This window comes from Croceibacterium mercuriale (assembly GCF_000802385.1).
In the GTDB taxonomy this organism is placed as follows: Bacteria; Pseudomonadota; Alphaproteobacteria; order Sphingomonadales; family Sphingomonadaceae; genus Croceibacterium; species Croceibacterium mercuriale.
The window spans coordinates 901,912-959,339 of record NZ_JTDN01000002.1; the positions used below are offsets into that span (position 1 = coordinate 901,912).

At 68.6% G+C, this 57,428-nt stretch carries 50 protein-coding genes (2 of these 50 only partly in view); 26 read left to right on the plus strand and 24 right to left on the minus strand.

Annotation, left to right across the window (positions count from 1 at the left end; translation table 11 throughout):
• On the minus strand, positions 1-630 hold the start of the coding sequence (locus PK98_RS13695) for a [protein-PII] uridylyltransferase family protein (protein WP_039097378.1). Its footprint begins 2,019 nt before the window's first position; only the first 630 of its 2,649 coding nucleotides appear in the window; it begins with the start codon at positions 628-630; its stop codon lies off the left edge, out of view.
• 96 nt (positions 631-726) lie between these two features.
• Here PK98_RS13695 and PK98_RS13700 point away from each other — a divergent pair, with 96 nt between their 5' ends.
• From PK98_RS13700 to PK98_RS13715, 4 genes are all read left to right on the plus strand, one after another.
• Positions 727-2,394, plus strand: coding sequence for a M28 family metallopeptidase (locus tag PK98_RS13700; protein ID WP_039097379.1), 1,668 nt, complete (start codon positions 727-729; stop codon positions 2,392-2,394).
• A 1-nt stretch (position 2,395) separates the two neighbouring features.
• Positions 2,396-3,379, plus strand: a complete 984-nt coding sequence (locus PK98_RS13705) for an agmatine deiminase family protein (protein WP_039097380.1) — start codon at positions 2,396-2,398, stop codon at positions 3,377-3,379.
• Between the two features lie 128 nt (positions 3,380-3,507).
• Positions 3,508-3,723, plus strand: coding sequence for a hypothetical protein (locus PK98_RS17280; RefSeq protein ID WP_039097381.1), 216 nt, complete (start codon positions 3,508-3,510; stop codon positions 3,721-3,723).
• Positions 3,720-4,607: a bestrophin family protein gene (locus tag PK98_RS13715; RefSeq protein ID WP_039097382.1), complete on the plus strand. Its 888-nt coding sequence runs from the start codon at positions 3,720-3,722 to the stop codon at positions 4,605-4,607. Before PK98_RS17280 ends, PK98_RS13715 begins: the two co-directional genes overlap by 4 nt.
• Positions 4,608-4,626: 19 nt before the next feature.
• On the opposite strand, the gene PK98_RS13720 is transcribed toward PK98_RS13715, so the two are convergent.
• Genes PK98_RS13720 through thrS form a run of 3 tightly spaced genes read right to left on the minus strand, consistent with a single transcriptional unit; the run spans position 4,627 to position 7,592 of the window.
• Entirely contained in the window at positions 4,627-5,145 is a 519-nt protein-coding gene (locus PK98_RS13720; RefSeq protein ID WP_052208707.1) for a GNAT family N-acetyltransferase, read from the minus strand.
• A gap of 45 nt (positions 5,146-5,190) precedes the next feature.
• Entirely contained in the window at positions 5,191-5,574 is a 384-nt protein-coding gene (gene copM, locus PK98_RS13725; protein ID WP_052208709.1) for a CopM family metallochaperone, read from the minus strand.
• Positions 5,574-7,592 carry a threonine--tRNA ligase gene (thrS, locus tag PK98_RS13730; RefSeq protein ID WP_039097384.1) on the minus strand — a complete coding sequence of 673 codons (2,019 nt, stop codon included), beginning with the start codon at positions 7,590-7,592 and terminating at the stop codon, positions 5,574-5,576. Before thrS ends, copM begins: the two co-directional genes overlap by 1 nt.
• 272 nt (positions 7,593-7,864) lie before the next feature.
• Between thrS and PK98_RS13735 the strand changes: the two genes are divergently transcribed.
• The 5 genes from PK98_RS13735 to PK98_RS13755 all read left to right on the plus strand — a co-directional run bounded on the left by PK98_RS13735 (position 7,865) and on the right by PK98_RS13755 (position 13,823).
• Positions 7,865-8,161: a hypothetical protein gene (locus PK98_RS13735; protein WP_152608671.1), complete on the plus strand. Its 297-nt coding sequence runs from the start codon at positions 7,865-7,867 to the stop codon at positions 8,159-8,161.
• A 183-nt stretch (positions 8,162-8,344) separates the two neighbouring features.
• Complete coding sequence (locus PK98_RS13740; RefSeq protein WP_052208710.1) at positions 8,345-9,775, plus strand: O-antigen ligase family protein; 1,431 nt, start codon at positions 8,345-8,347, stop codon at positions 9,773-9,775.
• Entirely contained in the window at positions 9,765-10,460 is a 696-nt protein-coding gene (locus PK98_RS13745; RefSeq protein WP_052208711.1) for a polysaccharide biosynthesis/export family protein, read from the plus strand. Before PK98_RS13740 ends, PK98_RS13745 begins: the two co-directional genes overlap by 11 nt.
• A 13-nt stretch (positions 10,461-10,473) precedes the next feature.
• A complete protein-coding gene (locus PK98_RS13750; RefSeq protein WP_052208713.1) occupies positions 10,474-12,669 on the plus strand; it encodes a GumC family protein in 2,196 nt (731 codons plus the stop codon).
• Positions 12,666-13,823 (plus strand): hypothetical protein, encoded by a 1,158-nt coding sequence (locus PK98_RS13755; RefSeq protein ID WP_039097386.1) that lies wholly within the window; start codon positions 12,666-12,668, stop codon positions 13,821-13,823. The genes PK98_RS13750 and PK98_RS13755 overlap by 4 nt, the downstream gene beginning before the upstream one ends.
• Before the next feature lie 16 nt (positions 13,824-13,839).
• On the opposite strand, the gene PK98_RS13760 is transcribed toward PK98_RS13755, so the two are convergent.
• The 5 genes from PK98_RS13760 to PK98_RS13780 form a co-directional block, all read right to left on the minus strand.
• Positions 13,840-14,406 (minus strand): LbetaH domain-containing protein, encoded by a 567-nt coding sequence (locus tag PK98_RS13760; protein WP_039097387.1) that lies wholly within the window; start codon positions 14,404-14,406, stop codon positions 13,840-13,842.
• On the minus strand, positions 14,403-15,575 hold the full coding sequence (locus PK98_RS13765) for a glycosyltransferase (protein WP_152608672.1): 1,173 nt from the start codon (positions 15,573-15,575) through the stop codon (positions 14,403-14,405). Before PK98_RS13765 ends, PK98_RS13760 begins: the two co-directional genes overlap by 4 nt.
• Before the next feature lie 92 nt (positions 15,576-15,667).
• Entirely contained in the window at positions 15,668-16,258 is a 591-nt protein-coding gene (locus PK98_RS13770) for an LptA/OstA family protein (protein WP_081996250.1), read from the minus strand.
• A 28-nt stretch (positions 16,259-16,286) separates the two neighbouring features.
• Entirely contained in the window at positions 16,287-16,910 is a 624-nt protein-coding gene (locus tag PK98_RS13775; protein ID WP_235425518.1) for an LPS export ABC transporter periplasmic protein LptC, read from the minus strand.
• Positions 16,911-16,968: 58 nt separating this feature from the next.
• The gene (locus tag PK98_RS13780; RefSeq protein ID WP_039097390.1) at positions 16,969-17,589 is read right to left on the minus strand and encodes a ribonuclease D; all 621 of its coding nucleotides are present in this window, start codon (positions 17,587-17,589) and stop codon (positions 16,969-16,971) included.
• A gap of 47 nt (positions 17,590-17,636) precedes the next feature.
• Between PK98_RS13780 and PK98_RS13785 the strand changes: the two genes are divergently transcribed.
• On the plus strand, positions 17,637-18,314 hold the full coding sequence (locus tag PK98_RS13785) for a uracil-DNA glycosylase (RefSeq protein ID WP_039097392.1): 678 nt from the start codon (positions 17,637-17,639) through the stop codon (positions 18,312-18,314).
• 71 nt (positions 18,315-18,385) lie between these two features.
• A complete protein-coding gene (locus PK98_RS16105; protein WP_052208715.1) occupies positions 18,386-18,886 on the plus strand; it encodes a MarR family winged helix-turn-helix transcriptional regulator in 501 nt (166 codons plus the stop codon).
• A 21-nt stretch (positions 18,887-18,907) separates the two neighbouring features.
• Here the strand turns inward: PK98_RS16105 and PK98_RS13795 are convergent, their stop codons facing one another.
• The 3 genes from PK98_RS13795 to PK98_RS13805 form a co-directional block, all read right to left on the minus strand.
• On the minus strand, positions 18,908-20,344 hold the full coding sequence (locus PK98_RS13795; RefSeq protein ID WP_039097393.1) for a glutamate synthase subunit beta: 1,437 nt from the start codon (positions 20,342-20,344) through the stop codon (positions 18,908-18,910).
• Positions 20,345-20,362: 18 nt separating this feature from the next.
• A complete protein-coding gene (gltB, locus tag PK98_RS13800) occupies positions 20,363-25,000 on the minus strand; it encodes a glutamate synthase large subunit (RefSeq protein WP_039097394.1) in 4,638 nt (1,545 codons plus the stop codon).
• Positions 25,001-25,202: 202 nt separating this feature from the next.
• On the minus strand, positions 25,203-26,636 hold the full coding sequence (locus PK98_RS13805; RefSeq protein ID WP_081996292.1) for a polyhydroxyalkanoate depolymerase: 1,434 nt from the start codon (positions 26,634-26,636) through the stop codon (positions 25,203-25,205).
• A gap of 155 nt (positions 26,637-26,791) precedes the next feature.
• Here PK98_RS13805 and PK98_RS13810 point away from each other — a divergent pair, with 155 nt between their 5' ends.
• The 4 genes from PK98_RS13810 (at position 26,792) to PK98_RS13825 (ending at position 32,045) form a co-directional block, all read left to right on the plus strand.
• Positions 26,792-28,582, plus strand: a complete 1,791-nt coding sequence (locus tag PK98_RS13810; RefSeq protein WP_039097395.1) for an ABC transporter transmembrane domain-containing protein — start codon at positions 26,792-26,794, stop codon at positions 28,580-28,582.
• A 142-nt stretch (positions 28,583-28,724) separates the two neighbouring features.
• The gene (locus PK98_RS13815; RefSeq protein ID WP_039097396.1) at positions 28,725-30,848 is read left to right on the plus strand and encodes a M13 family metallopeptidase; all 2,124 of its coding nucleotides are present in this window, start codon (positions 28,725-28,727) and stop codon (positions 30,846-30,848) included.
• A gap of 71 nt (positions 30,849-30,919) precedes the next feature.
• Positions 30,920-31,729, plus strand: a complete 810-nt coding sequence (locus PK98_RS13820; RefSeq protein WP_039097398.1) for an undecaprenyl-diphosphate phosphatase — start codon at positions 30,920-30,922, stop codon at positions 31,727-31,729.
• A 73-nt stretch (positions 31,730-31,802) separates the two neighbouring features.
• Positions 31,803-32,045 (plus strand): hypothetical protein, encoded by a 243-nt coding sequence (locus tag PK98_RS13825; protein ID WP_052208717.1) that lies wholly within the window; start codon positions 31,803-31,805, stop codon positions 32,043-32,045.
• Between the two features lie 64 nt (positions 32,046-32,109).
• On the opposite strand, the gene PK98_RS13830 is transcribed toward PK98_RS13825, so the two are convergent.
• Positions 32,110-32,289: a hypothetical protein gene (locus PK98_RS13830; RefSeq protein ID WP_039097400.1), complete on the minus strand. Its 180-nt coding sequence runs from the start codon at positions 32,287-32,289 to the stop codon at positions 32,110-32,112.
• Entirely contained in the window at positions 32,290-32,607 is a 318-nt protein-coding gene (locus PK98_RS13835) for a hypothetical protein (RefSeq protein ID WP_039097401.1), read from the minus strand.
• 137 nt (positions 32,608-32,744) lie between these two features.
• On the opposite strand from PK98_RS13835, the gene recQ reads away from it, so the two are divergent.
• Together recQ and PK98_RS13845 are read left to right on the plus strand one after the other, a co-directional pair.
• On the plus strand, positions 32,745-34,532 hold the full coding sequence (recQ, locus tag PK98_RS13840; protein WP_039097403.1) for a DNA helicase RecQ: 1,788 nt from the start codon (positions 32,745-32,747) through the stop codon (positions 34,530-34,532).
• A 71-nt stretch (positions 34,533-34,603) separates the two neighbouring features.
• Positions 34,604-35,698, plus strand: coding sequence for an ATP-binding protein (locus PK98_RS13845; RefSeq protein WP_039097404.1), 1,095 nt, complete (start codon positions 34,604-34,606; stop codon positions 35,696-35,698).
• A 21-nt stretch (positions 35,699-35,719) separates the two neighbouring features.
• On the opposite strand, the gene ribA is transcribed toward PK98_RS13845, so the two are convergent.
• Complete coding sequence (ribA, locus tag PK98_RS13850; RefSeq protein WP_039097405.1) at positions 35,720-36,745, minus strand: GTP cyclohydrolase II; 1,026 nt, start codon at positions 36,743-36,745, stop codon at positions 35,720-35,722.
• Between the two features lie 32 nt (positions 36,746-36,777).
• Positions 36,778-37,575: an exodeoxyribonuclease III gene (locus PK98_RS13855; protein WP_039097406.1), complete on the minus strand. Its 798-nt coding sequence runs from the start codon at positions 37,573-37,575 to the stop codon at positions 36,778-36,780.
• Between the two features lie 110 nt (positions 37,576-37,685).
• Between PK98_RS13855 and PK98_RS13860 the strand changes: the two genes are divergently transcribed.
• Entirely contained in the window at positions 37,686-40,382 is a 2,697-nt protein-coding gene (locus PK98_RS13860) for a M1 family metallopeptidase (RefSeq protein WP_235425520.1), read from the plus strand.
• A gap of 32 nt (positions 40,383-40,414) precedes the next feature.
• Here the strand turns inward: PK98_RS13860 and PK98_RS13865 are convergent, their stop codons facing one another.
• The gene (locus tag PK98_RS13865) at positions 40,415-41,992 is read right to left on the minus strand and encodes a helicase HerA-like domain-containing protein (RefSeq protein WP_039097741.1); all 1,578 of its coding nucleotides are present in this window, start codon (positions 41,990-41,992) and stop codon (positions 40,415-40,417) included.
• A 76-nt stretch (positions 41,993-42,068) separates the two neighbouring features.
• Here PK98_RS13865 and pabB point away from each other — a divergent pair, with 76 nt between their 5' ends.
• Positions 42,069-43,892 (plus strand): aminodeoxychorismate synthase component I, encoded by a 1,824-nt coding sequence (gene pabB / locus PK98_RS13870; protein WP_039097407.1) that lies wholly within the window; start codon positions 42,069-42,071, stop codon positions 43,890-43,892.
• The gene (locus tag PK98_RS13875) at positions 43,880-45,052 is read left to right on the plus strand and encodes a pyridoxal phosphate-dependent aminotransferase (protein ID WP_039097408.1); all 1,173 of its coding nucleotides are present in this window, start codon (positions 43,880-43,882) and stop codon (positions 45,050-45,052) included. Before pabB ends, PK98_RS13875 begins: the two co-directional genes overlap by 13 nt.
• A 36-nt stretch (positions 45,053-45,088) precedes the next feature.
• On the opposite strand, the gene uvsE is transcribed toward PK98_RS13875, so the two are convergent.
• Positions 45,089-46,201, minus strand: a complete 1,113-nt coding sequence (gene uvsE / locus PK98_RS13880) for a UV DNA damage repair endonuclease UvsE (RefSeq protein ID WP_039097409.1) — start codon at positions 46,199-46,201, stop codon at positions 45,089-45,091.
• Between the two features lie 61 nt (positions 46,202-46,262).
• On the opposite strand from uvsE, the gene PK98_RS13885 reads away from it, so the two are divergent.
• The 4 genes from PK98_RS13885 to PK98_RS13900 all read left to right on the plus strand — a co-directional run bounded on the left by PK98_RS13885 (position 46,263) and on the right by PK98_RS13900 (position 48,397).
• Positions 46,263-46,931 carry an RluA family pseudouridine synthase gene (locus PK98_RS13885; RefSeq protein ID WP_039097410.1) on the plus strand — a complete coding sequence of 223 codons (669 nt, stop codon included), beginning with the start codon at positions 46,263-46,265 and terminating at the stop codon, positions 46,929-46,931.
• On the plus strand, positions 46,924-47,328 hold the full coding sequence (arfB, locus tag PK98_RS13890) for an alternative ribosome rescue aminoacyl-tRNA hydrolase ArfB (RefSeq protein ID WP_039097411.1): 405 nt from the start codon (positions 46,924-46,926) through the stop codon (positions 47,326-47,328). Before PK98_RS13885 ends, arfB begins: the two co-directional genes overlap by 8 nt.
• 132 nt (positions 47,329-47,460) lie before the next feature.
• Positions 47,461-47,628 carry a 50S ribosomal protein L33 gene (gene rpmG / locus PK98_RS13895; RefSeq protein ID WP_039097412.1) on the plus strand — a complete coding sequence of 56 codons (168 nt, stop codon included), beginning with the start codon at positions 47,461-47,463 and terminating at the stop codon, positions 47,626-47,628.
• A gap of 106 nt (positions 47,629-47,734) precedes the next feature.
• Complete coding sequence (locus PK98_RS13900) at positions 47,735-48,397, plus strand: LolA family protein (protein ID WP_039097742.1); 663 nt, start codon at positions 47,735-47,737, stop codon at positions 48,395-48,397.
• Positions 48,398-48,608: 211 nt separating this feature from the next.
• Here PK98_RS13900 and PK98_RS13905 read toward each other — a convergent pair whose 3' ends face one another.
• The 4 genes from PK98_RS13905 to PK98_RS13920 all read right to left on the minus strand — a co-directional run bounded on the left by PK98_RS13905 (position 48,609) and on the right by PK98_RS13920 (position 53,301).
• Positions 48,609-50,009, minus strand: a complete 1,401-nt coding sequence (locus PK98_RS13905; protein ID WP_039097743.1) for a sensor histidine kinase — start codon at positions 50,007-50,009, stop codon at positions 48,609-48,611.
• Between the two features lie 4 nt (positions 50,010-50,013).
• Complete coding sequence (locus tag PK98_RS13910; protein ID WP_039097413.1) at positions 50,014-50,772, minus strand: response regulator; 759 nt, start codon at positions 50,770-50,772, stop codon at positions 50,014-50,016.
• Positions 50,773-50,775: 3 nt separating this feature from the next.
• Positions 50,776-51,309 carry an EF-hand domain-containing protein gene (locus PK98_RS13915; RefSeq protein ID WP_052208721.1) on the minus strand — a complete coding sequence of 178 codons (534 nt, stop codon included), beginning with the start codon at positions 51,307-51,309 and terminating at the stop codon, positions 50,776-50,778.
• A 186-nt stretch (positions 51,310-51,495) separates the two neighbouring features.
• Positions 51,496-53,301 carry an aminopeptidase P family protein gene (locus PK98_RS13920; RefSeq protein WP_039097414.1) on the minus strand — a complete coding sequence of 602 codons (1,806 nt, stop codon included), beginning with the start codon at positions 53,299-53,301 and terminating at the stop codon, positions 51,496-51,498.
• Between the two features lie 52 nt (positions 53,302-53,353).
• Between PK98_RS13920 and PK98_RS13925 the strand changes: the two genes are divergently transcribed.
• Positions 53,354-55,450 carry a S9 family peptidase gene (locus tag PK98_RS13925; RefSeq protein ID WP_052208723.1) on the plus strand — a complete coding sequence of 699 codons (2,097 nt, stop codon included), beginning with the start codon at positions 53,354-53,356 and terminating at the stop codon, positions 55,448-55,450.
• Positions 55,447-55,848 carry an acyl-CoA thioesterase gene (locus PK98_RS13930; RefSeq protein ID WP_039097416.1) on the plus strand — a complete coding sequence of 134 codons (402 nt, stop codon included), beginning with the start codon at positions 55,447-55,449 and terminating at the stop codon, positions 55,846-55,848. The genes PK98_RS13925 and PK98_RS13930 overlap by 4 nt, the downstream gene beginning before the upstream one ends.
• Positions 55,849-55,854: 6 nt before the next feature.
• Here the strand turns inward: PK98_RS13930 and ald are convergent, their stop codons facing one another.
• Together ald and PK98_RS13940 are read right to left on the minus strand one after the other, a co-directional pair.
• Positions 55,855-56,970 (minus strand): alanine dehydrogenase, encoded by a 1,116-nt coding sequence (gene ald / locus PK98_RS13935; protein ID WP_039097417.1) that lies wholly within the window; start codon positions 56,968-56,970, stop codon positions 55,855-55,857.
• Between the two features lie 155 nt (positions 56,971-57,125).
• On the minus strand, positions 57,126-57,428 hold the final stretch of the coding sequence (locus tag PK98_RS13940) for a carbonic anhydrase (RefSeq protein WP_039097745.1). 381 nt of this gene lie beyond the right edge of the window; the window shows 303 of its 684 coding nt (coding positions 382-684); the start codon falls outside the window, past its right edge; it ends in the stop codon at positions 57,126-57,128.

Here is a 57,428-nt window from a genome sequence, read left to right on the forward strand (position 1 = left end):
TTCCCACGCCAGCGCGCTGCTCTCGTAATGGCTCAGCGCCGCATCGAACGAGATCGCCGGCGGGCTGACTTCGCTGGCCGGGCGCAGCCGCAGGTCGACGCGAAAGACATAGCCGTCCGCCGTCTGCTGGCTGAGCAGTTCGGTCACGCTGCGGGCGTAACGCTGCGCCGCCTCGGCCGGTTCGTCCCGCGCGCGGCGGGGCAGGGTGGCGGGGTCGTAGAGCAGGATGGGGTCGATGTCGGAGGAATAGTTGAGCTCGCCCGCGCCCTGCTTGCCCAGCGCCAGCGCCACGAAGCCCGCCGGCACGGCATCGGGCACGCGATGGGTGATGGCATGGCCGATGGCCCGGTCCAGCGCCCGGTCGGCGAAGGCGCTGAGCTCGCCCATCACCCGCGCCGGAGGGAAGGCGCCCGCCAGGTCGCCCACCGCCAGCACCGCGGCGAGTGCCAGCCGCTGCTGCCGCAGTTCGACCGCCAAGTCGCCAGCAGTGATGGCCTTGGCCGCCGCCAGCGCCTGCTCACCCTGTCCAGCGGCCAGCAGCGCGGCGAGATCGGGCTGGCGGGCCAGCGCGCGGGCGAGGAAAGGGGAGTGCTGCCGGGCGCGCTCCAGTGCATCGGTCCAGGCGTCCATGCCGGCAGCCTATGACCGCGTGTGGCCCCGGCGCAAGGCCTTGAACCGCGGCGATGCCCCTGCCACTGGTGCCGCAAGGTATTCAGGGGGTTTACGATGCTGCGAACGGGTCTGGCGATCACGAGCCTGGCACTGGTGCTGAGTGGATGCGCGGCTGCCGGCAGCGTGGGCGCCGCACGCAGCGCAAGCGGCGATCCCGCGATCAGCGCCACTACCCTGCAGGATGTGGTCCGCACGCTCGCCTCCGACGAGTTCGAGGGCCGCGAGCCGGGCACGCCGGGCGAGGCGAAGACGCTGGCCTATATCGTGGAGCGGTATCAGGCCGCGGGTCTGCAGCCGGGCAACAAGGGCAGCTGGTTCCAGGAAGTGCCGCTGGCGGAGATCACCGCGACCAATCACCGGCCGCTGGCGATCGGCGACATGCGCTTCACCCATGCCACCGACTGGGTGGGTGTGACCTATCGCGAGCAGGAGCGGGTCGACCTGACCGACAGCGAGCTGGTCTTCGTGGGACACGGCATCGTCGCGCCGGAGCGGAACTGGAACGATTATGCCGGGGTCGACATGCGCGGCAAGACGGCGGTGATCCTGGTCAACGACCCGGATTACCAGCATGCCGGGCTGGACGGTCCGTTCGGCGGGCGGGCAATGACCTATTACGGCCGCTGGACCTACAAGTTCGAGGAAGCTGCGCGGCAGGGCGCGGCCGGCGCGCTGATCGTGCATGACACCTTCCCCGCCGCCTATGGCTGGAACGTGGTGGAAAGCAGCTGGACCGGGCCGCAGGCCCATGCCGCGCGGGCCGATCGAGGGGCCAGCCAGACGCTGATGAACGGCTGGGTGCAGAAGAGCGTGGCCGAACGGATCATCGCCGCCGCCGGCGGTGACCTCGCCACGCTGACCGCGGCGGCGCAGCGCCCCGGCTTCAAGGCGATGCCGCTGGGCCTGACGGTCAGCACGGGGTTCGACAACACGATCCGCCGCTTCGCCTCCAACAATGTCGTCGGCCTGCTGCCAGGGGCCGGGCGACCGGAGGAATACGTCCTGTATTCCGCGCATTGGGATCATCTCGGCCGCTGCACGCCGGCCGCGGATGGCGACGACATCTGCAACGGCGCAATCGACAATGCCACCGGCATCGCGGCGCTGGTCGCGCTGGCGGAGGCGAACCGGGCGGCCGGGCCGGCGGCGCGCAGCCAGGTCTTCCTGGCGGTGACGGCGGAAGAATCCGGCCTGCTCGGTTCCGAACATTACGGCGCCAATCCACTGTTCCCGCTGGCGCAGACGGTGGGCGGCGTGAACATGGACGCGATCTCCATGGCCGGCCCGGCGCGCGACGTGACGGTGATCGGCGGCGGCAAGAGCGAGCTTGACGGTATCCTGCAACAGGCGCTGGCCGCCAGCGGCCGGGTGATCACGCCCGATGCCTCGCCGGAAGCAGGCTACTACTACCGTTCCGACCATTTCAGCCTGGCAAAGCGCGGGGTACCGATGTTCTACATCGACAGCGGGCTGGACCTGCTGGAGGGCGGGGTGGCCGCCGGCAAGGCTCACGAGGAAGCATATCGCGACGTTGCCTACCACCAGCCGAAGGACGAGTACGACCCGAACTGGCGATGGGACGGCATCACCGCCGATGTGGGTCTGTATTACCGGCTCGGCCGGATCCTGGCGGATGGCAGCACCTGGCCCAACTGGTACCCGGACGACGAATTCCGCCGGATCCGTGACGCCAGCTGCGCCGCCGATGCGAAGGGCTGCTGAGATGACGCACTGGCACATGCCGCCGGAATGGGCGCCGCAGGACTGGCTGTGGATCGGCTTCCCGCATGACCCCGCGGAATGGCCGGACCTGGCCGCCGCGCAGGTGCAGCTCGCCGCCTTCGCCAGCGCCGTGGCGGAAAGCGGGCAGGAGGTGCGCCTGCTGGTGCGCGATGCCGCCAATGCCATGCGCGCCAAGGCGTTGACGCACGGCGCGGTGCAGCTGGAGCGGCGCGACTATGGCGATGTCTGGCTGCGCGACACCGGCCCGCTGGTGCTGCGCGATGGCGCCGGCAAGCGGCTGGGGCAGCGCTTCTGCTTCAATGGCTGGGGCGGCAAGTTCGTGATGGATGGGGACGAGACCATCGGCGCCGAACTGGCGCAGGATGCCGGCCTGGCGGTGCGCAGCGCCGACTGGGTGCTGGAAGGCGGCGCGATCGACGGCGATGGCACCGGCCTGGTCGTCACGACCGAGCAATGCCTGCTTAACCCCAACCGCAACCCGCATCTCTCGCGCCAGGAGATTGAGGCGCGACTGAAGGCGGACCTGGGGTTCACCCGCGTGCTGTGGCTGGGCGAGGGATTGCAAGGCGATCATACGGACGGCCATGTCGACAACCTTGCCCGCTTCGTGGGGCCGGGCCGCATCGCCATCCCGCAGGCCAGCGCCGGCGACGATCCCAACAGTGAAATCTTCACGGATGCGAAACGGCGCGCCGAAGCGGCGGGGCTGGAGGTGCTGGCGGTCCCGTCCCCCGGCTGGATGGGGGAGGGCGACGAGGCGGAGCCGGCCAGCTACATGAACTTCGCCATCTGCAACAAGGTGGTGGTGGTGCCGACCTACGGCTCTCCGCTGGATGAGGAGGCGGTGACGGCGATCGGCGCGATGTTCCCGGATCGTGTCGCGGTGGGCTTGTCGGCCGATGCCGTGCTGGGCGGCGGCGGCAGCTTCCACTGTGCCAGCCAGCAGATGCCGAGCGCGGGTTGAGCAACGATCCGCGGCGCCGGGCGCACATCTTGTGCACTGCGGCAAAGATTTGATACGCTCGCGCAGGGAAACCGCAAGAGCCCCGGTGCATATGGTTGGACAGGTCGCAACAACCAAAGGACATCACCGTGGCAGGACATGAGGCGGAACGTGCGCAACGACGCGAGGCATGGCTGGGCAGCGTGCTGCTGTTCGGCTTTGGCTGCAGCGTGCTGGGCTTCGTGGCGGCCAAGGACCGCCTGCCCTGGCTGTCGGCCGATCGGGTGCGCAATACGCTGACCCATGCCGTGGCCGAGGTGAGCCACGACCTGGCGCGGCCGTTCGGGGACGCCCTGGCCCGGTGATCGTCACCTCCTCCCCGCGGCTCGGTCACATCATCGCCAGCGTCTGGAAGCCGCTGACGCTGCTGTTCATCTGGGACGTGATCGTCACCATCACCTATTACCTGCTGCCCTTCACCGCGCCGGGTCTGCCGGTGACGCTGTTCGGCACCGCGCTGGCGCTGTTCCTGGGTTTCCGCAGCAATTCCGCCTACGCCCGCTGGTGGGAAGGGCGGCAGTTATGGGGGCTGATGATCAATGCCAGCCGCAATATCTCCCGCGCCGCGGTCAACTTCCTGCCCGACCCGGACGCCGCCGGGCTGAAGCAGCGTCTGGTCCGCCGGCAGATCGCCTATGTCAACGCGCTGCGCTGCCAGCTGCGGCGCCAGCCGCAGGCGGAGGTGGTGCACCAGTATCTGCGGCAGGGCGAAGCCGACGAGGCGTTGCGGCGCGTGAACGTCGCCAACGGCATACTGGATGGAAATGGCCGGCTGATCGCAGAAGCGCGCGACAAGGGCTGGCTGGACACGATCCAGCAGGCGCAGATGGAGGCGGTGCTGGTCGACATCGCCAATGCGCAAGGCGGGATGGAGCGGCTGAAGAACACGCCGCTGCCGCATCAATATCGCTGGCTGCCGACCGTGTTCACTCACCTGTTCTGCGTGCTGCTGCCGATCGGCCTGGTGGAAACGCTGCAATATGCGACCCCGCTGGGCTCCACCATCGCGGGCCTGATGTTCCTGGCGGTGCTGACCATCGGCGACGAACTGGTCGATCCCTTCGCCGACAAGATCCACGATCTGCCACTGACGCAGATGTGCCGGACGATCGAAATCGATCTGCTGCAATCCATCGGCGAGGATGCGCCGCCGCCCATGCAGCCGGATGCCAGCGGCGTGCTGTGGTGAGATGCCGCCTCGCCGTGCGTCAGCTTGCGGGGATCTCGCGCGTCATCCAGCGCGCGAGCTTTCCGTAAGCGTGCAATTTCGCCTGCAATTCTCCGGCAACGGCTTCTTCGACGAAACCCAGTCTGCGCCAGTATTCCGCCGCGCCTTCGACTGCGATCAGTTCCGCGCGGCGCAATCCATCCTCTGCGGCGAGCGCGAACGCGCGCATGACGAGACTTCGGCCGATGCCCGCGCCGCGCCCGGAGGACGCCATGGCGAGATCATGGATGAAGAGGACCTCGCTTGGCTGGTCATTGGCCAGAACCGTCCCGACCGCGGCCGGCGACCCGTGCGGCCAGCCATGGGCAAGCAGATAGCCGAGCAGTTCCCCGCCACGCCTGGCAGCCAGGCAGAGTGACACCGACAGGTCGATTCGGCTGAGGAAGGCGCGATCATCCTCCAGCAGGAACGGAGGATAGGCCGCTGACTGGATCCGCAGCGCGGCAGGCAGGTCTGCCGGGCCGAGCCGATCGATCCGGATCATCGTGTCATCAGGCATCCTGGGCGATCCCGGCGGCACGACCGGGCGCAGTCGCGATCCGGATCAATGGTGCCCTGCGTGTCCGTCCGCTGCAGGCGACGTGGCCGGCCGGGCGGCCAGCCACGCGTCCATCTGGTCGATCTCGGCCTGCTGCGCGGCGATGATCGATTCGGCCAGCGCGCGGGCCTCCGGATCAGTGCCGTGCTCCAGTTCCACCCGGGCCATCTCCACCGCGCCGCGGTGATGCGCCAGCATGCCGCGCATGAACGCCTCGTCCGGGTCGGCCGGGATGCTCGCCATGCCTTCGTGCATGCGGGCATTGGCGTCCGTGTAGGCCTGCTGCGCGGCGTTCAGCGGCGCGCCCGCCTCGGTCGCGGACGCGGCGGGTGCCTCCGCCTGCTGGCACGCGGACAGCAGGGCGAGCGGGGCAAGCATGGCAATGCGCATCAGTTCTGCTCCTGCATGTCTGGCGCCAGCGCGGCGGTGCGCAGCATGGCGATCGCCTCGTCCAGCGGCATGAAGCGCTGCTGCTGCTCGCCCAGGGTGCGCACCGCCACGGTCCGCTCCTCCGCCTCGCGCTTGCCGACCACCAGCAGGTGCGGCACCTTCTTCACGGAGTGCTCGCGCACCTTGTAGTTGATCTTCTCGTTACGCAGGTCGCTTTCCACCCGGATGCCGGCAGCGCGCAGCGCCGCGGACACCTCGGCGGCGTAGCCATCCGCATCCGAGACGATGGTGGCGACCACCGCCTGCACCGGGGCCAGCCACAGCGGCAGGCGGCCGGCATAATGCTCGATCAGGATGCCGATGAACCGCTCGTACGATCCGAAGATCGCCCGGTGCAGCATGACCGGCCGATGCCGCTCGCCATCCTCGCCGATATAGGTTGCGTCCAGCCGCTCCGGCATCACGCGGTCGGACTGGATGGTGCCGACCTGCCAGGTGCGGCCGATCGCATCGGTCAGGTGCCATTCCAGCTTGGGAGCATAGAACGCGCCTTCACCGGGCAGCTCCTCCCAGCCCTTCGCCGGATCGGCCAGGCCGGCCTCGACCACGGCCTGACGCAGTTCGGCTTCCGCCATGTCCCACACGTCGTCGGAGCCGAACCGCTTTTCCGGTCGCAAGGCCAGTTTGACAGCGTAGCTGAAGCCGAAGTCACGATAGATTGAATCGGCCAGTTCGCAAAAGGCACGCACCTCCTCCACGATCTGCGATTCGGTGCAGAAGATATGTGCATCGTCCTGCGTGAACTGACGTACCCGCATCAGGCCGTGCAGCGCGCCATGCGGTTCGTTGCGGTGGCAGCAGCCATTCTCGTACAGGCGGATCGGCAGCTCGCGGTAGCTGGTGATGCCCTGCTTGAAGACCAGCACATGCGCCGGGCAGTTCATCGGCTTCAGCGCCATCCATTGCGCATCGCCGCTGACGACGGGGCCTTCACCTCCGATGTCGGGCACCTCGTCCGGTACCACGAACATGTTCTCGCTATACTTGCCCCAATGGCCGGACTTCTCCCACTGGCGGGCATCCATCACCTGCGGGGTCTTGATCTCCTGATAGCCGGCGGCGTCGATCTTGCGGCGCATGTAAGCTTCCAGCGCGCGCCAGATGACAAAGCCGTGCGGGTGCCAGAACACGGAACCGTGCGCTTCTTCCTGCAGGTGGAACAGGTCCATCTCCCGCCCCAGCTTGCGATGGTCGCGCTTGGCGGCCTCCTCCAGCCGGGTCAGGTGCTCGGCCATCTGCTTCTTGTTGAGCCAGCCGGTGCCGTAGATGCGGCTGAGCATCGCGTTGTTCTGGTCGCCTCGCCAGTAGGCGCCGGACACGCGCGTCAGCTTGAACGCGACCGGGTCGAGCCGCCCGGTGGAGGGCAGGTGCGGCCCGCGGCACAGGTCCAGCCAGCCATCGGGTGCATCGGCCGGCCCGCTGCGATAGATCGTCAGCTGCTCGCCATCGGGCAGTTCGGCCGCCCACTGCGCCTTGAACGTCTCGCCCTTCTCGCGAAACCAGGCGACCAGCGCTTCGCGCGTCCACTCCTCGCGGATCAGCGGCTTGTCGGCCCGGATGATGTCGCGCATCTTCTCCTCGATGACCGGCAGATCGTCATCGGTGAAGGGCCCACGCGAACCCGGGGCGAAGTCGTAATAGAAGCCGTCGTCGGTGGCCGGGCCGAAGGTGATCTGGGTATCGGGCCACAGGGCCTGCACCGCTTCCGCCAGCACATGGGCGTAATCATGGCGCGTCACCTCCAGCGCGGCCGATTCGTCACGCGCAGTGATCAGGGCCAGCTGCGAATCGCCTTCGATGGGGCGGGACAGATCCCGCAGTTCACCATCCACGCTGGCCAGCATGGCGGCCTTGGCCAGGCCGGGTCCGATCGCCGCCGCCACTTCCAGGGCGGTGGTACCGCGCGGCATCTCGCGAATCGAACCGTCGGGCAGGCTGATCTTTACCATTTCGCTCATCGCGGGTGCTTTTCTTCGCTAAAACAATGGAAACTGTGCAGATGCCGGGGCCACATGGCACACGGGCGCCGCAGGGGAAACCCCGCGCCGGACAGCTTCCACTTTGCGCGCAGTATGGTAAAGGGCGCGGGAACAGTGCCGTAACGCAACAGTATTGTCGTATATCGCACCAGCAATGCTGCACTGCGAGATGCGACTTGCGGTAACGGAACGTTAGGGTTATTTGTTTGCAGATCGGCGGGTCAGTCATGGCCCTCAGATGGAGAATGGACATGAAGACATTGAAGACTATCGTGGCCTCGCTGTCGCTGGCCACCCTCCTTGTGGGCCACACAGCAGTCGCCGCCACGCGCTCTGTTTCCTCGCTGCCTTCCAGCGGCGTTTCCGCGCCCGCTTCGGTTGACCGCGTTGGTGGTTCGCTGGGTGAGGCCGAAGGCCTGGGCGGGCGTGGTGGCGCTGGCCTGATCATCGCGATCTTTGGTTCGATCGCCGCGTTCCTGGTTTTCCTGGAAGCCGTTGGCGCGATCGACATCATCGGTGGTGATGACGACGACGACAGCCCGGGCTGAGCCCTACACGGCTTGACCTTATGGTTATGAGAAGGCCCGCAGTCCTCTGCGGGCCTTTTCTTTTGTCCGGCGCAGACATCATCGTCGGCTTTGTTGCCCATGCAGGGCGATCTGCTATCCAGCATGAGCATAAGGCATGGCGCCCTGCCTGCGCAGGCCGGCCATACTTGAAACGGGGGGCGAATGCGACTGGACGGAATCTCGCGCCATGACTGGCTGGCGATGGCGTTCGTCGCCGGGGCCGTGATCCTCGGCGGCGGCGGTTCACCCGCACCGCAGACCGAATTGCTGCTGCAGGTGCTGACCTGCGTGGTCCTGCTGCTATGGCTGTGGCTGCCCACGCCCGACGGGCAGCTGCCGCTGCCGCGCGATCGGATGGCATGGGCGTTTGGGGGTCTGGCGCTGGCCTTGCCGCTCCTGCAGCTGGTGCCCATGCCGCCTTCGGTGTGGCAGGCGCTGCCGGGGCAGGAAGGCCGGATCGCGGCCCTCTCGCTGATCGGCGCCGCGGACCACTGGCAGCCACTCAGCCAGTCCCCGCCGCGCACCCTTGCCGGACTGCTGTCCCTCGTGCCGCCATTGTTCGCTGGCTTTGCCGTGGCGTCTCTCGCCCCGGCGGGCCGGCAGCGGGTGCTGCTTGCCGTGGTGGTGATCGTGCTGTGTTCTTCGGTGCTTGGCGCGGCACAGGTCAGCCTGGGCAGTGACGCGCTGCGCATCTATGCCGAAAGTCACCGCGACTATCTGGTGGGGTTCCAGGCGAACCGGAATGCCCAGTCGGACATCCTGCTGATCGGCGCGGTGGCGGCCGGCGCGGTGATCGTGCCGATGCTTGCGGCTGCAGGCGGTGGGCGTCGGCGTGACCGTTCGGCCCGGCGCATCGGCCCTCAGGCCTGGTGGCTGATCCTCGCCGGCGTGGTCGGCTTGCTGCTGTTGGCAGTGGTGCTGACCGGCTCGCGGATGGGAATCGCGCTGGTCGCCGTCGCCGTGCTGGCACTGTGGCTGATCCTGCGGCCGGTGTCGGGCCGGCTGCGTGGTCGCCGGATGGTGGGTGCATTGGCCGGTGGCGCGGCTGTTCTGCTGATTGCCGGCTACCTGTTGTTGCAGAGCAACACCATGCTGCAACGCAGTGCCCAGCGGTTCGACGCCACCAGCGATCCGCGCGGGGAAATCTGGCAGGATTCGCTGTTCGCCATCAGTGCCGCGTGGCCTGCCGGGGTCGGGCTCGGCGGGTTCCAGCCGGCCATGCTCGCGGCGGAGCGGCTGGAGGTGCTGGACGGCACCCGCCCCAATCGCGCGCACAATGATTACCTGGAGTTCCTGCTGGAAGGTGGCCTGCCTGCGGTGCTGATCGGGGGCGCAGCAATCGTGCTTCTGGTGCTGCTGGCGGGGCGTGCCTTGCGGCGCCGACCAGAGGATCGGGCGCAGATCCTGTGCGGTTGCGCCGTGCTGCTGATCATCGCGCTACATTCGTTCGTTGATTATCCTCTACGATCCATGGCATTGGCATGCATGTTCGGGGTGGGGACGGGATTGCTGGCGACGCCGCCGCGATCCGGTGTTGCTTCCCCTTCGGGCAGGGCCATCATGGCCAGAGCGGGGGCTGAACTTGCTGCATAAGGTTTCCAAAGTCCTGATCGGGGTAGGCTGCACAGCGGCGCTGGCTGGTTGCCAGCCTCAGCTGAAGAGCGAACTGCCCCTGGGTGCGCCGGCTTACGCGGCGCTTGGCGGCGCCAATCCGGCGCCGTCTCCGCTGTACCGCGTGCGTCCGGGCGATCGTGTGTCCGTGACCATCTTCCAGGAACCGGATCTGTCGCAGCCGGAAATGGTCGTCGACGATGCCGGCCTTGTCTCCCTGCCGCTGATTGGCTCGGTGCAGATGGGTGGTCGCTCCACCGACGAGATCTCTCGCGAGATCGAGCGAGCCTATGGCGCCCGCTACCTGCGGAACCCGCAAGCCAGCGTGAGCCTGCGCGAAGTGCAGCCGCAGACCATCACCGTCGATGGCGAGGTGAGCCAGCCCGGCGTGTACGCGATCCGGCCAGGCTACACGCTGGTCAGCGCGATCGCACTGGCGCGGGGGACGACCGCGACTGCCAAGTTCGACGAGGTGGTGGTGTTCCGCACGATCAACGGCCAGCGGGCCGCCGCGCGGTTCGACATCACCGCCGTGCGCGCCGGCCGGATGGAAGATCCGCAAGTGCTGCCTGGCGACCAGGTAGTAGTCGGCTTCAGTCGAGTGCGCGGCCTGTACCGCGATATCCTGCAAGTCACGCCGCTCGTCGGCGTGTTCACCCAGTTCTGACGTGAGAGAAGCCTTGGACGCGACCCATCCCACGCAGCACCGCCCCCTGCCGGCCTATCGCAGCAATGCGGAGCATGAGCAGTTCACCGATCGGGAGAGCAGCGTAAGCCAGCTGTCCCGCTACGTCATCGGGCTGATCCGCCGGAACATCTGGCTCATCGCGATCATCCTGGCGGTCGCCATCATCGCCGCGGTGGTGCTGACCATGCTGCAGACACCGCGTTACACGGCGATGTCCACGCTGGAGATCGCGGAAGATACGCAGCAGGTGCTGGGTGAGGACCTGGGGGCTGAAACCACGTCCTATGGCAACTGGGATATTGAGATGAACCTCAATACCCAGCTCGAGATCCTGCGCAGCCGCGCGCTTGCCGAACGGGTTGCCGAACGGCTGGACCTGGCCTCGAACGAGCGGTTCCTGAACGCGATGGAAGCTGCCGCCGTCGTGGAGCTGCCGGAACAGGCGCGCGCGGCGCAGGCGGCCGACCTGCTGCGCGCCAACTTCAATGTGGACCTGCCGTCCGGCACCCGCATCGCGGAACTGAGCTTCACCAGCACGGATGCCGGCATGTCGGCCCAGGTGGTCGATGCCTTTGCCAGCGAGTTCATCCAGGCGAACCTGCAGCGCAAGTTCGACTCCTCCGCCTATGCCCGCACCTTCGTGGCCGAGCAGCTGGAGGAATCCCGCGTGCGGCTGGAGAATTCGGAGCGTGAACTGAACGCCTATGCCCGCGAGGCCGGCCTGATCCGGACCCGCGACCCGTCGGCCGAAGAAGGCGCCGGCGCCGGCAGCATGACGGCCAGCAGCCTGATGCAGCTCAACGAGGCTGCCAACGCCGCGCAGGCCGCCAGGATTTCGGCGCAGGCGCGCTGGGATGCCGAGCGGGCGCAGCCGCTGTTCTCCTCGCAGGCGGTGCTGGAAAGCGCCACGGTGCAGGTACTGATGCAGCGCCACGCCACGCTGCAGGCCGAACTGGATTCTGCCCGCGAACGGTATCTGCCGGACCATCCGGCGGTGACCCGACTGCGGACCGAACTGCAGGCCACCGAGACGAGCATGAACCGCGCCGCCAACGAGGTGCGCAATTCGATCCGGGCCAACTTCCAGGCGGCCTCCTCGGCCGAGACGAGCCTGCGCGAGCAGGTGAGCACGCTGGAAGGCGACACGCTGGCCGAACAGGACCGGTCCGTGCGGTACAACACGCTGGCCCGCGAAGCCGATACCAACCGGCAGATCTATGACGGGCTGCTGCAGCGCTATCGTGCGCTGAACGCGGCCGCCGGCATCACTGCCAGCAACATCGCGGTGGTCGACCGGGCCGAGGTGCCGAGCTCTCCCTCGTCCCCCAACCTGCCGGGCAACGTGCTGATCGCCATGGTGCTGGGCCTGGCCCTGGCCGGTGCGGTGGTGTTCCTGCGCGACCAGATGGATGATCGCCTGCGCATCCCCGAAGACGTGGAAAGCAAGATCGGCCTGCCGCTGCTGGGGGTCATCCCCACGGCGGAGGACGGCAATCCGGTGGCCGCGCTGGACGATCCCAAGTCGCCCGTGGCGGAAAGCTACAATTCGCTGCGCACCACGCTGATGCACTCCACGCGGGAGGGGCTGCCCCGCCTGCTGCTGATCACCAGCGCGCAGGCGTCCGAAGGCAAGACTACCACCAGCTACGCCATTGCCCGCAGCTTTGCGCGTGTGGGCAAGAACGTGCTGCTGATCGATGCCGATCTGCGGCGGCCCAACGTGCACAAGGTTGCCGACGTGTCGAACAAGGCGGGCATGTCCACGCTGCTCGTCGGCGAGGCGAGTCTGGCCGATGTTGCGGTGCAGTCCACCTATCCGGGTCTGTCCATCCTGCCGGCCGGCCCGATTCCGCCGTCGCCTGCCGAACTGCTCTCCTCCCCACGCATGGCCGCGCTGCTGGAGCAGGTGGAAAGCGAGTACGATCTGGTGGTCATCGACAGTGCACCGATCCTAGGTCTGGCGGACTCCACCGAACTGGCCGCGCTGGTCGACGGGGTCGCGCTGGTCGTGGAGGCCAACCGTGGCCGTGGCGGGCAGCTGAAGGGCGCACTGCGCCGTCTGCGCGCGACGAACCCGGTCCTGGTCGGCGCGGTGCTGACCAAGTATGATGCCTCGAAGGGTGGCAGCTACTCCTATTCCGGCTACAACTACTACCGCTACGAAAGCGACGAGAACGCCGCGGCGTGACCCGCACCGGTCGCCCGCTGCGTGGCCGCCTCGTGGCATCGGCGGCGGTCCTGGTCCTGGCGTTTGCGTGCCTCGGCAGCGGGCTGGACCGGATCGCGGTCGGCTCCTTCGGCGTTGCCGCTGCCGTACCGGGCCCGTTGCGAGCACAAAGCCATCGTCCGATGGCGCAACTGGCCATGATCGCGCAGCAGCCCAAGGCCGCCTTACGGCTGGCGGCTGCCGCGGTTGCGGCAGATCCGGTGGACCCGGCCAGCAGCGCCCTGCTGGGTGGCGCCCGGATGCTGGCCAACGACTTCCCCGGTGCCGAGCAGGCGTTCCGTGTCGCGGCCGGCTTCGGCTGGCGCGAGCCGCTGACACAGCGATACTGGTATGCCGCCGCGCTCCAGGCGCGTGACTTCCCGCGGGCGGCGGAGCGGCTGGACGCGCTGCTGCGAGTGAGCCGTAACCTGCCCGATGCCGCTACCCTGCTGGCCCCGCTGGAGAGCGATTCTGCCGGACGGGCTGCGCTGCTGGCCCGCCTGCGCGAACAACCCTTGTGGCTGCCGACTTATCTGCGGGCCAGTCCCGACCTGGACGATGCGGCAGTGGTGCAGCGCAGCCAGGTGCTGGTGGAGCTGGCCGCCGGCGGCACCCGGCTGGGCTGCCCGGCGGTGGCAGATTGGGCGCGGGATGCGCTCATCCGCGGGGACCGGGCCAGCGCGCAACGGGTGTGGCAGGCGCATTGTCCCGGTGCCCGCAATGATGGCCTGCTGGCGGATGGCGAGTTCGACCAACTGGGCAACGCCACGGCGACGCCGTTCGGATGGCAGGTCGAGCGATCGGGCGATGTTTCCGTCCGGCCGGAGGCGGCCAATGGCGGATATCGCCTGAACCTGCGCAATCGCGCCTCCTTCAGCCGGCGGGTCCTGCTGCAGCCGGTGGCGTTGGCACCGGGTCGGTACCGGCTGCGGGGTGTCGGGCAAACCGGCGTGTTCGCGGCTTCGCTTGGCTGCGGCACCGCGCCGGCCATGCCGCGACTGGTATCTGGCGACCTGGCCAGCGACGGCCAGATCCTGACCGTGACCGACGCCTGCGACACGTTGCAGCTGGGTATCTGGCTGCGCCCGACGCCTGACGCGGTGACCCTCGACCAGGTCACCCTGCGCCCGCTCTGATCCGGGTCTGCCGGGTCTAGCCGGCCGGGTTGAAGCGGCGCTCTTTCAGCAGCACCGCAGGATTGCCGCGATAAATTCCCATGGTGGCGGCATTCTCGAACAAGGCGCCGCGCGCGCCCAGCACGGCGCCGTCGCCCATCTGCACGCCGGGGCCGACGAACGCCTCCGCCGCGATCCAGCAACCGGCGCCCAGCCGGATCGGCCGCAGCACCAGCTCGAAATCCGGGTCCGACACACGGTGCGTGCTGGCGCACAGCACCGCACGCTGGCTGATCACGCAACGCGGACCGATGATGATCGTCCCCTGATTGTAAAGCTCGGCGCCTGGACCGACCAGCGTATCGGCGCCGATCCGCAGGTTGCGCGGCAGCCAGATCCGCACGCTGGCATAGATGCGCGCACCAGCGCCGATCTCCGCACCGAACCGCTGGAGCAGCCAGCGCCGCCAGCGATGTGCCTGCGGCGGGGTCCAGCGGGCGAGCAGCAGCCAGACGAGCGCGAAGGCGACCCGTTCCAGCTTGTTGCCGAGGGTGAAGGACGGTCCGCGACCCAACGGGCGGAACCGGGCGGTCGGGTCGCTCACGCCGCCGCCCGCGTGCCTGGTTGCACCAGCCCGCGATAGGCGCCGATCCAGGCCTGCATCACCTGTGCCGGGGCGAACCGCCCACGCGCCAGGGCCAGTGCGGCGCCGGCCATGTCATCCCAACCAGCCGGTTCCAGTCGCAGCGCCTGTTCCAGCGCACGAGCGACCGAGGGGACATCCGTGCCGCAGGGCAGGGCCGCGCCGGCCTCGACACCCTCCGGCAGGTGGCAGGCGGGCGTCATGATCGTGGGGGTGCCGGCGGCCCACGCCTCCAGGATCGCCATCGGCAGGCCTTCGCTGTGGGAGGGGAGGATCATCCAGCGTGCTTCCGTCAGCAGGCGGGCCTTGTCCGCACCATGGGCTGCCCCGTGGAAGTGGACGGTCGACGGAGCCATGGCCAGCTTCTGCTGGAATTGTGCCATGTCAGGCGCGTCGCCCCAGCCCGCGATGTGCAACTGCGCCCCCGCCGGCAAGTCCGCGATGGCCCAGGCGTCGAGCAGGGTGTCGAGGTTCTTCTTGGGATGGATCCGCCCGAGATAGAGGACATGCGGTTCGCGTGGCTGCACCAGTGCGGTGGTGGCGGGTGGCCCGGCGTTCGGGATCACCAGCACCGGCCGGTCGGCGCCGGCCTCGCGCGCGATATCTGCCGCCTCGTCCCGTGTCAGCGCGTGCAGCGCCGTGGCGCGGCGCCAGCTCTCGCGCTCGTAAGCCATTCGCGCCATCGCCTTCTTCAGCCGGCCGCGCGCCGTGATCCATGGATCGAGCATCCCGTGCGGCGAGACCAGGTACGGGCGGCCGGTGCGCCGCGCCCACATCGCCCCGGCGTGCGACGGGTACATCCAGATGCCGTGCAGGTGCAGTATGTCGGGCGCCGCCTGGTCGAGGCAACGGGCGAGCGCCGGTGCATAGCCGATCTGCCGCGGGCCCTGCACGGCCGCGGTCAGCACGGTGATGCCCGGTTCCGTCAGGTCGCCGTTGCCTTCGTCCGCCAGCGCCACGATGGTGACGCGTCCGCCGGCATCGCGGATCATGCGCGCCTGCTGCCACACCGCTGTCGCCACGCCGCCGCCCAGGTGGGAAGCCCACGAGGTGAGCAAGGCAATGTGCCGCCCGGCCAGACCGGTCGGATCGGCGGCGGCCGGAGTAAGCCCGTTCTGCGCTGCCGTCACCTGCCGCCCCTTATACGCTGTGGTCTTTGCTGCACCTGCGAAGGACAGTCTAGCCGGCTGTGCCCCTGGCGCAACCGCTATGGCCAGGTGGCCTAGTCGGGAACGGAGAAGGTGCCGGTCACGCGTCCGCTGGAGGCGCTGCTGCCCGCCGCACCGGGCGCACTGCCGCGCCCGTCCACGCTGGAGATGCCGGTATTGAGGTCGATGGTCAGCCGGCCACCGTTCAGGGTGTCGCCGCCGCGCCGAAGGCCGACCCCGCCGGACAGGATGATGAGCTTGCGGTTGAAATCATACACGCCGACCGCACCCTGCGCCTGCTCCGCACCGCGGTTCACAGTCACGCCGCCGGTCGCGTCAATACGCTGGATCTGCAGGGTGCCCGTGTCGGTGAAGGCCACGGTGGTGCGCCCGGCGGTGAGCCGCAGGTCGCCTTGATCGATCACCACATTGCCGCTCAGCACCACGCGGTTCTGGCGATCCTGCAACTCGATCCGGTCGGCCGCGTAGTTGACCGGCTGGTTGGCGTTGAACCCGGCAAAGGCCTGCGCGTCCGCGCCGCCGCTGAAGCCCAGTGCGACCAGCGCCGATGCGCCGAAGGCAACGGCAAAGGAGCGCGCCGCCAGGCGGGGCAGCGACATGCGGGCCGGGGCCGAAGCGGATGCTACGTGCGGGGAGTCGGTCATCGGGTCACCTGTTATGCCGCCGCCGCCCTCATGGCAATTGCAGCTGGCCGGGGACCATGGTCATCCGCGCATTGCCGTCCAGCGTGACGACTCTTGTATCCAGATCGGCCAGCACCCGGTCTGCGCTGAAGGAGCCGGCCGGCACGGTTCCCGCCACCCGGCCCTGGCCCACCAGGGCGCGACCGGGCAAGTCGATGGCCACCCCGCGGGCGACCATGCTGTAGCCGTCTGCCGCAAGGAATCGCACGGCCCCGTCGATGCCGACCTGCTGCTGTTCGATCTGGTACGATCCGCCCGGGGCGGTCAGCTGGGCCGGCCCGTCACGCAGCAGCAGGCGCGCGGTCAGGTCCTGCAGCTGCACCACCGGCACGCTGGCACTACGCTGCACCGCATTGCCGGCGGATACGGAGAAGGGACGGCCGGAATTGTCCTGCCCGCGGTAGCGCGCATCATCCAGCCGCAGCCGGTCATCCGCGGTCGCGACCTTGTTGCGGTCCAGCAGGAAGCTGACTTCGCCCGTCGGCTTCAGCGGTGCGATCAGCATCATCGCCAGCAACGCGCCCACGGCCGCGGGCAGCACGATGCCGAGCAGGCGGATGGCACGGTCGAACGATCCGCCAGGCGCGGCAAAGGCCTGCCGGCGGTTCCGCATCCTGTCTGCCTGAACGGTCATCGCCGCCAGATAGGCATCCTAGCCCCTGTCGGGAAGATTAACCTTCGTGAGAAAAGATGTCCTTGTCCGCCCAGCCGGCAATATCCAGCCGGGCGCGGGTGGGCAGGAAGTCGAAACAGGCCTGCGCGGTGGCGGTGCGCCCCTCACGCGCCAGCCGATCCTGCAGGATCGCCATCAGCCGGTGCAGGAAGCGCACGTCCGATGCGGCATAGTCGCGCTGCGCATCGCTCAGCACCGCGCCGCCCCAGTCGCTGGACTGCTGCTGCTTGGAGATGTCCTGCCCCAGCAGTTCCTGGATCAGGTTCTTCAGCCCATGCCGGTCGGTATAGGTCCGGGTCAGCTTGCTGGCGATCTTGGTGCAGAACACCGGCCCCGCCTCGACGCCCAGATAATGCTCGATCGCGGCCAGATCAAACCGCGCGAAGTGGTAGATCTTGATCCGTGCGGGATCGGCCAGCACCGCGGTCAGGTTGGGTGCGTGATAGGCGCTGCCGGGCGCGAAGCGCACCAGATGCTCGTCCCCGTTGCCGTCGCTGATCTGGACCACGCACAACCGGTCACGATGCGTGACCAGCCCCATGGTTTCGGTGTCCACTGCCACGGCGCCGGGCGCGAGCACGCCGGCGGGCAGGTCTTCTTCATGAAAATATACAGCCATCGCCCGCCGCTTTAGGCGCAAAGCCGCAGATCGGCTAGGGGCAGGGCATGGACGAGTTCATCCCCGACGACTGGCGCGTCGCACTGGCGCCTGCCCTGGCCGACCCGCGCCTGCACGATCTCGACCGCTGGCTGCAGGCGGAGGAGGCGGGGGGCAAGGCGGTGTACCCGCCGCGTGGCAGCCGCTTGCGTGCGCTGGCGCTGACCCCGCTGGCCGATGTGCGCGTGGTGATCCTGGGTCAGGATCCATATCACGGGCCGGGGCAGGCACATGGGCTGGCGTTCTCCGTGCCGGAGGGCGTCCGGCTGCCGCCATCCCTGCGCAACATCTACCGGGAGCTGGCGGAAGATTGCCCGGTTGCACCCCGCACGTCCGGCGATCTGGAGAGCTGGGCGCGGCAGGGCGTGCTGCTGCTCAACACCACGCTGACGGTGGAGGCGGCGCAGGCGGGGAGCCATGCTGGGCGCGGGTGGGAGTTGCTGACCGATGCGATCGTGCGTGCCGTCGCACAAGGCGCCGGGCCGACCGTGTTCATCCTGTGGGGCAATCATGCGCAGGGCAAGGTCGCGCGGATCGCGGAGCTGGGCACCGGCACGCATCACCTGCTGATCACGTCCGCCCATCCCAGCCCGCTTTCGGCCCGGCGCGGCTTCTTCGGCTCCCGCCCGTTCAGCCGGGCCAACACCTTCCTCGCAGAACATGGGCGCGGCACGATCGCCTGGTGAGCCGCAGTTTGTGAAAGCGGTTCGCAAGAAGGCTGTTGCAAGCCCTTCGCAACAATGGCAGACTGCGCGGCATGGATCAGATGACTGCCCTTCGCCGTGGCGAAATGAACTGGGGCGTGCTCGCCCGATCGATCGGCCCGCGGGTGCGCCTGCTGCGCAATGTGCTGGCAGCCCGGACGGAGGCGGCCGGCGGGGCGGATGACCTGCCGACCGGCGCGCTGACCGTGCTGGCGCTGGTGTCCGCCAATCCGGGCACATCGCAGACGCTGCTGGCGCGGCGGGCCGGGATCAACAAGTCGGCGTTGGTCGGCATCGTGGACCAGCTGGAACAACGGGCGCTGGTGGCGCGGGACCGGTCGGCGGTGGACCGGCGGCGCAACAGCCTGTCGATCACGCGGGCCGGCGAGGCGGCGCTGCACGACCTGCATGCCGCCGCCTTGCCGGCGGAGGCGCCGATCCGGGCGGCGCTGAACCCCGGGGAACAGGCGCTGCTGGTCAGCCTGCTCGACCGCGCGCTCGCTTCCATGGAAGGGCAGGCGGCACAAGGGCAGGAACTGGGCCGGGCAGCCTAGGCTGCCCGGCCAGCAGCCGGGTCAGCGCGGCAGGACGCTGGCGCCCATCAGCGCCTCGTCCACTGCGCGAGCGGTCTGGCGGCCTTCGCGGATGGCCCACACCACCAGCGACTGGCCCCGGCGCATGTCGCCACAGGCGAAGATCATGTCCTCGCTGGTGCGATAGCTCACCGTATCGGCCGCCACGGCACCGCGATCGGTCAACGCAACACCCGACTGGTCGATCATGCCGGCGCGCTTGGGGCCGACAAAGCCCATCGCCAGCAGGATCAGGTCGGCCCGCAGCACGAACTCGCTGCCTGGTACTTCGCGCATCTGCCCGCCGTCCCATTCCAGCCGCGCGCACTTCAGCCCGGTAACCTGGCCGTTGGCGCCGACCACTTCCTTGGTCAGCACGGCCCAGTCGCGCTCGACGCCTTCCTCGTGGCTGCTGGAGGTGCGCAGCTTCATCGGCCAGTGCGGCCAGGTCAGCGCCTTGTCCTCCTTCTCGGGCGGGCGCGGCATGATCTCGATCTGGGTGACGCTGGCCGCCCCCTGCCGGTTGGAGGTGCCGACGCAGTCCGACCCGGTGTCACCACCGCCGATCACGATCACATGCTTGCCCGTCGCGGTCAGCGTGCCGCGCGGGGCGGCGCGTTCCTCGTGGTCGCCCGCGACGCGCTTGTTCTGCTGCGTCAGGAACTCCATCGCCAGCCGCACGCCCGGCAGCTCGGCGCCGGGGATCTGCAGGCCGCGCGGGTTCTCCGCGCCGCCGGCCAGCACGATCGCATCGAAGTTCTCGCGCAGGGACTTGATGGACACGTCCACGCCCACCTCGGTGCTGGTGCGGAAGGTGACGCCTTCGGCCTCCATCTGCACCGCGCGGCGATTGATCAGGTGCTTCTCCATCTTGAAGTCGGGAATGCCGTACCGCATCAGCCCGCCCAGCCGGTCCGACTTCTCGAACACGGTGACGGAGTGGCCCACGCGCGCCAGCTGCTGCGCGCAGGCCAGCCCCGCCGGGCCGGAACCGACCACCGCCACCCGCTTGCCGGTCGCCGCCGCGGGTACGGCCGGACTGATCCAGCCTTCCTGCCATCCACGATCCACGATCGCGCATTCGATGCTCTTGATGGTGACCGGCTGGTCCACGATGTTCAGCGTGCAGCTCGCCTCGCACGGGGCGGGGCAGACGCGGCCGGTGAACTCCGGGAAGTTGTTGGTCGAATGCAGCGCCTCCAGCGCATCCTGCCAGTCACTTTCGTATACCAGATGGTTCCAGTCCGGGATCAGGTTGTTCACCGGACAGCCATTGTGACAATAGGGGATGCCGCAGTTCATGCAGCGGCTGGCCTGCTTCTTCAGGCCTTCCTCGCTGTGCGGAACCACGAATTCGCGATAATGCCCCAGGCGCTCGGCCGGATCGGCGTAGGTGCGATCCTGCCGGTCGAGCTCCAGGAAGCCGGTTTCCTTGCCCATCTTCTTGATTCCCTGATTCTATTCTGCGGCGACGCTGGCGGCTTCGGCGCGCTCTGCTTCCAGCAGGCGCAGCGCCTGACTGTAATCGCGCGGCATCACCTTCACGAAGCGGGCGAGCGCCGCGTCCCAATTGTCCAGCAGCTCGGTGGCGCGCTGCGATCCGGTGTGCAGCTTGTGCCGCTCCACCAGAATGCGCAGCCGTTCGGCATCGTGGCGCAGCATGTCGCCCATGCCCGCATCGGCCACATGGCGACCGCGCTGCTGCGGCCGGTTTTCGGCATCGAGCGCGATGCCGGCGGAGATGGCCTCCACCTCCACCTGCGCCATGTTGCAGCGATCCCGGAAGCTGCCGTCCACGTCATAGACATAGGCGACGCCGCCCGACATGCCGGCCGCGAAGTTGCGTCCGGTGCGGCCTAGCACGCACACCACGCCGCCGGTCATGTATTCGCAGCCATGATCGCCCGTGCCCTCGACCACCGCGATCGCACCGGAGTTGCGCACGGCGAAACGCTCGCCGGCGACACCGTTGAAATACGCCTCGCCCGCGATCGCGCCGTACAGCACCGTGTTGCCGACGATGATGTTCTGCGTGGGATCGCGATCCACGCCGGCCGGCTGGCGTACGATGATCCGGCCGCCTGACAGGCCCTTGCCGACATAGTCGTTGGCATCGCCCACCAGGTCCAGCGTGACGCCATGGACCGTCCAGGCGCCGAAGCTCTGCCCAGCCACGCCAGTAAAGTTCACCCGCAGCTGTTCCGCCGCCAGCCCGGCATGGCCGTGCCGCCGGGCGATCTCGCCCGACAGCATCGCGCCGACCGTGCGGTGGACGTTCTTGATCGGGCGATCGAGCACCACGGTCTGCCCGCCCTCGATCGCCGGCATGGCCGCCTCGATCAGTTCGACGTCCAGCGCCTCGCCCAGATTGTGGTCCTGCGTCTGGCTGTTGAACAGGGTGGCGACCGTCACCTCCGGCTGGTGCAGCAGGCGGGACAGGTCCACGCCGTCGGCCTTCCAGTGGTTCAGCGCCTTGCCCGGCTCGATCCGGTCGGCCCGGCCGACCATCTCCTGCACGGTGCGGAAGCCCATCTCCGCCATGATCTGGCGCAGCTCCTCCGCCACGAAGAAGAAGTAGTTGATGACGTGTTCGGGCTGGCCGGTGAACCGCTTGCGCAGTTCCGGGTTCTGCGTCGCTACGCCCACCGGGCAGGTGTTAAGGTGGCACTTGCGCATCATGATGCAGCCGGCCGCGATCAGCGGCGCGGTGGCGAAGCCGAACTCGTCCGCGCCCAGCAGCGCGCCGATGGCGACGTCACGCCCGGTGCGCAGGCCGCCATCGACCTGCACCACGATGCGGCTGCGCAGATCGTTCAGCAGCAGCGTCTGCTGCGTTTCCGCCAGGCCGATCTCCCACGGGCTGCCCGCATGCGTCAGGCTGGTCAGCGGGCTGGCGCCGGTACCGCCTTCGTAGCCGGAGATGGTGACATGGTCGGCGCGCGCCTTGCTGACGCCCGCCGCCACGGTGCCGACCCCCACTTCGGACACCAGCTTCACGGAAATGCGCGCCTGCCGGTTCACGTTCTTCAGATCGTGGATCAGCTGGGCCAGATCCTCGATCGAATAGATGTCGTGATGTGGCGGCGGGCTGATCAGGCCGACGCCGGGCGTGGAATGGCGGGTGGCGCCGATGGTCTTGTCCACCTTGTGGCCGGGCAGCTGCCCGCCTTCGCCGGGCTTCGCACCCTGCGCCATCTTGATCTGGATGTCGTCGGCATTGACCAGGTACTCGGTCGTCACGCCGAACCGGCCGGACGCGACCTGCTTGATGGCGGACCGCATGGTGTCGCCATTCTCCAGGGCCACGAAGCGGCGCGGATCTTCTCCGCCTTCGCCGGTGTTGGACTTGCCGCCGATGCGGTTCATCGCCACCGCCAGCGTGGTGTGCGCTTCCCAGCTGATCGAGCCGTAGCTCATCGCGCCGGTCACGAACCGCTTCACGATGTCGGCAGCAGGCTCGACCTCGTCCAGCGGCAGCGGGGTGTCCGCCTTCTTCAGCTGCATCAGTCCGCGGATCGTCAGCAGCCGCTCGCTCTGCTCGTTGATGGAGCGGGCGAACTCGGCATAGTTCTCCCAGCTGTTGCCGCGCACCGCATGCTGCAGGTTGGCGACATTCGCCGGGGTCCAGGCGTGCTCCTCGCCGCGCAGGCGGTACTGGTAGATGCCGCCCACATCCAGCATCCGGCGGTACAGCGGATTGTCACCATAGGCAGAGGCATGACGGCGCACCGCTTCCTCTGCCACCTGCGTCAGGCCGATGCCTTCGATGGTGGTCGCGGTGCCGCTGAAATAACGGTCCACGAACGCGCTCGACAGGCCGATCGCATCGAAGATCTGCGCCCCGCAATAGGACTGGTAGGTCGAGATGCCCATCTTGGACATGACCTTCAGGATGCCCTTGCCGATCGCCTTGATGTAGTTCTGGCGAACCTTGGCAGGCTCGATCTCGGGCACGTGGTCGGCGCGGATCTGCTCCAGCGTCTCGAAAGCGAGATAGGGGTTGATCGCTTCCGCGCCGTAGCCCGCCAGCACGCAGAAGTGATGCACCTCGCGCGCTTCGCCCGTTTCCACTACCAGGCCGGTCTGCATCCGCAGCCCCTGCCGTACCAGGTGATGATGCACCGCCGCTGTCGCCAGCAACGCCGGCATGGCGATGCGGTCCTCGCTCTGCGCGCGGTCGGACAGGATCAGGATGTTGCGATCCTGCAGCACCGCCTCCGTCGCGGCCCAGCACATCTCCTTCAAAGCCTGTTCCAGGCCGGCGGCACCGCTGGCCGCATCCCAGGTGATGTCGATCGTGGCCGTGCGGAATGCACCATCCAGCGACGCTTCGACCGAGCGGATCTTCTCCATGTCGCGGTTGGTCAGGATCGGCTGGTCCACCTCCAGCCGGCGATGGGTGCCGGCATCGTGCCCCAGCAGGTTGGGGCGCGGGCCGATCATAGTCATCAGGCTCATCACCAGCTCTTCCCGGATCGGGTCGATCGGGGGATTGGTGACCTGCGCGAAGTTTTGCTTGAAATAATCGTACAGCAGCCGGCTGCGGCGGCTGAGCACCGCGATCGGCGTGTCGGTGCCCATCGACCCGATCGGATCGTCGGCCGAGATCGCCATTGGCTCCAGGAACTTGGACAGGTCCTCCTGCGTGTAGCCGAAGGCCTGCTGCCGCTGCAGGAGGCTGGCTTCGTCCGTCTGCACCGCCTCGTGATCGATCTCGATCGCTTCCAGGTCCTGCAGCTTGTACTGGGTCTGGCGCAGCCATTCCTCGTACGGCTCCGCGCCGGACAGCTGGGCCTTCAGCTCCTCGTCCTCGACGATGCGGCCCTGTTCCATGTCGATCAGCAGCATGCGGCCGGGCTGCAGCCGCCACTTGCGCACGATGTCCTCCTCCGCGAACGGCAGCACGCCGCTCTCTGATGCCAGGCACACGATGTCGTCCTTCGTCACCACGAAGCGGGCCGGGCGCAGCCCGTTGCGATCCAGCGTGGCGCCGATCTGCCGGCCATCGGTGAAGGCCACGGCGGCCGGGCCGTCCCACGGCTCCATCAGGGCGGCGTGATATTCGTAGAAGGCGCGTCGCTGCGGATCCATCTGCGGGTTCTTGCCCCATGCCTCCGGCATCAGGATCATCATCGCATGGACCAGCGAGTAGCCGCCCAGCAGCAGCAGCTCCAGCGCGTTGTCGAGGCAGGCGGTGTCCGACTGGCCGTGCGGGATGATCGGCCACAGCTTGTCCAGGTCGGCGCCCAGCAGCGGCGATTCCATGGTGCGCCGGCGGGCATTCATCCAGTTCACGTTGCCGCGCACCGTGTTGATCTCCCCGTTATGGGCGATCAGGCGGAACGGGTGCGCCAGCTTCCAGCTGGGGAAGGTGTTGGTGGAGAAGCGCTGGTGCACCAGGGCCAGCGCGCTGGTGCAGTCCGGATCACGCAGGTCGTCGTAGAAGCTGCCCACCTGCGTCGCCAGCAGCAGTCCCTTGTACACCACCGTGCGGCTGGAGAAGCTGGGCATGTAGAGCTGCGTCAGCGCCGGCATGTCGTGCTTTTCCGCCAGTGCGGCCAGCGGGTTCTGCGTCTGCTTGCGGATCACGATCAGCTTGCGCTCGAACGCGTCCTGGTCGGCGCAGTTGGTGCCGCGGCCAATGAAGCATTGCCGGATCACCGGCATGGAGGCGAGCACCGCCCTGCCCAGGCCATCCTGCGTCACCGGCACGTCGCGCCAGCCGATCAGCTCCTGCCCTTCCTTGGCGATGAACTTCTCGAACTGCTGCGTGATGAATTCGCGCGCGGCCTCGTCCTGCGGCATGAAGCACATGGCGACGGCGTAGTCGCCCGGCTGCGGCAGGGTCAGGCCGTGCTGCGTGGCCCAGCGGCGATAGAGCGGATCGGGGATCTGCATCAGCAGGCCGGCGCCATCGCCCAGCAGCGGATCGGCGCCCACGGCACCGCGATGGTCGAGGTTGTGCAGCACCTCCAGCGCTTGGCTCACGATCGCGTGCGACTTGATGCCTTTGATGTGCGCCACGAAGCCCACACCACATGCATCATGCTCGTTACGCGGGTCGTAGAGGCCCTGGGCAGAAGGATACTCGGTCAACGCACTTGCTTCCTGTTCTGGCCCGGCGGCAGGCCTCGCCCCGTTCCGGTAAAGGAAACGAAACGCGACTCACCCCGGGTGGAGCGGCTAGAATATTCCGCGAGCCGTCCCCTTGGCCACAGGAACATGTTTTGGCAAGTTTTTAGGGTGCCTGGCGATGTTTTCGTTCGCCAGATCCCCGTTCACGCCGTGCGAGCGATCGTTATCCCGCGTGGGTGCCCTTGCGGCGCATCCGGCGCAGCTTGCTGGCAGGCTTCTGCACGGTCACTTCCTGCTCGACCGCTGCGGGTGCCATGGAATCGGCCTGCGCCACCTGCGCCACCTGCGGCTCGGCCACGACCGGCCCGGTCACCTGCGCAGCAGCTTCGGGCTCGGCGGGTTCAGCTGTCACCGTCTGCGGCGCGGCTGCCGACACGGTGTGGTTGGCGCGGATCCATTCCTCGACCACCGGGGCGATCCGGGTGCGCCACTTGCTGCCGTTGAAGATGCCGTAATGCCCGACATCCTCGGCCAGCAGGTACTTCTTCTTCGCCTCCGGCAGATGCGGCGCCAGGTCCAGCGCGGCGCGCGTCTGGCCGATACCGGAGATGTCGTCCCGCTCGCCCTCGATTGCCAGCAGTGCGGTGTCGCGGATGGCGTTCGGTTCGATCGGCTTGCCGTGGTGGACGAATTCGCCCTTGGGCAGGGAGTGCTTCTGGAACACATGCTCGATGGTCTGGAGGTAGAACTCCGCCGTCATGTCGCAGACGCTGAGATATTCGTCATAGAAGTTCTTGGTGCCCGCCGCGCTGTCCGCGTCGCCGGCGGTCAGATGCTTGAACATCTCGTAATGGCTCTGCATGTGCGATTGCAGGTTCATGGAGATGAACCCGGCCAGCTGCAGGAAGCCCGGATAGACCGGCCGCCCGGCACCGGGATAGTTGGCCGGGACGGTGGCGATCACATTGTCCTCGAACCAGCTGAGCGGACGGGTGACCGCCACATCGTTCACGCTGGTCGGGCTGGCGCGGGTGTCGACCGGGCCGCCCATCAGCGTCAGGCTGGCTGGGCGGCACGGATCATTGTCCGCCGCCATCACCGCAGCCGCGGCAAAGGCCGGCACCGATGGCTGGCATACGGCCAGCACATGCGTGTCGGGGCCGATGAAGCGCAGGAAATCGATCAGGTAGTCGATATAGGTGTCGAGATCGAACCGGCCGGCGCTCAGCGGGACCATCTTGGCATCGGCCCAGTCGGTGATCCACACCTCCTGGTTTTCCACCAGCCGCCGCACGGTACCGCGCAGCAAGGTGGCGTAGTGCCCGCTCATCGGCGCGACCACCAGCATGCGCGGCGCATCGGCCGGCAGCCCTTCGCGGCGGAAATGCCGCAGGCCGCCATAGGGCTGCTCCAGCACGACCGTCTCGGTCACGTCGTATTCCTGGTCGTCGATCACCACGGCGTCGATGCCGAAATCGGGCTTGCCCTTGTGCTCGTAGAAGCCGGCAAACACCTGCAGGGCGCTGGCCACGGCCGGACCCATGCCGAAATAGCCGAGCGGCAGCGACGGGTTGTTCAGCAGGTTGGCGCCGATTGCGGCCCAGCTGCTGGCGGCGGCCAGCATGGAACGCTGCATTTCATAAGCCTGGTAGATCACGGGCTGATCCTTCAATCTCTGTTCCGGCGGCTGCGACCACATGCGCCGGTAATAATTGTCATCTCCTATAAGCTGTCTGCCGCATTGCAGCAAACCGAAGACTCAGGAGTTCTGCCCCTTCAATCGTTCGGCGCGATAGGCTAGTTCCCGCGGCCATGGCCAGATCGCCGACCAAAACCGAGGTGGCGCCTGCCGCCAACATCGCCCCGCTGCGCCTGATCGCGCGCACGGCATCCGCCTATCCGGGGTTCATGGCGCTGGCGGGGCTGGCCCTGCTGACGACCGCCGCGGCGACACTGGCGATCCCCGCCGGCTTCCGCCTGATCATCGATCGCGGCTTTTCCGCCGGCACAAATCCGGACGAGATCGGGCGCTGGTTCCGCTACCTGCTGCTGATCGTGGGCGTGCTGGCGATCGGCACGGCCTGCCGGTACTATTTCGTGTCGGTGCTGGGCGAACGGGTGGTGGCCGATATCCGCCGCGCGGTGCAGGCCAACCTGCTGCGCCTGTCGCCCGGCTTCTTCGAGGAGAACAGCCCGCAGGAGATTGCCAGCCGAATGACGGCCGATACCGCGCAGATCGAGCTGGTGGTGGGGGCCACCATCTCCATTGCGCTGCGCAACCTGATCATGGTGATCGGCGGCACCGGCTACCTGCTGTGGCTGGCGCCGGAACTCACCGCGATCCTGGTGGTGGCGGTGCCGCTGGTGATGCTGCCGCTGGCCTGGTTCGGCCGGCGCGTGCGGGCCGTGTCGCGCGAAAGCCAGGACCGCGTGGCCGATATCGGCGCGCAGGTAGCCGAGGTGCTGGGCGCGATGAAGATCGTACAGGGGTTCAACCAGGAAGCGCGGGAGGCCGCGCGCTTCGCCGATGCGGTGGAACGGTCGTTCGACACTGCGCGACGCCGGATCCTGCTGCGCGCGGTGATGACCGGCTGCGCCATCGCCGTGATCTTCGGCTCCATCACCGCGCTGATGTGGCGCGGGGCGCTGCAGGTGGCGGAAGGCACGCTGTCGGGCGGCACCATTGCCGCATTCGTGCTGACGGGCGTGCTGGTGGCAGGCGCCTTCGGCGCGCTGACGGAGGTCTATGGCGACCTGCTGCGCGGCGCCGGCGCGGCCGAGCGGCTGAACGAGCTGTTGCAGGAGGTGCCGGCGGTGGCCGCCCCGTCGCGCCCGCAGGCGCTGCCCGCGGCATCACGCGGCAGCATCGCGTTCCAGAACGTCACCTTCCGCTATCCTACCCGGCCGGAAACCGCCGCGGTGCACGGTTTCGATCTGGCGGTGGAGCCGGGCGAGACCGTGGCGCTGGTCGGCCCGTCGGGCGCGGGCAAGTCCACGATCTTCCAGCTGGCCGAACGGTTCTACGATCCGCAGGTCGGCACCGTGCGGGTCGACGGCGTGCCGCTGGTGCAGGCCGATCCGCAGGAAGTGCGCCGACGCATCGCGCTGGTTCCGCAGGAAGGCGTGCTGTTCGCCGCTAGCGCGCGGGACAACCTGCGCTACGGGCGCTGGGATGCCGACGAGGCCGACATCTGGCAGGCGGCAGAGGCGGCCAATGCGGCCGGCTTCCTGCGCGACCTGCCGCAGGGGCTCGATACCTATCTGGGCGAGGGCGGCGCGCGCCTGTCCGGCGGGCAGCGGCAACGGCTGGCGATCGCCCGCGCGCTGCTGCGTGATGCGCCGATCCTGCTGCTGGACGAGGCGACCAGCGCGCTTGACGCCGAAAGCGAGCGGCTGGTGCAGGACGCGCTGGAGCATCTGATGCAGGGGCGCACCACGCTGGTCATCGCGCACCGCCTGGCCACCGTGCGTGCGGCCGACCGGATCGTGGTGATGGACGGCGGTCGCATCGTGGAGCAGGGCACGCATGCGCAGCTGACCGCAGCAGGCGGCCTGTATGCGCGGCTGGCGGCCCTGCAGTTCGACGAGCGCACGGTCGCCTGAGCGCCGCCATACCGTACGTCGGCGTACGTCCGCGTCCGCAGGGGCTTGCCTAAGTGCAGGTTCATGCGAAAAGTATCAGGTGCAAATTGTTTTCCCGCGCAAGCGATCGTTGCGCGTTGTCGATTCTGCCAGAAAGGCTGTCATGCTTCGTCGTCTTCTCGCCCTCTCCGTTTCCACCGCCGCCCTGACCCTGGCCGTTCCCGCACTGTCGCAGGATGCGCCCGCCGAACGCCCGCCTGTCCCTTCCATGAGCTTCGGGACCTGGGGCGTGGACCCGGCCTTGCTGGACCCCGCAGTCGATCCGGGCGATGACTTCAACGCCCACGTCAACGGCATCTGGCTGCGCGACAATCCGATCCCGCCGGAATATAGCCGCTTCGGCGCGTTCAACATCCTGGCGGAGAAGTCGACCGCCGATGTCGAGAAGCTGGTCCAGGATCTCGCCGCGGCCAACCCCGCCGCCGGCACGCCCGAGCGGCGTATCGTCGATGCCTATACCGCGTTCATGGATGTCGACGGGATCGAGGCCCGCGGGCTGGCGCCGGCACAGCCCATGCTGCAGCAGATCTACGGCGCCGGCAATCTCGAAGCGCTGGCCCGGCTCTTCCCGGTCGCGGGCATCCCCAGCCTGATCGGCGCGGGCGTGCGGGTCGATCCCAAGGATCCCAACAGCTACATCGTGGATGTCGGCTTCGACGGTCTGGGTCTGCCCAGCCGCGACTATTACCTCGACACCAATCCCCGCAATACGGAGATCCAGAACGCCTATCGCGAGTATCTGGCATTCGTGTTCGGCGAGCTGGGCTATGCCGATCCGGACGCCGCGGCCCGGACCGTGTACGACTTCGAACATCAGGTGGCCCTGATCGAATGGGACCGCGCGGTGATGCGCAACCGTGACCTGACCTACAACAAGCTGACCCGGGCGGAGCTGGCGGCGCTGGCCCCGCAATTCCCGGTGAACAGCGTGCTGCAGGCGGCGGGCTTCACCGACGTGACCACCTTTCTTGCATCGCAGCTGCCGCCCACGGCGGACGAGACGCGTGAGGCCGGGCTGACTGCGGACCAGCTGAACTCCATCGGCGGCGGCCTGCCGGCGATGATGCAACTGCTTGCCCGCACCGACCTCGCCACGCTGAAGGCGTTCATGGCGGCGCAGTTCATCTCCGGCCACTCGTCCGTGCTGCCGAAGCGGTTCGACGATGCCGCCTTTGCCATGTTCGGCAAGACGCTGAGCGGGCAGGAGGAGCAGCGCCCGCGCTGGAAGCGGGGCATCGGCGCCACCGAGGCGCAGCTGGGCGAGCAGCTGGGCGCCTTGTATGTGGAACGGTACTTCCCGCCCGAAAGCAAGGTGGCGATGGACGATCTGGTCGCCAATCTGCGTGGCGCGCTGGCCGTCAGCCTGTCGGAGAATGACTGGATGACGGAGGCGACCCGGCGCGAGGCGGTGGCCAAGCTGGAGGCCTTCACTCCCAAGATCGGCTACCCCGACGCGTTCGAGAGCTATCCGGGGCTGGAGATCCGCGGTGACGATGCGCTGGGCAACCGCGTGCGCGCTATGGCCTGGCAGCAGGAGGATGACCGCGCCAAGCTGGGCCAGCCGGTCGACCGTACCGAATGGGGCATGCTGCCGCAGACGGTGAACGCCTATTACAATTCGGTGTTCAACGAGATCGTGTTCCCGGCCGCCATCCTGCAGCCGCCATTCTTCAACGCGTCTGCCGATCCGGCGGTCAATTACGGCGGCATCGGCGCGGTCATCGGTCACGAGATGGGCCACGGCTTCGACGATCAGGGTGCCAAGAGCGACGGCAAGGGCGTGCTGCGCAACTGGTGGGCCGATACGGACCTCGCCCGTTTCACGCAGCTGGGCGACAAGCTGGTGGCGCAGTACAACCAGTATTGCCCGCTGGGCGCTGGCGAGCCGTGCGTGAACGGCCGGCTGACGCTGGGCGAGAATATCGGCGATGTCGGCGGCCTCAGCCTGGCCTACCGCGCCTATCGCATGTCGCTGGACGGCAAGGAGGCGCCCGTGATCGACGGACTGACCGGCGACCAGCGCTTCTTCCTGTCCTGGGCGCAGGTGTGGCGGTCGATGAGCCGCGATGCCGCCTTGCGCCAGCAGATGCTGACCGATCCGCACAGTCCCGAACAGTTCCGGGTCAACGGCGTCGTCCGCAACAATGACGACTGGTACAAGGCGTTCAACGTGCAGCCGGGCGACGACCTGTACCTGGCGCCTGCGGATCGGGTCCACATCTGGTAAGGCTGCGCCGATGGTGCGGTGCAGCACGGCGCGCTTGACTTCGCCGTGCTGCCCGCTGACAGCCTCGCGCCATGGACAACACGCTGACCGCCATCCTGCTCGGTATCCTGGAAGGACTGGCAGAGTTCCTGCCGATCTCCTCCACCGGGCACCTGATCCTGGCGCAGAGTTTCTTCGGCTTCGACCCGGGGCAATGGGCGCAATTCAACGTGGTGATCCAGCTGGGCGCGATCCTGGCGGTGGTGGTCACCTACTGGAAGCTGTTCCTGGATACCGGGCTGGGCCTGCTGCGCCGAGACGCGACCGCCTGGCGCTTCGCCCGCAACATCGTGCTGGGCTTCCTGCCGGCGGCGGTGATCGGCCTGATGGCCAAGGATGCGATCAGCGCCATGCTGGAAAGCCCGCTGGTGGTGGCATGGGCGCTGCTGGTGGGCGGCATCGCCATCCTGCTGCTGGAACGCACCGTGCGGCCAGGGCCGGATGAAGGCGTCGCCGCGCTGCCGATGCGCACCGCGCTGCTGATCGGTTTCGCGCAGTGCCTGGCGATGATCCCCGGCACCAGCCGCTCTGCCTCCTCCATCCTGGGTGCGCTGGCGATGGGTGTCGGGCGCAAGACGGCGGCGGAATTTTCCTTCTTCCTGGCGGTGCCGACCATGCTGGGCGCAGCGACCGTGAAGATCGCCGACGATCCGGCGCTGTTCACCGGCGGCGCGGTGATCGGCTGGGGCGAGATCGGGCTCGGCTTCACCGCCGCGTTCCTGACCGCGCTGGTCGTGATCCGCGCCTTTGTCGCCTATGTCAGCCGCTACGGTTTCGCGCCGTTCGCCTGGTATCGCATCGCGATCGGCGGCGGCACGCTGCTGTGGCTGGCCCTCGGTTGAGCGCTACCGGACGGAACCAATTTGCCACTGCGCCGGTTTTGCCTGCTGACATAAAGCAAGAAGGGGACTTTTCATGAAGAAGATCATTGCATTCGCCGCTGCCGCCACGCTGGGCCTGGGCGTTGCCGCCTGCGACAGCGCGCAGGAAAACGCAGCCGAGGACACGGCTGACGCCATCGAGGATCGCGCGGATGCGCTGGAAGATTCCGGCGTGATCAACGATGCGCAGGAAGAGGCGATGGACGACACCGCCGACGCCATCGAGGATGCCGCCGAAGACGGCGCGATGACCACGACGACGACCACCGTCCGCTAAGCCGGGCGGACCACGACTGGTCCAAGGAAAAAGGCCGGTCCGGAGCGATCCGGGCCGGCCTTTTCTATGGCTGGGTGCTGTCGGTGAGCGGCGGCGTCTCGGGGCGTTCCCGAAGCATCGCTTCGGCCCGTTCAAGCGTCCGCGCCTCGCCCTCCGGACGGGCGGGCGGGTCGTCGGGCGCACCACAGCCGCACAGCGCCGCTGCCAGCATGACGGCCGGAAGCAGCGCTGCACCACCGTTCATTTACATGCTGCTTTCGGCGGTGCGGGTCGCGGCCTCGGCGGCGGCCGCTTCGGATTCGATGTCGGCCACGGCCTCTGCCGCCGCGTCCGCGGCTGCCGCGGTGGTGTCGACCGGTTCCGCTACCGGCTCGTTCGCCTCGACCGCGGGGGCGGTGGTCAGGCCGGCATCGGGCGCGGGCATCGGCGCTTCGGTCATGGCCTGGTCTGCCGGCATCTCCACGGTGTCGGCCATCGCATCCTCGCTCGCATCGTCGGAACTGCCGCAGGCGGCCAGCGCGAACAGCAGCGGGGCTGCGGCGGTCAGGGCGATCATCTTCATGGGTCTTGGTCCTCTTCAAGCGCCTGCATCAGGCTTGGCCCCGGCCTTAGCCCAGCCGGGCCCTCAAGAAAACTCGTGTAATGCGCACCCTTGCCGCTTGCCGCCGGACCCGGCGCCGTGCCACGGACACCCTTGCGATGGATGATGCAGGGACACTGGACCGGGCCGAACAGGCGCTGCGCACGACCTTCGGCTTTCCGCATTTTCGCGGCGTGCAGGGCCAGGTGGTCGAACGCGTGCTGGCCGGCCGCTCCACTCTGGCGGTGATGCCGACGGGCGCTGGCAAGTCGCTGACCTACCAGCTGCCGGCCACGCTGCTGCCGGGCACCTGCATCGTCATCTCCCCGCTGATCGCGCTGATGCACGACCAGCTGCGCAGCGCGCGCATGAACGGCATCCGCGCCGCCGCGCTGACCAGCGCCGATGCCGACCGCGCCGCAACCGTGGCCGCGTTCCGCGCCGGCGAGCTGGACCTGCTCTACGTCGCGCCCGAGCGCGCCAGCCAGCCGCATTTCCGCGACCTGCTGAACAGCGCACCCGTCGCCCTGTTCGCGGTGGACGAGGCGCATTGCGTGTCCGAGTGGGGCCACGACTTCCGCCCCGACTACCGCCAGATGCGCCCGCTGATGGATGGCTTCCCCGATGTGCCCCGTCTGGCGCTGACCGCCACGGCGGACGGGCATACCCGAGCCGACATCCTGCAGCAGCTGGGCATCCCGGACGAAGGCCTGATCGTGTCCGGGTTCGACCGGCCCAACATCCGCTACCTGATCCGCCCGCGCCAGAATGGCGGCAGCCAGCTGAAGCAGTTGCTGACCGAACAGGACGGCGCCGGCATCATCTATGCGCCCAGTCGCAAGAAGGTGGACGATCTCGCTGCCGCGCTGGACCGGGCGGGCAGCCGCCGCGTGCTGCCGTATCACGCGGGCCTGTCGCCGGAGCAGCGGGCCGAGCATCAGGCGGCGTTCGTCGCATCGGAGGACATGGTGATGGTCGCCACCGTCGCCTTCGGCATGGGGATCGACAAGCCGGACGTCCGCTTCGTCGCCCATGCGGGCATCCCCAAGTCGATCGAGGCCTATTACCAGGAAACCGGCCGCGCCGGGCGCGACGGCGATCCGGCGCAGGCGATCATGCTGTGGTCCGCCGGCGACTTCGTGCAGGCGCGCCAGCGATTGAGCGAGGTCGAGCCCGAGCGATTGGCAGGGGAGCGCACCCGTCTGGATGCGCTCGCCGCGCTGGTGGAGGCCCCCGGCTGCCGCCGCGCGCTGCTGCTGCGGCACTTCGGGGAAGACCCGCCAGCAAGTTGCGGCAATTGCGACAATTGCCTGTCCCCGCCGGGGGTGGTCGATGCGACCGACCTGGCGCGCAAGCTGCTGTCGGCGGTCTACCGCACCGGCCAGAGCTACGGTCTGGGCCATGTCGGCAAGGTGCTGACCGGGGCGGATGACGACCGGGTGCGCCAGCGCGGGCATGACCAGCTGAGCGTGTTCGGCATCGTCGATGCGGAGGAAGCGCGGATGCTGCAGCCGGTCGCCCGCGCGTTGCAGGCACGCGGCAGCCTGGTGGCGAACGAGCATGGCGGCCTGCTGCTGGCCGGTGACGCCCGTGCGATCCTGAAGGGCGAGGCGGAGGTGGCGATCGTCCGTCCCGCCGCGACCGAGCGCAAGCGGACCCGGCGCGGGCAGGATGCCGCTGCCGACTACCCGCACGATCCGCTGTTCGACGCCCTGCGGGAAAAGCGCCGCGAGTTGGCCAAGGCGGCGCAGGTGCCGCCTTACGTGATCTTCCACGATTCCGTCCTGCGCGAAATGGCCGCCGCCAGGCCGGGCAGCCGCGCGGAGATGGGCGCGATCGCCGGGGTGGGGGAGCGCAAGCTGGACCTGTATGCCGACGCCTTCCTCCAAGTGATCGCCGGCGGTTAGCCGGTGATGGATGGCTGCTTGCGGGTGGAGAGCGTGTTCTGCGATCGGCCCCCGACAACAGAGGATTTCCGATGACATCAGCGCCCGTAGCGATCCTGTACCAGGCTTTGCCACCGCCGATCATCGATGGCTTGCGCAAGGATGCCAAGCCTGGCGGCTATTCCGATGGCGGAGCGGATATCGCTCATGCGCTGACCATGGCCGGGGAAGCAGTCATTACGCCGGTGCCTGCGCCGGATCCGGCCCGTGCCCTGGACTGGGTGTTTCCCGACACACCCGAAGGCATCGGTGCCGCCATCGCTGCCGGGGCTGGGATCCTGTGGGCGAACACTGTCCTGTTCGCCGGACACCCGCTGGAAAACGCCTTGGCGAAGGTCGCGATCGTGGGGCAGTCGCCGGCCGCGATGCAGGCGTTCGACGACAAGTTCGATACCAACCGCCTGCTGGCGGACGCCGGACTTCCGGTCGCCCGATCCTTCCTGCTGTCCGGCGCGGCGCGCGCAGGTGTCTGTGCCCTGGCCGACCTTGAACAGGCCTGCGCGGACCGTGGCATGACCTTCCCGCTGATCGTCAAACCCGTGCGTGGGCGGGGCAGTCAGGGGGTGACGCTGGTCCGTGACATCGACGCCCTCCGATCCTCGGCCGCAGCCCTGATCGCGGAGGCCAGGTTCGGCGACATGCTGATGGTGGAGGAATTCCTGGATGGCGACGAGATGACGGTGACCGTCATGCCGCCGGCTTCGCCGCGGCCGGACGGAACGCCGGCGGGATCGCGCTGGGCGTTGCGACCGGTGTACCGGTTCGATCAGCAAGGCGGGGTGGCCCCGTATAATGGGGATGTGCCGGTAACCGCGAACAGCGTCGCCATCGACAAGGATCGGCTGAGTGATCCGGCAGTCGCGGGCATGCTGGCGGCGTGCTTGGCCGCGGCTGGCCTGGTCGATGCCCGCAGCGTCATCTGTATCGATTGCCGGGCTGATCGCGCCGGCGTGTTCAAGCTGTTCGACCTGAACATGAAGCCCAACATGACCGGTCCGGGCCGCCCCGGCCGCGATGATCAGGATTGCCTGTCGGCGATCGCGGCACGCGCCGACGGCTGGAGCTACACCGATCTTCTGCGTGCCATCCTGGCGGCGCAATGGGGGCACGGGACAGCACAGGGGTAAGCCTGTCGCCCGGCCGTGCGCCTAGACCAGCAGGTGGCCCGCTGCGTCCCGCTTGGTGTCCAGGTATCGCTGGTTGTGCGGATTGGCCGGCAGCTGGTGCGGCACCCGCTCCGCCACCGTCACCCCTGCTGTGGCCAGCGCCGCAACCTTGGCGGGGTTGTTGGTCAGCAGCCGGATGGTCGGCGCGCCCAGCAGGTCCAGCATCCGCGCAGCGACGGGGAAATCGCGCGCCTCCGCCGGGAAGCCCAGGCGGTTGTTCGCCTCCAGCGTGTCGAAGCCCTGATCCTGCAGGCGGTAGGCGCGCATCTTGTTGACCAGGCCGATCCCGCGCCCCTCCTGCCGCAGATACAGCAGCACGCCCCAGCCACCATGCGCCGCCTCGTCCGCCATCGCGACCAGCGCGGCATCCAGCTGCGGCCCGCAATCGCAGCGCAGGGATCCCAGGATATCGCCGGTCAGGCATTCGGAATGCAGCCGCACCAGCGGCACCCGGTCGCTGCTCTGCCGCCCGATGATCAGCGCGACATGCTCCCGCAGATCGTCCGGCGCGCGGAACACCACGATCTGCGCTTCTTCCGCGCGCGCCACGGGCAGGTGTGTGCGGGTGGCGATGAACAGGCGTGCGGGGTCGGCCAGCGCGGCGACATCCGCGGGCGCCACCGGCACCGGCTCGCCCGCGGGCAGGGGATCGACCAGGAAGGCGGGCAGGATGCCGGCGATCCGCGCCAGCTCCAGCGCCGCCGCCGCGGCATCGGCCCAGGGCAGCGGCTCGCTGGCGAAAGGGCCCTTCAGCGGGGTCGCCAGGTCCAGCACCGGGTCCGCGATCGCCCGCGCGGTCACCAGCTCGACCGGGGCGATGTCGCGGATCAGCACCGGGGCATGCGGGTCGGCCGCGTCGCGCTGGTTCGCCAGCTTCAGCGTGGCGGCGCGGGCGGCGCTTATCAGCAGGCGCGGTGCGGCGGCCAAGCCATCCGGCGCGGTTTCCACCGGCAGCAGTGGCGGCGCGCCGGGCAGCAGCAGCGGCCAGCCATGGCGCAGCGCATCCACCGCCTGCGCCGCGCGCCTGCTGGAGCCTGCGGTCAGAGCGTGAACTCCGTCACCAGCGGCACATGGTCGCTCGGCCGGTCCCAGGCGCGCGCGGGCTCCAGCACGCGGTGCGCGGTGGCCTGGGCGGCCAGCTCGGGACTGGCCCACATATGGTCCAGCCGTCGCCCGCGATCGTTGGTCTGCCAGTTGGCCGAACGATAGGACCACCAGCTGTAATAGCGTTGCGGCGCGGCGATGTGCTGCCGGCCGAGATCAGCCCAGCCATGCGCGTCCTGGAAGCGGGCAAGCGCCTCCACCTCGACCGGCGTGTGGCTGACGACCTTCAGCAGCTGCTTGTGGCTCCAGACGTCGCTTTCCAGCGGCGCGATGTTGAAGTCGCCCACGATCAGCGTCGGCCGGTCGACGGTGTCGGCCCAGCGGGTCATGCGCTCCAGAAAGTCCAGCTTCTGCCCGAACTTCACGTTCTGCGTCCGGTCGGGAATGTCGCCGCCCGCGGGCACATAGACATTCTCGACCACCATGCCCTGACCCTGCGGGCCAAGCAGCTCCACGCCCACATGGCGCGCCTCGCCATTGTCCTGCCAGTCGTGCCGCGACACTTCGCGCAAGGGAATGCGGCTGACCGTGGCCACTCCGTGATAGCCCTTCTGTCCGTGGACCACCTGATGTTCGTAGCCGAGCGCCGCCAGTTCGGCCGCGGGGAACAGCTCGGCGACCGTCTTGATCTCCTGCAGGCACAGCACGTCCGGCGCTTCCTCGCGCAGCAGCCGCTCCACCAGCGGCATGCGCAGACGGACGGAGTTGATGTTCCAGCTGGCGATCGTGACCATGGCGTGCACCTAGTGACAGCCGGCAGACGCAGCAAGAGCCCCGCTTGCAAGGCAAAGGGGGTTGCGCCAATGACCGTTGCAATCGCAACTGATTGCCCGGAGTCTCCCCGTTGAAGCGCATTTTCGCCGCTGCCCTGTGCTCCATCGCCCCCGCCGCATTGCTGGCTGGCTGCGCCACCACCGCCACCTCGACCGGGGCTGACACTGCAGCCGTGGCCGGGCTGACCACGCAGCCGCTGCCGGCATCGGTCAATACCGACCTGCCGCGTACCGCCCGCCCGCTGCATTACACGATCGATGTGATCCCCGATGCGGCGAACCTGCGCTTCGTAGGCACGACCACCATCGACACCGAGGTGTTCGAGCGGACCAGCACGCTGGTGCTGCATGCGGTCGATCTGACCTTCTCCTCCGCCCGGCTGCTGCCCGCTGACGGCAGTGGCACGGCGATCCCGCTGCGCACCCGCGTCGACCCGCAGGCGCAGACCGTCACCCTGACCGCGCCGCGTGCCTTCGATCCGGGCCGCTATCGCGTGGACCTGAGCTATGCCGGGATCATCAACACGCAGGCAAACGGGCTGTTCGCGCTCGATTACCCGGACAAGCGCACCGGGCAGCAGGTGCGCGGCCTGTTCACCCAGTTCGAGGCGCCCGACGCCCGCCGCTTCGCGCCGATGTTCGACGAGCCGAGCTACAAGGCCACCTTCGACCTGGCTGCCACCGTACCGTCGAACCAGATGGCGCTCAGCAACATGCCCGTCGCCGGCGAGCAGGATCTGGGCAACGGCACCAAGCGGGTGACCTTCCGTACCAGCCCCAAGATGAGCAGCTACCTGCTGTTCTTCGGCCTAGGCGATTTCGAGCGGGTGGCCAAGCAGGCGGCCGCCGGCGTGGAGGTCGGCATCGTCGCCCCCACCGGCAGCGGCACGCAATCCACCTATGCGCTGGACACGCTGGCGCCGATGATCGGCTTCTACAACGACTATTTCGGCGTGAACTACCCGCTGCCCAAGCTGGACAATATCGCCGGCCCGGGCGAGTCGCAGTTCTTCGGCGCGATGGAGAACTGGGGCGCGGTCTTCACCTTCGAACGCATCCTGCTGGAAGATCCCGCCGTCGCCAGCGCCGCCAGCCGGCAGCAGCTCTACACCACGCAGGCGCACGAAGTGGCGCACCAGTGGTTCGGCAACCTGGTCACCATGGCCTGGTGGGACGATCTGTGGTTGAACGAAGGTTTCGCCAGCTGGATGGAAACCAAGGCGACCGACCATTTCAACCCGCAATGGCATGCGCTGCTCAGCCGGGTCGGCGGGCGTGAAGCGGCCATGAGCCTGGACAGCCTGGTCAGCACGCACCCGGTAGTGCAGCCGATCCGCACCGTCAGTGAAACCAACCAGGCCTTCGATGCCATCGCCTACCAGAAGGGCGAGGCGGTGATCGCCATGCTGGAAGCCTTCGCGGGCGAGGATGTGTGGCGCCAGGGCATCCGCGGCTACATGGCCGAACATCAGTACGGCAACACGGTCAGCGACGACCTGTGGGCCGCGGTGGAAGGTGCCGGTGCCACCGGGCTGACCGACATCGCGCATGACTTCACCCGCCAGCCCGGCGTGCCGCTGGTGATGGCGGAAGCGGCGTGCGCCAACGGCCGCACCAGCCTGTCGCTGACGCAAGGCGAGTTCAGCCGCGACCGGCGCGAGGCGGTGGCGGCCAATCCCACCCGCTGGCGCGTGCCGCTGAACGTGCAGGTCGGCACCGCCGCCCCGGTGCGCGAAGTGCTGCAGGGGCAGACCACCCTGGCGTTGCCCGGCTGCGGCCCGGTGATCGTCAACGGAGGGCAGCTGGGTTACTTCCGCACGCTGTATTCCGCACGGATGATTGCGGAACTGGCCCGCGGCATGGCGCGGCTGCAGCCGATCAACCAGCTCGGCCTGATGCGCGACAACTGGTCGCTGGCGCAGGCCGGCTATCAGCCGGTCGGCCCGGCGCTGGACCTGCTGGCCGCGATCCCCGCCGACGCCAATCCGGTCGTCACCGAAAGTGCGGTATCCCGCTGGGGTGCGGCGTATGACCTGCTGGAGACGGAGGCGGACAAGACCCGCCTGCGCAACCTGGCCATCGCCAAGTACCTGCCGGTGCTGCGCCGCATGGGCTGGCAGCAGCGCCCTGCCGACACGGTGGCGGAGGCCAACCTGCGGTCCGAGCTGATCGCCACGCTGGGCAATATGGGCGAGCCGACCGTGCTGGCCGAAGGCAACCGCCTGTTCGCCGCCCTGGCGAGCGATCCCAAGGCGCTGGACGGTCCGCTCAAGTCCACCTGGCTGTCGCTGACCGCGCGCAACGCGACGCCCCAGCAGTGGGAGCGGCTGGCGCAGCTGGCTGCGACCTCCACCAGCACGGTGGAGCGGCAGACCTATTACCAGCGGCTGGGCGCCGTGGCGGACGAGGCGCTGGCGCGGCGTGCGCTGGCCCTGGCGCTGTCCGGCGAGGCGGGCACCTCCAGCGCGCGGATCATCAGCGCAGTGGCGACCGAACATCCGGAGCTGGCCTACGACTTCGCGATCGAGAACCGCGCGGCGGTGGAGAAGCTGGTCGATAATTCGGCCCGTGCCCGCTACTTCGCCGGCCTTGCCTCCGCATCGCAGGATCCGGCGATCCTCGGCAAGCTGCGCACCCTGCGCGCCGCCACCCCGGCGGACGAGCAGGTACCGATCGACCGGGTGATCGGCGGCATCGAGCAGCAGCTGGAGGCGAACCCGCGCATGCGCGAGCAGATCGCCGGCTGGCTGCGGCTGGAGGCACGCTGACAGGAGCGCCCCTCCCCTGATGGGGACGGGCCTCAGCGCATCAGGCCACCGATCAGGTTGCGCACGAAGCGACCGGCCAGCGGCCCCATCAGGTCGCTGGCGATGGAGCCAAGCCCGCTGGTCGCGGCATTGCGCACCGGATTGGCGCGACTGCGGCGGCCGCTGACGGTGCCGGCCGCGATCGACCCGGCGGAACTGGCGGCTGCGCCTGCCGCGCTTTTCGCCGCCTTGCCCCAGATGGACGGCGACTTGCGTTCGCGTTTCATCACGGTGGCGCGCCCCTGTTCCTCGACCTCCTGCGCCGTGGCGGCGGCATCGGCGGCCTTGCGCGCGATCACCTCCGCTGCGCTGTCGCGGTCCACCCGCCGGTCGTAACAGCCGCCGATCGGGCTGGCCGCGCGGATCGCTGTGCGCTCGTCGGCGGTGAGGGGGCCCAGCCGGCTGCGCGGCGGCTTCACCTTCGTGCGCTGCACCATGGATGGCGCGCCATCCGGCAGCAGGGTGGAGACCAGCGCCTCCCCGACCTTCAGTTCCGCGATGGCGGTCGTCACGTCCAGCGCCGGATTGGTGCGGAAGGTCTCCGCCGCAGCGCGGATCGCCTTCTGGTCGCGCGGGGTGAAGGCGCGCAGCGCGTGCTGTACCCGGTTGCCCAGCTGGCCTGCGACCTTCTCCGGAATGTCCACCGGGCTCTGCGTTACGAAGTAGACGCCCACGCCTTTCGAGCGGATCAGCCGCACGACCTGTTCCACCGTCTGCAGCAGCGCGGGGTTCGCATCGGTGAACAGCAGGTGCGCCTCGTCGAAGAAGAACACCAGCTTGGGCCGGTCGAGATCGCCAACTTCGGGCAGCACCTCGAACAGCTCGGCCAGCAACCATAGCAGGAAGGTGGCATACAGGCGCGGGCTGCGCATCAGCCGGTCCGCCGCCAGCACGTTGACAATGCCGTGCCCGCGTCCGTCATGCGCGATGAAGTCCTCGATCTCCAGCGCCGGTTCGCCGAAGAACATGTCACCGCCCTGCGATTCCAGGGCAAGCACCTGCCGCTGGATCGCTCCGACGCTGGCGCGGGTGACGTTGCCGTAACGGGCGGACAGATCCTTCGCATTGTCCGCCGCATGGGCCAGCATCGCCCGCAGGTCGGCCATGTCGATCAGCAGCAGGCCTTCCTCGTCGGCATAGCGGAACACGATGTTCAGCACGCCTTCCTGCGTATCGTTGAGGTCCAGCAGGCGGGCGAGCAGCAGCGGCCCCATCTCGCTGATGGTGGTACGCACCGGATGGCCCTGTTCGCCCCACAGGTCCCACAGCACGGCCGGTGCCGCTTCGTAGGCGTAATCGGCGATGCCGAGCTCGGCCGCGCGCGCCTCCAGCGCCGGGGCGCTGCGCGCCGTCGTACTGCCGGGCATGGCGATGCCGGACAGGTCGCCCTTCACGTCGGCCAGGAACACCGGCACACCCGCGCGGCTGAAATCCTCCGCCAGGCCCTGCAGCGTCACGGTCTTGCCGGTGCCGGTCGCTCCGGCGATCAGCCCGTGCCGATTGGCGCGCGACAGGTCCAGCACCTGCCGTTCGCCGCCGTCGGCCATGCCGATGAAGATGCTGTCCGTCATGCTGTGTCGCTCCTTCTGCGGGGCCATGCCTGCCAGACGATAGACATGCGGGCAATTGCGGCTAGATCATCCGCCCATGTCTGCACCTGCCCCATTCGTGCTGCTGGACGATGCCCGTGATGATGGCACGGGCGCGATGTTGCTGCGCGATCCCGCGCAGCTGTTCGTGGCGCGCACGTCGGACGAGGTGCTGCCGGTGCTGGCGGCGGCCGACGCCGCACGGCGGGAGCACGGCGGCACGCTGGCCGGCTATCTCGCCTACGAGGCCGGACTGGCGCTGGAGCCGCGCCTGGCCGAACGCGCGGCGCCGCGCAGTGGTGCCACCGGGCCGCTGGTATGGTTCGGCCTGTTCGCGCAGGCCGAACCGATTGCCGACGTCCCCACATGGCTGGCCGCGCAGGATGGCGGCGCTGGCGGTGACATCGCCGCCAGCATCGGTCCGCTGGATCCCGCGCGCACCATCGGCGATTACCTCGGCGCATTCGACCGGCTGCAGGATGCGATCAACGCCGGCGACATCTACCAGGCGAACCTGACCCTGCCACTGGCGGGCGGCGCCACAGGCGATCCCTTCGCGCTGTATGCCGCCATCCGCGATGATGCGAAGGGCGGGCATGGCGCGCTGGTGTTCGACGGGTCGCACTGGCTGCTCAGCTTCAGCCCCGAACTGTTCTTCGCGCTGGACGGCGGCACCATCACCACCCGGCCGATGAAGGGTACCCGTCCGCGCGGGGTCGACGCCGCCGAGGATGCCGTGCTGGCCGCCGAACTGGCCGCCTCCGCCAAGGAGCGGGCGGAGAACCTGATGATCGTGGACCTGCTGCGCAACGATCTGGCGCGGGTTGCGACCCCGGGCAGCGTGCGGGTGAGCGACGCCTTCACGGTGGAAACCTATCCCACCGTCCACGCCATGACCTCCACCGTCAGCGCCGACCTCGTGCCGGGCAAAGGCGCGATGGACGTGCTGCGGGCGCTGTTCCCCTGCGGTTCGATCACCGGTGCGCCCAAGATCCGCGCAATGGAGCTGATCGACGCGGTGGAGCCGGACGCACGCGGCCCCTATTGCGGGTCGATCGGGCGGATCGGCGCGGATGCCGGCGGGGCCGAGCAGGCCAGCTTCTCCGTCGCGATCCGCACCGTGCGCCTGGCTCCAGGCGAGAATGGCCGACACCAGGCGGTGATGGGCGTGGGCGGGGCGATCGTCGCCGACAGCGATGGTCTGGCCGAGTGGCGCGAAACGCAGGTCAAGGGAGGCTTCCTGCGCGGGCGTGCCGGCGGGCACGATCTGATCGAGACGATGCATGCCACGCCCGACACCGGCATCGCGCTGCTGCGCCTGCATCTCGACCGGCTGGAGCGCAGCGCGGCTGCGCTTGGCTTCGCTTGCAACCGGACCGCCATTGCGGCGGCGATCGAGCAGGCGCTCGGCCACCTGTCCGCGCCGGCCCGGCTGCGGCTGGTGCTGGCGCGATCCGGCGCGATGGCGCTGGAGAGCAGCGCTCTGCCCGCAACCCTGGGCGGGCCTGTGCCGGTGCTGCCCGTGCCCCTGCCGGTCAGCGCGGGCGACTGGCGGCTGCGGCACAAGACCACCGAGCGCGCCTTCTATGCCGAGGCGCTGGATGTCGCGCACGCTGCCGGCGCGCAGGAGGCGGTGCTGGTGCGGCCGGACGGCTTCGTGACCGAAGGCAGCTTCACCTCCATCTTCGTGGAGCGGGCCGGTCGGCTTGTGACCCCGCCGCTGGCCCATGGCCTGCTGCCGGGTGTCGCCCGCCGCGCGCTGCTGGAAGAAGGCCGCGCGACCGAAGGCGCGCTGACGCTGGACGATCTCGCCGACGGTTTCCTGCTCGGCAATGCCTTGCGCGGGCTGATGCCGGCCCGGCTGATCGCATGCCGTATCTGAGCCCCGCGCTGCAGCGCATCGCCGCCAGTCCCACCACCGCCATGACCGACCGGGCCAGCGCGCTCCGGGCCGAGGGGCGCGACATCATCTCGCTCTCCGTGGGGGAGCCCGACTTTGCCACCCCGCCGCATGTGCTGGCCGCCGCCCATGCCGCACTGGATGCAGGTGACACGCGCTACACGCCGGTGACCGGCACCGCGACGCTCAAGGCCGCCGCCGCACTGCATTTCGCGCGCGATCTGGCGCTGCCGACCGACCCGGCGCAGGTGATCGTCACCGCCGGCGGCAAGCAGGCGATCTTCGAGGCGCTGGCGGCCACGGTGGGGCCGGGCGACGAGGTCATCATTCCCGCGCCCTGGTGGGTATCCTACCCCCAGATGGTCCGCTTCGCCGGCGGCACCGTGGTCCCGCTGCAGACCAGCGCGGCCGACGGCTTCCGGTTCGATGCGGCGACACTGGAGGCGCTGATCACGCCGCGTACGCGCTGGCTACTGCTGAACAGCCCCGGCAATCCGACCGGTGCGGTGTTCCCGGCCGCGATGCTGGACGATATGGCCGCGGTATTGCGGCGCCATCCGCACGTGCTGGTCATGTCGGACGATATCTATGCGCCGCTGATCTATACCGGCGCCCCGCATGTGACGCTGGCCGCGCGCCAGCCCGACTTGGCGCCGCGTGTGCTGACCGTGTCCGGCGTGTCCAAGAGCCATGCGATGACCGGCTTCCGCATCGGGGTCGCCACCGGTCCGGCCTGGCTGGTCGAGGCGCTGGGGCGATTGCAATCCAACGCCTGCGGCAATCCCGCCTCCATCAGCCAGGCAGCGGCGGTGGCGGCCTTTGCCGGACCGCAGGATTTCCTGGCCGACTGGCGGGAGACGTTCCGCCGCCGGCGCGATCAGGTGGTGGCGGCGGTGAACGCGGTACCCGGCCTGTCGACGCCGGTACCCGACGGCGCGTTCTATTGCCTGGTGGATGCCGCACCGTTGCAAGACCGGTTCGGCGGCGACGACAATGCGCTGGCGCTACACCTGCTCGAAGCTGGCGTAGCGGTGGTCGCGGCCAGTGCCTTTGGCGGCACGTTCGGCTTTCGTATCAGCTTCGCCGCGGACGAGGCAGTGCTGGCAGCGGCCATGACGCGGATTGCCGCTGCGCTGGTATAACCACAATGGCGATGTTTCCCCGGGGAAACATCGCGATCAGGTTTCTCCCTCATCCACATCCGGTTCGTCCTCCGCATTGGCGTTGGCCATCACCAGTGCCTCGTCCGCCAGGGCGGCATCGGTGACGCCGAAGCGGGCGGCGACGTCGGGGGCGTAGCGGACCAGGTCGCCGCGCAGGCGCAGCAGGGACAGGTCCTTGCTCTTGCCCTCCAGCATCACGTCGAACACCAGCCCTTCGGCCATGCGCATGAAGGTGGCGAATTCGAACGGATTGGTGAAGTCGCTGTGCCCGGTCCACACTGGCGGGCGCAGCACCGTCTTGATCCGCGCGCCGGGCTTGGGCTTGTTGAGCAGCAGTTCGCCCTTCTTCGGCTTCGCGCCGGCTACGATCTTCTGCTTGATCTCGCGCAGTTCGGTCCGGGGTGAGGAGAAGTGCATCTTGGGCCGGCAGCCTTCCGGCCAGCTGTTCACGAACCGCTCGAACGTGTCGCGGATCTCCAGCCGTTCGGGATTGAGGCACCAGAAATGCTGGTAGTCGAATACCAGCCGCACCCCGGTCCGTTCGTGGATCCACAGCACATCGGCGGCGCTGAAGCGGATGTCGTCATTCTCCAGCACCAGCCGGCGCTGCACATGTTCGGGGCACTTGTTCCAGCCTTCGATCCAGCGCGCGCGCGATGCCTCCGGATCGCCGTAAACGCCGCCGACATGGGTGATCATCACCGCCTCGTCATCCAGTTCCATCCGGTCGAGCATCTCGGCCTGGGACGACAGGTCCCAGATGCTCTTGGCTGTCAGCTCCGGATCGGGCGAGTTCAGCAGCACATACTGGCTGGGGTGGAATGACAGGCGGATGCCCAGATCCTTCGCCTTGCGGCCGAAGGCGCGCAGCTCCGCATCGGAATCCGCCACCATCGAATGGAACTGCGGCATGTCGGGATGGGTGGCATAGGGCGCGATGTCGGATGACAGTCGGTACATGTCGATCCGCACCTTGGCGAGGTAATCGAGCACGCCGTCCAGCAGCTCCAGCGAGCATCTGAGGTGCGGGTCCTTCTGCCAGCGGCGGGTGTCCTGGGTCTTCACGCCCGGGCGGCCCATGACCTTCACGGGAAAGCCCAGGCGCAGCGGATAGGTGGGATCAGTCATGCGCGGGCAACGCCGCTGCCTGCCATATCGGTCCTGCGAAAAGCCTGTTAAGGGCGCCGCCATGACCCTGCCGATCCTGTACGAAGACGCCGAAGCGCTGATCATCAACAAGCCCGCGGGGCTCTCGATCGATCGGCCGCGTGCCGGAGGGCCGGCCCTGACCGACCATCTGCCCGGCCTGCGGTTGGGATTTCAGCGGGAGCCGGCGGCGGTGCACCGGCTGGACACCGACACGTCCGGCTGCCTGCTGCTGGCGCGCAATCCCAAGGCGCTGAAGCGTTTCTCCGCCGCGTTTGAGGCGCGCCTGCCGGTGAAGCGCTACCTGGGCGTGCTGGCCGGCGTGCCGGCGGAGAGCGAGGGTGTGATCGAGCTGAACCTGTCCAAGATCAGCAGCGCGGATGATGGCTGGCGGATGATCCCGGCCAAGAAGGGCAAGCCCGCGCTGACCCGCTGGCGCGTGCTGGACGTGCAGAATGGGCGCGCGCTGGTGGAGTTCCTGCCGGAAACCGGCCGCACCCACCAGATCCGGGTCCATGCCGCCAGCGGCATCGGCATCCCGCTGCTGGGTGATCCGGTCTATGGCCAGAAGGCCGGCATCCGCCGCACCATGCTGCATGCCGCCGCGCTGACCATGCCGCGGGAAGGCAAGGATCCGGCCGCCGCGGTTGCGCCGATGCCGGCGGACTTCCTCGCGCTGGGTTTCGTGGATGACACCCCCGCCGATGAATGAGGTGATCGCCCGCGCACTGGCACTGGCGAGCGAAAGCTTCGTCACCGCCAGCGGCCCGGGCGGGCAGAACGTCAACAAGGTGGCGAGCGCGGTGCAGCTGCGCGTCAACATCTACCAGCTGCGCCTGACGCCGGAGGTGTTCCATCGCCTGAAGGGGCTGGCCGGCAGCCGCCTGAACGGACGGGGCGAGATCATGATCGATGCGCGGCGCCACCGCACGCAGGAAGCCAACCGGGCCGATGCGCGCGAGCGGCTGGCGGAGCTGATCACGGAAGCGCTGGTGGAACCGAAGACCCGCGCCAAGAGCCGGGTCAACCGGGTGGGCAAGGTGCAACGGCTGGCGGGCAAGAAGGTCCGCAGCACCGTAAAGGCCAATCGCGGCAAGGTCGACTGGTAGGGTGCGATCCTGACTCCGGCTTGACTCCGGCGCGGGCCTGACGCACAGGCGCACCCGATGGGCGGCGCCGCTGTGCGTCGCCCCTGTTGTTTCGGGCGTCTCGCCCCCTAACGTGATAGTGGAATTGGACCCATGGCTAAGCCAGCAACCATCAAGATCCGGCTGAACTCCACGGCCGATACCGGCTTCTTCTATGTCACCAAGAAGAACCCGCGCAACACGACCGAGAAGATGACCTTCCGCAAGTACGATCCCGTCGTGCGCAAGCATGTCGAGTTCAAGGAAGGCAAGATCAAGTAAGCTGGCGGTCCTGCCATTGCGCGCCGTCGCGAACACCCTTCCGGGGAACAGGCGCCGCGCGGCAGGATTAAGCTGCGGTTCAATGCCACGGGCACAGGGCCGCATCATGATCTATACGAAATACCTTCTTTCCGCCGCCGCCTTCGCACTGGCGGCGCCGTCGGCGATGCTCGTGCCCGCCGCTCCGGCGCAGGCTCAGGCGCAAGCCCGAACACAAGCCCGGGGTGACCAGCTCGATCAGGTGGTGGGTGCGCTGCGCGCCATCAGCACGATGCAGGCCGACTTCACGCAGACCGACCGCAATGGCAGCACCGTCGGCGGCTCGCTGACGCTGAAGCGGCCGGGCCGCATCCGCTTCCAGTACAGCCGCGACGTGAACATGCTGGTCGTGTCGGACGGGCGCGCGCTGACGCTGATCGACTATGATGTGCGGCAGGTGCAGCGTTATCCGATCAGCAATTCGCCGCTGGGCGCGCTGCTGGATCCGAATCGCGACGTTCGCCGGTATGGCCGGCTGGTCCCCACCGGCAACCCCAACGTCATCAGCGTGGCGGTGCGCGATCCGGGCAAGCCGGAATATGGCACGATCACCCTGGTGTTCACCCGCAACGCCGCGGCCCCTGGCGGGCTGGAGCTGACCAGCTGGGTGGCGCTGGATGCGCAGAACACGCGTACCACCGTGCGCCTGTCGAACCAGCGCTACGGCATGGCCGTGCCCGACCGGACCTTCACCTATACGGATCCGCGCCGGACCACGAACCGCCGCTGACACATACGGATACAAAAGCGGAGGGTGCTATTCATTCTGTAGCAAGCCCCTGCCGCATATACCGATGTCACAGGGTGCGGCGCAGCAGGTTTCCCCCCTGTTGCCCTGCTGCTTGCCATTGCGCCTTGTGAAGCGTGACGAACGCTCAAGAGGAACCCCCGTCCCACAGCCCCCGGGACGGGGGTTTTTCATGTCCGGCGTGCAGGTGCGCTCAGCGGATCGGCAGATGAAGTTCGGCGGTCAGACCCTCTACCGTGCCATCGGCACCACGGCGGTTGACCAGATGCAGCGATCCGCCATCCTGTTCGGCAATCGCGCGTGCCAGCGTCAGGCCCAGGCCCGCGCCGCCTGTGCCGCGATTGCGGGAGCTCTCGCCCCGGGCGAAGGGCAGCAGCATGGCCGCCTGCGCATCCTCGGCGATGCCGGGCCCGTCATCTTCCACCCGCACGATCGCCAGACCGGGCGTGCGATCCAGCGAAACGCGCGCGCCGCCGCCATAACGGATGGCATTGTCGACCAGGTTGCGCACTGCCCGGCGCAGCCATGATGCGCGCAGCATCATCGGCAGGCGGTCGCCGGGGCACATGACCACCGGCTCGCCCATGTCCTCATATTCCTCGACCACCGCATCCAGCAGCGCGGACAGGTCGGTGCGCTCAGGCTCCTCCCCGGGGCGGCCCACGCGGGCGAGCGACAGGATGTCGTCCAGCGAGCGGACGATATCCTCGATCGTGGCGGCCATGCGGCCGCGCTCGGCGGTGTCGGGCACCGATTCGATGCGCACGCGCAGCGCGGTCAGCGGAGTCTTCAGGTCGTGACCGATCGCGCCCAGCATGACGTCCTTTTCGTCCAGCAGCGCGGCGATGCGTGCTTCCATGGCATTGTGGGCCACGATCAGCCGGCGCATGTCCTGCGGCCCGGTCGGATCCAGCTGTCCGGCGGGGTCACGGGAGCGGGCGAAGCTTTCCACCCGCGCGGTCAGCGCCGCCAGCGGACGGGTGATCCGGCGCAACAGCAGCGCCAGACCACCGACCAGCACGACATAGAGCAGCAGCGTCTGCAGCACGAGGCGGCCGATCTGGCGGTTGCCATCCTGCGGCACAGGGACGCGCGCGACTGTCCATTGCCCGTCACCGGCCCGTTTCATGGCCGCCAGCATGAAGGGGTAGTCCAGCCAGTCCTGCCGCAGCAGATCACCGTCATCGGCCAGCTGGCCCATCACCCAGCGATCGCTCCGCCAGATGCGCGTGGTCACCAGCAATTGGGCGGGATTGATGCCCTGCTCGGCCATGATGGTGCGCAGCGCGGCTTCCCGGGCGGTATCACGCTGCTCGCCGGGCAGGAGCGGGAAGGTTGCGGTGCGCTGGATGCGCAAGCGCCGCCAGCGCGAAGTGTCGCGATGGCGCGGCGGCTGGCCGAACTCCATCCGCGGTTCCGACACCAGCTGAAAGGCCAGCGTGCTGATTGCCCGCGCCTCCTGACGCTGCCGCGCCGCCTGCAATTGCAGCGCGGCGGAGATGCCCTGCGCCACCAGCAGCGCGGCGGCGACCGCCAGCAGCATCTGGCCCAGCAGGCTCTTGGGCAGCCAGTGTCGCGGGTGCAGCGGGCCCATCGGCTCAGCCGCCAGTGCGCGGGGTGGCTTGCACCACGCGGCGGACATCGGCGGCGAAGCGGTAGCCGCCGCCCCAAACGGTCTGGATCAGGCGAGGGTCGCGGCTGTCCACCTCCACCTTGCGGCGCAGGCGGCTGACCTGGTTGTCGACCGCCCGGTCGAACAGATGCGCCTCGCGCCCCTGCACCATGTCCAGCAGCCGGTCGCGGTCGAGCACCTGGCGCGGGTGGGACAGGAAGGCGACCAGCAGCCGGAACTCCGCGGAGGAGATCGGCACCACCGTGCCTTCGGGATCGGTCAGCCGCCGTTTCAGCGGGTCGAGCTGCCACTTGTCGAATTCGTACAGCGCGTCCTCCTCCGCCACGACCGGGGTGCGGGTGGCGCGCCGCAGGACGGAGCGGATGCGGGCGACCAGCTCGCGCGGTTCGAACGGTTTGACCACGTAATCGTCGGCGCCGATCTCCAGCCCGATGATCCGGTCGGTCGCCTCGCCCCGCGCGGTCAGCAGGATGACCGGCAGCTCGCGCGTTTCCACCAGATGGCGGCACAGCGACAGGCCGTCCTCGCCCGGCATCATGATGTCGAGCAGGACCAGGTCGGGCCGCTCCTCGATCAGCAGGCTGCGCGCGCGCGCGGCATCGGGTGCCTCCCGCACGGCAAACCCCTGCCGAACCAGATAGTCCGCCAGGGGCTCGCGCAGGGTCGCCTCGTCATCGACCAGCAGCAGCCGGATCGGGCCCTGGTCTGATGGGGGTGCCGTCACGGTTTACTGCATGGTCGCAGGCGGCGTGCCGCCCGCGCGGCTGGCGCGCTGCGGCCGGGCGGCGCGGCGTTCTTCCCGGGTCACGGTGCCGTTGCTGTCGGCATCGGCCCGGTCGAACATCTCCAGCGCGGTGGCGACGAACTGGGCCTGCGTGGTGCCCTCGGCCGGCATTCCGTGCATCCGCATGCCTGCGCCGCGATCCCCGCGGCGGTCGGCGCGCTGACCGGGCTGGCCGCGCCCGGCCCGCTCGGGGCGGGCAGTGAACTCGGCCGGGCTCAGCTGGCCGTTGCCGTCGGTATCCAGCCGGTCGAAGCGCGCCTGCTGCTGCGCGGCGCGGTCGGCGGCATCCAGCGTGCCGTCGCCATTGGCGTCCATGCGGGCGAACATGGTGGTGGCGGTCTGTTCGGCCTGGGCGCGGGTGGTGTCAGCCATCATCCGGGCCGGGCGCGTGCCGGGGGCGGCGTCCTGCGCGATGGCGGGAATTGCCAGCAGCGCGGCGGCGGCCGAACCCAAGGCAAGCAGGGAAGTGATCTTCATGTCAGGTCTCCCGTAAGGGCAAGAGGGGCGAGACAGCGGTGCGCCGGTCAGGGGAGGGGGAGCCCGTCGCCCGCTGTCCATGGTGGCCCTTCTAGAACCCGGTCGTAACAGGGCTTTGCCGGAAACCGGCAGAAGTGTCGCAGTTTGTCGTCCGGCGGCGGCTGCGTTCAGCGGGGTGCAAGCCTGTCACAGCGGGGTGCAAGCCTCCTCCAGCCAGGCCAGCGCCGGACCATCCAGCTGCGGTGCCAGCAGATCGCGCGTGCGGGCGTGATAGCTGTTCCACCAGGCGATCTCCTCCGGGCTGAGCAGCGCGGGTTCCACCAGCGTGCGGTCGATCGGGGCGAAGGTCAGCGTCTCGAAGCCGAGCCACTGGCCCGCATCGTCGCGCGGAACGACCAGGATCAGGTTTTCCGTGCGGATGCCGTAGGCGCCCGCCTCGTAATAGCCGGGTTCGTTGGACAGGATCATGCCGGCGACCAGTTCCTCGGTCGTGCCGGCCTGCCCGCCCTTCAGCCGGGCGATCCGCTGCGGCCCTTCATGCACGGCCAGGAAGCTGCCGACCCCGTGGCCGGTGCCGTGCGCGTAATCGGCCTGGTTCGCCCACAGGAACTGGCGGGCAAGCACGTCCAGCTCCCCGCCGATCGTGCCGGCGGGGAAGGTCTGCCGGTCCAGCGCGATGTGCCCCTGCAGCACGCGGGTGAAGCGGTCGCGCTGCGCAGGCGTCGGCTGCGTGCCGGCGGCATCGGGGATCCACACGGTCCGGGTGATGTCGGTCGTGCCGTCACGGTACTGGCCACCGCTGTCGACCAGGAAGATGCTGCCGGGCCGGATCGGCAGGTTGCTGCCCTCGTCCACGCGATAATGCGGCAGGGCGGCATGCGGGCCGGCGGCGGAGATCGTGTCGAAGGAGGTGTCCACCAGCATCCCGGTCGCCTGCCGGAAGGCCAGCAGCCGGGCCGCCGCGCTCAGCTCCGTCTCGGCACCCTTGGGCACTTCCGTCGCCAGCCAGTGCAGGAAGCGCACGATCGCGGCGCCGTCGCGCGCCTGCGCCGCCCGGTGGCCGGCCTGTTCGGCCGGGTGCTTGACCGCCTTGGCGATGATCGTGGGATCACGCTCCGTCACGACGGTCGCGCCGGCCGCCTCCAGCGCCTGCGTGATGGCGGCGACACCGAACGCCGGATCGACCAGCACCCGCCGGCCGGCCAGGTCGGTGAGCGCACCTTCGAAGGCGGTGCGCTCGCGCACGGTCACCGCATTGCCCAGATGGCGTTGCAGGTCCGGCCCGACCTTTTCGGGCGCGATGAACAGCTCCGCCGTACCGTCGGCGTGGGCGATGACGTAGGACAGCGCGACCGGCGTGTGGTTCACATCGGCGCCGCGGATGTTGAGCAGCCAGGCCACCGAATCCAGCGCGCTGACGATGGCGGCGTCCAGCTTGCGCGCCTTCAGCGCCTCGGCCAGCTCGGCCCGCTTGTCGGCGCTGCTGCGGCCGGCAAGCGCATCGTCATGGGGCACGGCCAGGGCGGGCGACGGCGCGGGGCGGTCCTGCCACACGGCATCGAGCGGATTGGCCGGCGTGGCGACCAGTTCCATGCCGGCCTCTGCCAGCAGGTCGGCGGCGTCCTTCGCCCAGCCGGCGGTGTGCAGCCACGGGTCGTAGCCGATGCGCGCGCCGGCCGGCGCGGTGGCGGTGATCCAGCGCAGCGGGTCGTCCTTGGGAGTACCCATATGGCGGAACAGGCCGCCATCCACCTGCTCGCGCACCTGGATGGTGTAGCGACCATCGACGAACACCGCCGCATCGTCCGCCAGCACCACCGCGCTGCCCGCACTGCCGGCAAAGCCGGTCAGCCAGTGCAGCCGCTGGGCGTAGGCGCCGACATACTCGCTCATGTGCTCGTCGGCGATGGGCACGATCCAGCCGGCCAGCTGCTGGCGTGCCATCTCGGCCCGCAGCGCCTGCAGGCGGTTCGCGTGTGTCTGGGTGGGCATCGAAAATCTGTCCTCGCTTGCGGTCGGTATGGGCCGGTCATAGATGCCCGTCATGGATGATGCCAACACCAGCGGCGCGAACCCCGCCGCTTCTGCCGCCCCGACCAGCCCGCCGGTCGCCGCCAAGCGCCCCAGCAGCGTCACGCATCACGGCATCACCGTCGCTGACGATTATGCCTGGCTGCGCGATCCCGGCTACCCGGAGGTGACCGATCCCGACGTGCTGGCGCACCTGGCGGCGGAGAATGCCTGGTTCGAGGCGCGGATGCAGCCGCATCGCGGTGCGGTGGACACGCTGTTCACGGAAATGCGCGCGCGCATCAAGGAAGCCGATCAGTCCGTGCCGCAGAAGGATGGCGACTGGCTGTACTGGATCGAGTTCGAGGAAGGCGCCGAATACAAGAAGTGGTGGCGCAAGCCCGTGGTCGGCGGCCCGGACGAACTGCTGCTGGACGAGGTCGCGCTCGCGGCGGGCAAGGACTACTTCCGGCTGGGCGCGATCAGCGTCAGCCATGACGGCACGCTGCTGGCCTATTCCATCGACGATGACGGTTCCGAACGGTTCGACGTGCGGATCAAGGTGCTGGCAACGGGCGAGCACCTGCCCGACACGATCGAAGGCACGCTGTCATCTCTGATCTGGGTCGCGGGCGATCGCGGGCTGGTCTATTCGCTGGCGAACGAGCAGTGGCGCACGGACAATGCCCGGCTGCACTGGCTGGGCCAGCCGAACGACACCGATGTCGAGCTGTATCACGAGGATGACGAAGGTTTCCGGGTCAGCGCCGGCCTGTCCGCCAACGAAAAGTGGCTGGTCATCGGCACCGGCGATCACGAGACCAGCGAGGTCCGCCTGATCCCCGCCGACGATCCGCTGGCCACCCCGCTGCTGGTGCGCGAACGGCAGGTGGGCGTGGAGTACGACGTCGACGAGCGCGACGGCGTGCTGTTCATCCACGCCAATGACGGTCACGAGAACTTCCGCCTGGCCACTGCACCGATCGACAATCCCGGCGAGTGGACCAGCCTGATCGAGGGCACCGACCAGTTCTACCTGACGGGCTTCGACCTGTTCCGCGATTTCTACGTGGTCGAGGGGCGGCTGGCCGGGCTCGACCGGCTGGAGGTCCGCTACTACGACGATCCCGCGCGGATCGAGGCGATCGAGTTCCCGGAGGACAGCTACTCCGCCGGCTTCGGCAACAACCCCGAATGGGCGATGGACAGCTTGCGGGTCGGCTATGAAAGCATGGTCAGCCCGTCCAGCACCTTCGACTACCATGTCGGCGAACGCCGGCTGGAGCTGCTGAAGGTGCAGGAGATCCCCAGCGGATATGACCGCGAGCTCTACACCACGGAGCGGCTGGAGATCACCGCGCGAGACGGCACCGCGATCCCGGTCAGCGTCATGTACCGCCGCGACCGTGGCGCCGCCGACGCGCTGCACCTGTATGGCTACGGCGCTTACGGCATGGCGATCGAGCCGGGCTTCTCCACCACGCGCCTCAGCCTGGTGGATCGCGGCTTTGCCTATGCCATCGCGCATATCCGTGGCGGCGACGATCTGGGCCGCGCCTGGTACAAGGCCGGCAAGCTGGAGCGGCGGACCAACACCTTCAACGATTTCGTCGATGTGGCGAAGGGCCTGGTCGAGCAAGGCTACACGGTGCCGGGCCGGATCAGCATTTCGGGCGGCAGCGCCGGAGGCGAGCTGATGGGGGCGGTGATCAATTCCGACCCGGAGCTGTGGGGCGCGGTGGTGGCGCATGTGCCGTTCGTGGATGTGCTGGCGACCATGCTGGACCCGGACCTGCCGCTGACGCCGGGCGAATGGCCGGAATGGGGCAATCCGATCGAGGACCAGGCGGCGTTCGAGCTGATCCGCAGCTACAGCCCGTATGACCAGGTGCGCGCGCAGGCCTACCCGCCGCTGCTGGTGACCGCCGGCCTCAACGATCCGCGCGTCACCTATTGGGAGCCGGCCAAGTGGGTCGCCAGGCTGCGCGAGCTGAAGACTGACGGCAACGAGCTGCTGCTGAAGACCAACATGGGCGCGGGGCATGGCGGCAAGTCCGGCCGGTTCCAGAGCCTGGAGGAGACGGCGGAGGAGTTCGCCTTCATCCTGTGGCAGCTGGGAGTCGCCGTTTGAGCAACCGCTTCACCATGCAGTTCACCGCCGGGCCGGAGCATATCGACGAGCTGGGCCATGTGAACAACGCCGTCTGGGTGCGCTGGATGGAGGAGGTCGCCACCGCGCACTGGATGGCGGATGGGCGGCCGGAGGACGTGGCGCGCTATGCCTGGGTCGTGACCCGGCACGAGATCGACTATCGCGGCAACGTCACGGCGGGCGAAGTGGTCACGGCGGTGACGGAGATCCGCGAAGGGCCGAGCGGCGCCCGGTTCGAGCGGTTCGTGACGTTCAGTGATGCAGCCGGCAAGGACCTGGTCCGTGCCCGCACCACCTGGGCGATGATCGATCGCGCCAGCGGGCGGCTGATGCGGGTGCCGGCGGAGGTGTCAGCCCCGTTCCTGCCGCCGGCCTGAGCGCGATCAGCCCAGCGCATCTTCCAGCGTCAGTTCCTCGTAGCCCAGCTCCCGCGCAACGGCAGGGTAGGTGACGCGCCCGGCATGGACGTTGAGCCCGTTGGCGAGGTGCGGATCGCTGCGCAGCGCGTCGCGCCAGCCCAGTTCGGCCATGCGCAGCGCGTGGGGCAGGGTGACGTTGTTGAGCGCATAGGTGCTGGTCCGCGCCACCGCGCCGGGCATGTTGGCGACGCAGTAATGCACGATGCCGTCCACGATGTAGGTCGGGTCGTCATGGGTGGTCGCGTGACTGGTCTCGAAACAGCCGCCCTGGTCAATGGCGACGTCCACCAGCACCGCGCCGGGCTTCATGCGCGGCAGCATGGCGCGGGTCACCAGTTTGGGCGCAGCGGCTCCGGGGATCAGCACCGCGCCGATCACCAGGTCCGCCTCCATCACGGCGTCTTCCACATTGGCGGTGTTTGCAAAGCGGGTCTTTGCGCGTGCCTCGAAATAGGTGCCGACACGCTCCAGCACTTCGGGGCTGCGATCCAGGATGGTGACGTCGGCACCCAGTCCCGCAGCCATCTGCGCCGCGTTGAAGCCGACCACGCCGCCGCCGATCACCGCCACCTTGCCCGGTAGCACGCCCGGCACGCCGCCCAGCAGCACGCCGCGTCCGCCATGCGCCTTTTCCAGCGCGGTGGCGCCGGCCTGGATGCTCATGCGCCCCGCCACCTGGCTCATGGGCTTGAGCAGCGGCAGCGTGTTGCCGGCGCCGGTCACCGTCTCGTAGGCGATGCAGGTCGCGCCCGACTTCACCAGATCGGCGGTCTGTTCCGGATCGGGGGCGAGGTGGAGATAGGTGTAGAGCAGCTGGCCCTCGCGCAGCATGGCGCGTTCCTCGGCCTGCGGTTCCTTGACCTTCACGATCATCTCGCATTCGGCGAAGATCGCTTGCGGGCCATCCACCACGCGGGCGCCGGCGGTGCGGTACTGAGCGTCATCGGCACCGATGCCGAGGCCGGCACCAGCCTCCACCCACACGTCATGCCCGTGGGATACCAGTTCCTTGACGCTTTCGGGGGTGAGACCGACGCGATATTCGCGGTTCTTGATCTCCCGGGGGCAACCGATGCGCATGGGTGTTCCTCTCCACTCCGTTTGTTGCCCGCCATATAGCACCGGGTGCAGAGTCGCGGGATAACAAAAAAACCCGGCGGCGCAATTTTCTGCGCCACCGGGTTCCATGTTCGGGGACAGCGCGCGATCAGGTCATCGCGGCGGCCGGTCCGGGATCAGGCCGCTTCGGCAGCGGCCGCGCTGCCCTTGGGTTCGCGGCGGGGAACGGCGATCGGCATGTCGGGTCCGGCGTGGAAGTCCTGGAACGTGCCGGTGTGATCCAGCGCCTTGATCTTGCCGGTCTCGATGTCGAACACCCAGCCATGCAGCTGTAGCCGGCCAGCGGCGAGGCCTGCCGCGACAGAGGGGTGGTTCTGCAGGTGGACCAGCTGAATGGCGACGTTTTCCTGTGTCAGCGCCGCGACCTGGCCGTCCTTGTCCAAATGGCCATAGCATTCCTTGACCACTTCGAACGCCGG

What these genes read in the sequence shown, in the direction of transcription:
- PK98_RS13700 (WP_039097379.1), top strand. Translation starts at nt 727, where the DNA reads ATGCTGCGAACGGGTCTGGCGATCACGAGCCTGGCACTGGTGCTGAGT.
- PK98_RS13705 (WP_039097380.1), top strand. Translation starts at nt 2,396, where the DNA reads ATGACGCACTGGCACATGCCGCCGGAATGGGCGCCGCAGGACTGGCTG.
- PK98_RS13720 (WP_052208707.1), bottom strand. Translation starts at nt 5,145, where the DNA reads ATGCCTGATGACACGATGATCCGGATCGATCGGCTCGGCCCGGCAGAC.
- copM (WP_052208709.1), bottom strand. Translation starts at nt 5,574, where the DNA reads ATGCGCATTGCCATGCTTGCCCCGCTCGCCCTGCTGTCCGCGTGCCAG.
- thrS (WP_039097384.1), bottom strand. Translation starts at nt 7,592, where the DNA reads ATGAGCGAAATGGTAAAGATCAGCCTGCCCGACGGTTCGATTCGCGAG.
- PK98_RS13735 (WP_152608671.1), top strand. Translation starts at nt 7,865, where the DNA reads ATGAAGACATTGAAGACTATCGTGGCCTCGCTGTCGCTGGCCACCCTC.
- PK98_RS13740 (WP_052208710.1), top strand. Translation starts at nt 8,345, where the DNA reads ATGCGACTGGACGGAATCTCGCGCCATGACTGGCTGGCGATGGCGTTC.
- PK98_RS13770 (WP_081996250.1), bottom strand. Translation starts at nt 16,258, where the DNA reads ATGACCGACTCCCCGCACGTAGCATCCGCTTCGGCCCCGGCCCGCATG.
- PK98_RS13775 (WP_235425518.1), bottom strand. Translation starts at nt 16,910, where the DNA reads ATGCGGAACCGCCGGCAGGCCTTTGCCGCGCCTGGCGGATCGTTCGAC.
- PK98_RS13780 (WP_039097390.1), bottom strand. Translation starts at nt 17,589, where the DNA reads ATGGCTGTATATTTTCATGAAGAAGACCTGCCCGCCGGCGTGCTCGCG.
- PK98_RS13785 (WP_039097392.1), top strand. Translation starts at nt 17,637, where the DNA reads ATGGACGAGTTCATCCCCGACGACTGGCGCGTCGCACTGGCGCCTGCC.
- PK98_RS16105 (WP_052208715.1), top strand. Translation starts at nt 18,386, where the DNA reads ATGGATCAGATGACTGCCCTTCGCCGTGGCGAAATGAACTGGGGCGTG.
- PK98_RS13795 (WP_039097393.1), bottom strand. Translation starts at nt 20,344, where the DNA reads ATGGGCAAGGAAACCGGCTTCCTGGAGCTCGACCGGCAGGATCGCACC.
- PK98_RS13810 (WP_039097395.1), top strand. Translation starts at nt 26,792, where the DNA reads ATGGCCAGATCGCCGACCAAAACCGAGGTGGCGCCTGCCGCCAACATC.
- PK98_RS13815 (WP_039097396.1), top strand. Translation starts at nt 28,725, where the DNA reads ATGCTTCGTCGTCTTCTCGCCCTCTCCGTTTCCACCGCCGCCCTGACC.
- PK98_RS13820 (WP_039097398.1), top strand. Translation starts at nt 30,920, where the DNA reads ATGGACAACACGCTGACCGCCATCCTGCTCGGTATCCTGGAAGGACTG.
- PK98_RS13825 (WP_052208717.1), top strand. Translation starts at nt 31,803, where the DNA reads ATGAAGAAGATCATTGCATTCGCCGCTGCCGCCACGCTGGGCCTGGGC.
- PK98_RS13830 (WP_039097400.1), bottom strand. Translation starts at nt 32,289, where the DNA reads ATGAACGGTGGTGCAGCGCTGCTTCCGGCCGTCATGCTGGCAGCGGCG.
- PK98_RS13835 (WP_039097401.1), bottom strand. Translation starts at nt 32,607, where the DNA reads ATGAAGATGATCGCCCTGACCGCCGCAGCCCCGCTGCTGTTCGCGCTG.
- recQ (WP_039097403.1), top strand. Translation starts at nt 32,745, where the DNA reads ATGGATGATGCAGGGACACTGGACCGGGCCGAACAGGCGCTGCGCACG.
- PK98_RS13845 (WP_039097404.1), top strand. Translation starts at nt 34,604, where the DNA reads ATGACATCAGCGCCCGTAGCGATCCTGTACCAGGCTTTGCCACCGCCG.
- PK98_RS13855 (WP_039097406.1), bottom strand. Translation starts at nt 37,575, where the DNA reads ATGGTCACGATCGCCAGCTGGAACATCAACTCCGTCCGTCTGCGCATG.
- PK98_RS13865 (WP_039097741.1), bottom strand. Translation starts at nt 41,992, where the DNA reads ATGACGGACAGCATCTTCATCGGCATGGCCGACGGCGGCGAACGGCAG.
- pabB (WP_039097407.1), top strand. Translation starts at nt 42,069, where the DNA reads ATGTCTGCACCTGCCCCATTCGTGCTGCTGGACGATGCCCGTGATGAT.
- PK98_RS13875 (WP_039097408.1), top strand. Translation starts at nt 43,880, where the DNA reads ATGCCGTATCTGAGCCCCGCGCTGCAGCGCATCGCCGCCAGTCCCACC.
- uvsE (WP_039097409.1), bottom strand. Translation starts at nt 46,201, where the DNA reads ATGACTGATCCCACCTATCCGCTGCGCCTGGGCTTTCCCGTGAAGGTC.
- PK98_RS13885 (WP_039097410.1), top strand. Translation starts at nt 46,263, where the DNA reads ATGACCCTGCCGATCCTGTACGAAGACGCCGAAGCGCTGATCATCAAC.
- arfB (WP_039097411.1), top strand. Translation starts at nt 46,924, where the DNA reads ATGAATGAGGTGATCGCCCGCGCACTGGCACTGGCGAGCGAAAGCTTC.
- rpmG (WP_039097412.1), top strand. Translation starts at nt 47,461, where the DNA reads ATGGCTAAGCCAGCAACCATCAAGATCCGGCTGAACTCCACGGCCGAT.
- PK98_RS13900 (WP_039097742.1), top strand. Translation starts at nt 47,735, where the DNA reads ATGATCTATACGAAATACCTTCTTTCCGCCGCCGCCTTCGCACTGGCG.
- PK98_RS13905 (WP_039097743.1), bottom strand. Translation starts at nt 50,009, where the DNA reads ATGGGCCCGCTGCACCCGCGACACTGGCTGCCCAAGAGCCTGCTGGGC.
- PK98_RS13915 (WP_052208721.1), bottom strand. Translation starts at nt 51,309, where the DNA reads ATGAAGATCACTTCCCTGCTTGCCTTGGGTTCGGCCGCCGCCGCGCTG.
- PK98_RS13920 (WP_039097414.1), bottom strand. Translation starts at nt 53,301, where the DNA reads ATGCCCACCCAGACACACGCGAACCGCCTGCAGGCGCTGCGGGCCGAG.
- PK98_RS13925 (WP_052208723.1), top strand. Translation starts at nt 53,354, where the DNA reads ATGGATGATGCCAACACCAGCGGCGCGAACCCCGCCGCTTCTGCCGCC.
- ald (WP_039097417.1), bottom strand. Translation starts at nt 56,970, where the DNA reads ATGCGCATCGGTTGCCCCCGGGAGATCAAGAACCGCGAATATCGCGTC.